The sequence below is a fragment of the Xanthomonas sacchari genome, from assembly GCF_040529065.1.
Classification (GTDB): domain Bacteria; phylum Pseudomonadota; class Gammaproteobacteria; order Xanthomonadales; family Xanthomonadaceae; genus Xanthomonas_A; species Xanthomonas_A sacchari.
Genome location: NZ_CP132343.1, coordinates 4661121 through 4715988, shown reverse-complemented (window position 1 = coordinate 4715988; position 54868 = coordinate 4661121). Strand labels below are relative to the sequence as shown.

Here is a 54868-nt window from a genome sequence, read left to right as displayed (position 1 = left end):
GACGGGTTCGCCGCGGCGCTGGCCGCCTTCGCCGCCGACGGCGGTGTCGGCGCCAACGTGACCCTGCCGCTGAAGGAAGCCGCGTTCGCGCTCAGCGTGGTGCACAGCGCACGCGCGCAGTCGGCCGGTGCGGTCAACACGCTCAGCTACCGCGATGGCCAGTGGCACGGCGACAACACCGACGGCGCCGGCCTGGTGCGCGACCTGACCGACCGCAACGGCCTGGACCTGCGCGGCCGCCGCGCGCTGCTGCTGGGCGCCGGCGGCGCCGCGCGCGGCGTGGCGCCGGCGCTGCTGGAGGCCGGCGTGCAGCAACTGGTGGTGGTCAACCGGGCGCCGGAACGCGCCGATGCGCTGGTCGATGCGCTGGGCGAGCCGGCCCGCGCGATCTCGCGCTACTGGGAAGACCTGCGCGAGCTGGGCGATTTCGAACTGATCGTCAACGCCACCACCATCGGCCGCGATCCGGCCGCCAGCTTCACGTTGCCGCTGTCGCTGATCAACAGCATGACCCTGGCGGTGGACCTGAACTACGGCGAGGTGGCGATCGCGTTCCTGGCCTGGGCGCGCGCGGCGCACTGCCGCGACACCGTGGACGGCCTGGGCATGCTGGTGGAACAGGCGGCCGAGAGCTTCGAGGCATGGCATGGCGTGCGCCCGGACACCGATCCGGTGTATGCCGCGCTGCGCGAGCGCGATGCGGTCCTGGTCAGCGCCGACTGACGCCTGCGTCTTCATCGAGAGGAACGACTGCGTGGACACTGGACTTGCGATGCAAATGTTGACGACCCTGCTGTTCCAACTGCCGGTCGTGGTGGTGTACGTGGTGGGCATGGCGCTGCTGGCCACGCGGCGCCCCGGCCGCCCACGGACGCTGGGCCTGTGCGGGTTGAGCCTCATGCTGGTGGTGATGCTGCTGGGCACGGCGCTGTCGATGTTGCCGATGTGGCTGATGTCGCGTGGCGCCAGCCTGTCCCAGTTCACCATGTGGCTGGGCGTGCTGCGCGCGGTCCTCAGCCTGATGTTGACGGTGGGCGTGCTGCTGGTGGTCCTGGCGCTGCGCTTCGCCCTGCCGCCGCGCGTGGCGGCGCCGCACTGACCGACGACACCGGATTCGAGGGAGGGCGCGATGCTGGCAACGGGGCTGCACCCGCTTCTGGACACGAGCGTGCTGACCGGCGCGCTCGGCCTGCTGGCGCGCCTGTTGCTGCCGCTGATCGCCCTGCTGCTGCTCCCGCGGCTGGCGCCGGGCCGCGCGCGCACCCTGGCCCGGCTCGGGCTGACGGTGTTGCTGATGGACGCGATCCTGCCGCGGCTGTTGAACGCGGTGCTGGGCTCGGTGGCGCTGCTGTCCCCGCAGTTCCGCGGTGTCCATCCGGACGCTTCCGCGCTGGTGCATCTGCTGGACGATGCGCTGTACGTGGCCGGCCTGGCGTTGCTGCTGCGCGCGCTGTGGCTGGCGCTGCCGCGCAAGGCCGCGCCGCCGCTGCCATAACGCGGCGCGCAGTACTGTTCGGTTCCCGCGTTTCAGTCCCTGCGACGGGACGTGAGAAAATGCCGGGATGACCGATTCCGCTTCGCCGTCGACGCCGCCCGCGTCCGGCCCGTCCCCGCGCCAGCTCACCGAACCGGTCAAGCTGGCGATCCGCGATGCCTACGCCAAGCTGCAGGCCAATACGCCGGGCTTCCGCGTGCGCCGTGCGCAGAGCCAGATGATCGGCGTGGTCTCGCGCGCGCTGGGCACCTCCGGCGGGGTGGGCGTGGCCGAGGCGCCCACCGGCGTCGGCAAGAGCCTGGGCTATCTGACCGCCGGCGTGCCGATCGCCCTGGCCAGCAAGAAGAAGCTGGTGATCAGCACCGGCACGGTGGCGTTGCAGTCGCAGCTGGTCGAGCGCGACATCCCGGCCTTCCTCAAGGCCACCGGGCTGGAGGCCACCGTGGCGCTGGCCAAGGGCCGCACCCGTTACCTGTGCACGCGCAACGTCGCCGAGCTGCATGGCGAGGCCGCGCAGGACAGCATGTTCGAGGACGAGGCGCCGCTGTACGACCGCCCGCTGAGTCCGGCCGAGGCCGAGCAGGCGCGGGCGCTGGCCAAGGCCTACGCCGACCGGACCTGGAACGGCGATCTGGATGCTGCGCCGGAGCCGGTGCCGCCGTCGCTGCGCGCGCGCATCACCACCAATGCGGCCGGCTGCGCCGGGCGGCGCTGTTCGTTCGCAGTGCAGTGTCCGGTGCTGAAGGCGCGCAGCGAGGTGCGCGACGCGCAGATCGTGGTCACCAACCATGCCCTGCTGCTGTCGGCGCTGTCGCTGGGCGACAGCGACAACGGCCAGCCGCTGATCGCGCCGCCGTCGGACATGCTGCTGGTGCTCGACGAAGGCCACCACATCGCCGGCGTGGCCATCGACCAGGGCGCGGCGAACCTGCCGCTGGACGAGATGGCGCGGCGCACCGGCCGCCTGCAGGCGCTGGTCGGCGCCGCCTACCGGCTCGCCGACAAGGACCGCATCGGCAATCAGTTGCCCAACGAGGCGGTCGAACTCGCCGCGCGGGTGGCCAAGGGCCTGAAGGCATTCCGCGCCGAGATCGAACGGGTGTGGGTGCCGGAGCCGGGCCAGGACGAACCGATGTGGCGCGCGCCCAATGGCCGCCTGCCCGAGGACTGGAAGCCGCTGATCGATGCGCAGGCGCAGGACACCGGGGCGCTGCTGAACTGGGTGCAGGCCGCGCACCAGATGGCGGCCAAGTCCAAGCAGGAGGACGCGGCCAAGGAGCGCCTGCAGCGCAACCTGGGCATGGCCCTGGAGATGGTCGAGCAGCAGTACGCGCTGTGGCTGGGCTGGCGCCGCGAGGACCAGGACGGGCAGCCGCCGATGGCGCGCTGGATCACCGCCTCGCGCGATGCCGATCTGATCTGCCATTGCTCGCCGGTGTCGGCCGCGCAGGTGCTGCGCTCGCTGCTGTGGAGCGAGGTGGACGCGGCGGTGCTGACCTCGGCCACGCTCACCGGCGGCGGCGATTTCCAGGCGCTGGCGATCGACAACGGCCTGCCCGCGCATGCGGAGATGGTGTCGCTGTCCTCGCCGTTCGACCTGCCCAACCAGGCCGAGCTGATCGTGCCGGCGTTCCCGGTGGCGCCGGACGACCGCGAGGGCCATCCACGCGAAGTGGCGCGCTACCTGGTGCGCGAACTGGACTGGGGCAAGGGCTCGATCGTGCTGTTCACCTCGCGCTGGAAGATGCTCAAGGTGGCCGACCTGCTGCCGATCGCGCAGCGCAACCGCGTGCTGGTGCAGGGCGAGGGCTCCAAGTCGCAAATGATCGGCGAGCACATGCGCCGCATCGCCGCCGGCGAAGGCTCGGTGCTGTTCGGCCTCAATTCCTTCGGCGAGGGCCTGGACCTGCCGGGCGAGGCCTGCACCACGGTGGTCATCACCCAGGTGCCGTTCGCGGTGCCGACCGATCCGCAGACCGCCACGCTCGGCGAATGGTTCGAGAGCCGCGGTCTCAACGCCTTCAACCTGATCGCGGTGCCGCACGCGCTGCGCACCCTGACCCAGTTCGCCGGCCGCCTGATCCGCACCGCCGACGACCACGGCCGCGTGATCATTCTCGATTCGCGGCTGCTGACCAAGCGCTACGGCAAGCGCATCATCGATGCGTTGCCGCCGTTCAAGCGGGTGATCGGCCAGCGGATGTGACGTCCGTTGGGCTGCCGATGTGACGCCGTGCGCCAAGCCGGCATCGCATGCGTGGGAACCCGTAAGCACGCGGACAGGCCGCGCGCACTGGTCTAGTATCGCGGGCGACAGGGGGAACATCATCATGCGAATCGCCACACGCTGGGCGTTCGGAGCGGCGTTGTGCGTGCTGACCAGCATCGCCGCGGCGGGTCCGATCGGTGCACCGACAGATGACGCTGCCGCGGCAGCGCCGGCCAATCCGGCCTATCGCACGCAACTGCTGCAGTTGATCAGCGACGACGCGCAGGCACGCGCCGATCTCAAGCGGGACTACTCGCCGCAGCGGCTGCAGCACGACACCGTCTCGCTGCGCGCGTATGCACGCGAGGTGCGCATGGCGCAGAAGCAAAGCCAGGAGCGCCTGACCGATCTGATCCGGCGCCAGGGCTTTCCCGATACGCAGGCGGTCGGCGCCGAGACGGCGCACGCAGTGTTCCTGATCGCCCAGCGCATCAACGAGCCTGGCTTTCGCGCCGACTTCCAGCGCGGCATCGATGCGGCCGTGCAGCGCGCCGCCTATAGCCAAGCCGATCAGGCACTGTTCGCCGATCGCAGCCGCGCGCTGAGCGCCAAGCGCTAGCGTCCGCCATCACGGCGATACGCGGGGTGCATCGCGCCGCGGTGCGCTTGCGGCCGCATCGCCAGGCATCGCCGCTGCTGATGGCACGCGCGCGCGTCTACATTTTGCGGTCGATCTGCAGCTGCATCGTCGTCGAGTGACGCTGCGACGACGCTGCAGCTGCAACGGATTGCGCGCTCTACCAATGGTCGCGATCACAGTGCGCGGACGCGATTGGCCGCGTCGATGGCATCGATCGCAAGGAACGAATGTTCTGCGCGCCGGACTGCCGCCATGCTGCAGCTCCCTTCACGCGAGCCGACGCCATGCGCCCTGGATCCCTGTTGTTGCTTGTCCTGTTGTCGCCTTCCCTGATCCTGTCGGCCAGTGCCGCACAGTCCACGCTCACCCGCGACAACGGTGCGCCGGTGGGCGACAACCAGAACTCGCAGACCGCCGGGCCCAACGGCCCGACGCTGCTGCAGGACGTGCAACTGATCCAGAAGCTGCAGCGTTTCGACCGCGAGCGCATTCCCGAGCGCGTGGTGCACGCGCGCGGCACCGGTGTGCATGGCGAGTTCACCGCCACCGCCGACATCTCCGAACTGAGCAAGGCCAAGGTATTCGCGCCGGGCACGACCACGCCGGTGTTCGTGCGCTTCTCCTCGGTGGTGCACGGCAACCATTCGCCGGAGACGCTGCGCGATCCGCACGGCTTCGCCACCAAGTTCTACACCAGCGAAGGCAACTGGGACCTGGTGGGCAACAACTTCCCCACCTTCTTCATCCGCGACGCGATCAAGTTCCCGGACATGGTGCATGCGTTCAAGCCGGACCCGCGCACCAACCTCGACGACGATGCGCGCCGCTTCGATTTCTTCTCGCACGTGCCCGAGGCGACCCGCACCCTGACCCTGCTGTACTCCAACGAAGGCACGCCGGCCGGCTACCGCTTCATGGACGGCAACGGCGTGCATGCCTACAAGCTGGTCAACGCGCAGGGCCAGGTGCACTACGTCAAGTTCCACTGGAAGAGCCTGCAGGGCATCAAGAACCTGGATCCGCAGCAGGTGGTGGCGGTGCAGGGCAAGGACTACAGCCACCTGACCAACGACCTGGTCGGCGCGATCAAGCGCGGCGACTATCCGAAGTGGGACCTGTACATCCAGGTGCTCGCGCCCGAGGACCTGGCCAAGTTCGACTTCGATCCGCTGGATGCCACCAAGATCTGGCCGGGCGTGCCCGAGCGCAAGATCGGGCAGATGGTGCTGAACAGGAACGTGGACAACTTCTTCCAGGAGACCGAGCAGGTGGCGATGGCGCCGGCCAACCTGGTGCCGGGCATCGAGCCGTCGGAAGACCGCCTGCTGCAGGGACGCATCTTCTCCTACGCCGACACCCAGCTGTACCGCGTCGGCACCAACGGCCTGAGCCTGCCGGTGAACCGGCCGCGCGTGGCAGTGAACAATGGCAACCAGGACGGCGCGATGAACGCCGGCAGCACCAGCAGCGGCGTGAACTACGAGCCGAGCCGGCTCAGCCCGCGTCCGCAGGATCCGAACGCGCGCTACAGCCAGTTGCCGCTGTCCGGCACCACCCAGCAGGCCAGGATCGCGCGCGAGCAGAACTTCAAGCAGGCCGGCGAGCTGTTCCGCAGCTACAGCAAGAAGGAGCAGCAGGACCTGATCCAGAGCTTCGGCGAATCGCTGGCCGGCACCGACGACGCGAGCAAGCACATCATGCTCTCGTTCCTGTACAAGGCCGACCCGGCCTACGGCAGCGGCGTGGCGCGGGTGGCCAAGGGCGACCTGGCGCGGGTCAAGCAACTGGCCGCGCAGCTGCAGGATTGATACGTCCCACGCGCGGCCCGGCGGCGGCATCGCCGCGCCGCGCACTTTCTTGCGGAGACTCCTTATGCATCGTGTTGTTCTCTTCCTTCTTGGCCTCGCGGTCAGCGCCACGGCGGTCGCTGCACCGGCCGCGCCTGCGGCGCCCGATCCGGCCGCGGTGCAGGCGCAGTTGCGCACCTATTTCTTCGATGCCGCGCGGCAGGGCCGCCAGGACATGCTGGCCGAGTTTATCCGTGCCCATTACGACCTCGATACCCGCGACGACAAGGGCTACACCGCGCTGATCCTGGCCGCCTATCACGGCCAGCAGGCGACGGTGGAACAGTTGCTGCGCGCCGGTGCCGACCCCTGCGCGCAGGACAAGCGCGGCAACACCGCGCTGATGGGCGCGATCTTCAAGGGCGAGCTGAGCATCGCCAAGCGGCTGATGCAGGCCGATTGCGCACCGGACCAGCGCAACAACGCCGGGCAGACCGCAGCGATGTACGCGGCCCTGTTCCAGCGCACCGAGGTGCTGAAGGAACTCGCCGCCAAGGGCGCCGACCTGCAGGCCAAGGATGCGCAGGGCAACGACGTGGCCAAGCTGCAGCGCGGCGAGTTCGCGACCGCACCGGCACGCTGAGCGGTCCCGGCCTGTCTCCGGGGCGGGTGTCGGGCACGGCGATCGCAGCGCGCGTGGATCGCAGGCCGCGGATCGGCGAAAATGCCCGGGTGGCCGGTTCCTCCGGCCCGCCGCGGCCCGTGCCGCTGCCGTTCCCGCTTCGGCGGGCGGTGGCGCATCAGGGCCGCGTGCTGCCCTGTCGGCGTCGTGCCGGCGCTCTGCCGCGGCTCGCCGTCGCCCATCCCGGATCTGTCTTGAACGCCACTGCCCCTGTTTCGCCCGACGACCTGCCCCTGGCCGAGCGCCTGCGCATTGCCCTAGACCTGCTCGAGGCCATCGCCGCCGACCGGCGCGTGCTCGATACCCTGCCGGAGGCCGAGCGCGTGCGCCTGCTGCAGGTGGTTGCCCAGGTCTTCAACCCCGAGCCCAAGGCGCGGCGCAAGCTGCTCAAGGAACAGGCGCGCGAGCGCCACCAGGAGAAGGTGCGCAAGGCCGAGGAACTGCTGGCGCAGACCGGCATTCGCGCGCTGCGGCGCAAGCCGGTATTCAGCACGCCCAACTATTTCCCGCCGCACACGCCCGAAGCGCTGATCCACGCGCAGGCCGCGGCGGCCGAGCCGGCGGCGCACTCGCCCGAGCTGCGCCACTGCTACGTGTGCAAGCAGAAGTACACCGAGCTGCACCACTTCTACGACCAGATGTGCCCGCCCTGCGCCGAGTTGAACTACGTCAAGCGCACCGAGACCGCGGACCTGCGCGGGCGCGTGGCGCTGCTCACCGGCGGCCGGGTCAAGATCGGCTACCAGGCCGGGCTCAAGCTGCTGCGCGCCGGCGCCGAGCTGATCGTGACCACACGCTTCCCGCGCGACTCGGCCGCGCGCTACGCGCAGGAGCCGGATTTCGCCGAGTGGGGCCATCGCCTGCAGGTGTACGGGCTGGATCTGCGCCACACGCCCAGCGTCGAGGCGTTCTGCAGCGAGCTGCTGGCGACCCGCACGCGCCTGGATTTCATCGTCAACAACGCCTGCCAGACCGTGCGCCGGCCGCCGCAGTTCTACGCGCACATGCTGGCCGGCGAAACTGCCGCGCTGCACGAGCTGCCCGAGCACGTGCGCCGGCTGGTGGGCCAGTACGAAGGCCTGCGCGGCCCCGACCTGCTGCCGGCCGGCGGCAACACGCTGCCGGCCGGAGCCGGCAATGGACGCGCCGGTGCCGACGGTCTGCTGCGCGCCGCGGAACTGTCGCAGGTGCCGCTGCTGGCCGACGACCTGCTCGCCCAGCAGCACCTGTTCCCGGAAGGACGGCTGGACCAGGACCTGCAGCAGGTGGACCTGCGCGGGCGCAACTCCTGGCGCCTGCTGCTGGACGAAGTGTCCTCGGTGGAGCTGCTGGAGACGCAACTGGTCAACGCGGTCGCGCCGTTCGTCCTCAACGCGCGGCTCAAGCCGCTGATGCTGCGCACGCCCGAGCGCGACAAGCACATCGTCAACGTGTCGGCGATGGAGGGGCAGTTCTACCGCAACTTCAAAACCACCCGGCATCCGCACACCAACATGGCCAAGGCCGCGTTGAACATGATGACCCGCACCTCGGCGGCCGATTACCAGAACGACGGCATCCACATGAACAGCGTGGACACCGGCTGGGTCACTGACGAGGATCCGGCCGAGATCGCCGCGCGCAAGGTGCAGGAAGAGCGCTTCCATCCGCCGCTGGACATCGTCGACGGCGCCGCGCGCATCGTCGATCCGATCATCCACGGCTTCAACACCGGCGAGCACGTGTGGGGCCAGTTCCTCAAGGACTACGCGCCGACGGACTGGTGAGAGGCGGCGCGGGAGCGGACTGCAGGAACGCGTCGCTTCCATGTTCCGACGATCGCCGCGGCCATGCCGGCAGCGTTGTCGTGCTTGCGGATGTCAGTCGCTGGCGACCACACGCTGCATGGTGCCGCTGTAGCCCCAGGCGAATTGTTACCACTGATCGGTCGGGGGAACGTCGAGATTGTTCACCGTGCGCTGCCAGTAGACGATCATCTCGTCATTGGAGGTCCGCGCAAGCGTGAACGACGACGACTCGACCCAGACGCCGTCCTCATCGCGTCCGGAGGTGGTGCTGTAGATGAGCGCATGCGGGCCGGAATTGCGCATGCGGAACTGCCCGGGCTTCATTTCCTGCCACGTTCCCCTGACCAGGTTGTACACGCGCACGTGCCAGCGCGAAACCACGAAGCGAAAACGCATGGGGAAGCCTGCGCTATCCACGTAATGCGGCGCGTCGAATCCGTCGAGCATGCCTTCCCACCTGCCTTGAAAGTCGAATCTGGCATCGATCGCGTGGTCCAGGACGGGACGTGGCCGATACGTGTAGAGCGGCGCGGTGATGGTGGCGCAGGAGCTCGTCAGCAGGCACAACGCAAGCGCAACGGTCCAGGGTCTACATGCTTTCATGGCACATGGCATCCGATTCGATCGGCCAGCAGCCGGTTCGACATGGTGGGTGTGTAAGAGACGCATCCGGATCGGGAAGATCGGGCGATGCGCTGGAGGTGTTGCTCGACGGCGCTCAACGGGATGGATCGGAGGCGGCGGTCGCCTCGTCTTGGTCACGTTCGCGGCCCCAGAACTCCACCATGATGGTCATCATGGTCCACACGATCAGCGTCGGCTGCACCTTGTCCGGCAGCAGTGCCTGGCCCTTGAGCATCACGTCGATCACCTTCGGCAGCGCCAGCACCATCAGCAGGGTGTAGATCGCGTACGCCACCCGGTGCCGGCTGCTGGAAATGAACAGGATCGAGGTGACCAGGCTGGCGAGCACGCCCAGGACCACACCGAACTGCCAGGCGTTGAGGCGTTCGGTGCCGGTGAGCACCAGGCCCAGGACGGCACCGAAGAACATGTTCAGGCCGTTGAGATTGGCCTGGTACTCGTCCTTGGTCATGCGGCCGAGGCCGACCTTGCCGAACACGTTCCATCCCTTGCGCATGCTTGCTCCCCTTCGCGCTGTCGCATCCTGGCGCCGCCACGCCCATCCGCTGGCCGCACGCCTCCCCGCGCCCACTGTAGCGAAGATCGCGCGCGTTCGTCGCCTGCCCGCCGCGAGCGGGGGGCGCTGGTGCGCGCGCTAGCCCAGGGTCTGCAATTCGCCGCGCGGGCCGTCTGATGTCAGGTACAGATGCCCGACGCTGATCGGCAGGCGGAAGCGGCGCGGCCCGGCGCTGCCGGGATTGAGATAGAGCACCCCGTCGCGGGTCTGCAGCGACGGCATGTGCGAGTGGCCGCTGATCACCACGTCCACACCGTCGGCGACGTGGTCCAGTGTCTTCAGGTCGTGGCGCACGTGCAGGCGCACGCCGTCGATGTCCAGGTCCAGGGTCTCGGGCAGTGCCTGCGCCCACGGCGCGGTATCGATGTTGCCGCGGATCGCGTGCAGCGGTGCCAGTGCCCGCAGCGCCTCCAGCACGTCCGCTTTGCCGATGTCGCCGGCATGCACGATGGCGGCACAGCCGCGCAGCGCCTCCAGTGCCTCGGGCCGCAGCAGGCCATGGGTGTCGGCGATCACGCCGAGATGCAGCGGTCGAACGGGACGCATCGGGGGTGCTTCCTGGGGCATGACCAGCGTGCAGCCTACCGATTCGGGAGTGGCGGTGTGGTCGACATGCGCGTGCGCGCCAGATTCGGCGGAGCTGGCCGCGCCAGGCATCGTGCGCGGATGTGCAAGTTGGATCAACGCCTGCACCGGCATCTGCGCGCATCGCCGGCGCGTCGCAGTGCATCCCGGCGTTGCAACAGCGAGTGTCCAGGAGCCGCGCCCTCGGATCGCCATGCATTAACCCGCACGTAGCGGCGCGCTGCTCCATGGCGGCATGCGCACGCGTCGTGTTGTACCGTTGCCACGCGCGCTGCCCACGCTGTCGTATCGCATCGCAAGGCGGCGCCGTTTCTTCTCCAGCAGACTTCGACCGATGACCGCTCCCGCACCAACCCCAGCCACCGCCGATGCCGCGCCGCACGGTGCCGCCGCCGTGTTCCGTGTGGTCACCGGCAACTTCCTCGAGATGTACGACTTCATGGTCTATGGCTTCTATGCCACGGCCATCGGCCATGCGTTCTTCCCGGCGAAAAGCGCGTTCGCCTCGCTGATGCTGTCGCTGGCCACGTTCGGCGCCGGTTTCCTGATGCGGCCGATCGGCGCGCTGGTGCTGGGCGGTTATATTGACCGGCACGGCCGCCGCAAGGGCCTGATCCTGACCCTGGGGCTGATGTCGGCGGGCGTGCTGCTGATCGCCTTCGTCCCCGGCTACGGCACCATCGGCGTGCTGGCGCCGGTGCTGGTGCTGCTTGGCCGCCTGCTGCAGGGCTTTTCCGCCGGCGCCGAGCTGGGCGGCGTGTCGGTGTATCTGGCCGAGATCGCCACGCCGGGCCGGCGGGGCTTCTACGTGGCCTGGCAGTCGGCCAGCCAGCAGGTGGCGGTGGTGTTCGCCGCTGCGCTCGGCGTCGCCCTGCATGCGCTGCTGTCCGACAGCGTGATGGACAGCTGGGGCTGGCGCGTGCCGTTCGCCATCGGCAGCCTGATCGTGCCGCTGATCTTCCTGATCCGCCGCTCGCTGCAGGAAACCCCGGAGTTCGCCGCGCGCCAGGCGCCGGACCTGGCCGGCATCGCCCGCTCGCTGCGCGCCAATGTCGGCTTGATCCTGGCCGGCGTGGGCATGGTGATGATGACTACCGTGTCGTTCTACCTGATCACCGCCTACATGCCGACCTACGGCCGTGCCGAGCTGCACCTGAGCGAGCTGGACAGCCTGGTGGTGACCGGCTGCATCGGCCTGTCCAACTTCGTGTGGCTGCCGGTGATGGGCGCGCTGAGCGACCGCATCGGCCGCAAGCCGCTGCTGGTGTTCGCCAGCGTGGCGATGCTGCTGACGGTGTGGCCGGCGCTGCAGTGGCTGGTCGACGCGCCCTCGTTCGGTCGGCTGCTGCTGGTCGGCGAGTGGCTGTCGCTGCTGTACGGCGCCTACAACGGCGCGATGGTGGTGGCGCTGACCGAGGTGATGCCTGCCGAGGTGCGCACCACCGGCTTCTCGCTGGCCTACAGCCTGGCCACCGCCACGATGGGCGGCTTCACCCCGGCGGTGTCCACCTGGCTGATCCACACCACGCATAGCCGCGCGGCGCCGGCGCTGTGGCTGTCGCTGGCGGCGCTGATCGGTCTGGTCTGCACCTGGCTGCTGTTCCGCCGCCAACGCGGCGCCGGCACCTTCCACGCCGCCTGAGCGCGGCACTGCGTGAGGCAGGACAGGGCGGCGGCAGTCCGCCGCGCCCTGCGCAACGCGCGCCGGTCTAACCCAGATCCAGCGCGGCGGTGAGGTCGCCCGGCACCATGCCGCTGGCGGCGTGCATCGCGCGCTCGCGCTCGACCAGGCCCGGCAACGGCTCCAGGTCGAAGCGGCGGGTGATGAAGCGCAGGATCGAGCCGGTGTCGTAGACGCTGTGGTCGACGTGGCCGCGCCTGGCGTGCGGCGACACCACCAGCGCCGGGATGCGCGAACCCGGACCCCAGCGGTCGGCCTTGGGCGGCGCCACGTGATCCCACCAGCCGCCGTTCTCGTCGAAGGTGATGAACACGACGGTCTTCTCCCACAGCGGGCTGGTGCGCAGCGCCTCCACCACCATCGCGATGTGGCGATCGCCGGCGGCCACGTCGGAATAGCCAGCGTGCATGTTGAGGTTGCCCTGCGGCTTGTAGAACGTCACCGGCGGCAGCGTGCCGGCCTGCACGTCGGCGAGGAAGCGGTTCTGCGGGGCGCTGTCGCCCAGGCCGCCGTCGCGCAGGCGCCGCGCCCGTGCCGGCGTGCCCGGAGCGAGGTTGGCGAAGTAGTTGAACGGCTGGTGGTGGATCTGGAAGTTGGGGCTGCCCGGGAACTCGCTGGTATCGCCGGTGTCGCCCTTGCCCTGCACCGCCAGCGCCCAGCCACCGGCGTACCAGGCCCAGTCCACGCCCTTGGCGTCGAGCGCATCGCCGATATGGCGGTGGGTCTGCGCCGGCAGCGTGTTGGGGCTGTTCGGGTCGGCGTAGTCCGGGCGCGCCGGATCCTGGCTGGTGCTGGGCTGGAACGGCGGGCTCAGGGTGTTGATCGCCCAGAAATCCGGGGTCAGCGCGCCGTTGCGCACGAAGCGCGGCCGGCCGTTGAGCGCGGTGCCCGGCGAATCGTCCTGCACCGCCAGACGGATCTCGTCCGGGCGGTCGCTGGCCAGCACGCTGATCTGCGTCCGCCCCGGGCTGCTGTCGGCCTTGGGGTAGTACGGCGGCTGCGCGGCGATCAGGTACTGGTGGTTGAGGAACGAGCCGCCGAACGCACCCATGAAGAAGTTGTCGCACAGCGTGTACTCGCGGGCCAGGCTCCACAGCCGTAGCGTGGCCGGCGCATCGGCGTAGTGGCCCATCACCAGGCCACCGGCGTCGCTCCATGCGGCGAAGCCGTCGTTGCGGCCGCCATTGATCTGCATCTGGTTCTCGTAGAAGCGATGCACCAGGTCGCGGGTCACGATGCCGTGCGGCAGCAACTGGCCGTCGGGCGTGCGCAGCGCGAACGGCGCGTTGGGCAGCGGCCCGATCGCGTCCTCGCCGATCTTGTAGCGGCGGTGCGCCACCACCTGTTCGTCCGGCGCCAGCCCGCCCCAGATCGGCGGCAGGATATCGAGCACGCTGCCGTCGCGGTCCACCTGCCGCGCTTGCGCCGGCGTCACCTTGGACAGCGGCTGCTGCAGCCCGGGGAACTCCGGGAACAGGTTGTTGAAGCTGCGGTTCTCGGCGTAGATCACCACCACATGCTCGATCTTCTGCCGCAGTTGCCGATCCAGTTCCGTCGCCGACAGCGCACGCGCTGGCGCGCGCTTGGCGGTTTCGGCCTGGGCCTCGGCGGGGCCGCCGAGCGCCAGGGCGCTGCCGGCCAGCGCCAGGCCGCCGAGCAGGCGTCGGCGTTGCGGGTTTTCGGGGGTGGTGTCGGTGTCGGCGGGCGGGGTGGACGCAGGATCCTGGGGCGGCTTCTTCACGGGGTCATCGGGCGAGGGAAAAGGCACCCGCCAGTGTGGGCCGCGTGAATGACAAGTCAAAGCGAGGCGGTCCCACTCCGGGGCCGACGTTCAGCGGCCGTATCGCAGGCCGCGTTTCTCGGATGACCGATGACGCTGCGGCACGCGGTGCCAGTGTGCGACCTCAGCGGCGCACCCGCGCGCGGCCGAATATCTGCTCGCACAGCACCACATAGTCGCCCGAGCCGTCGCGCGCGGCCGCGCCGCTGGCGATGGCGGTGCTCAGCGCCGGGCCCAGCCGCGCTTCGCCCAGGCGCGCGACCAGTTCTGTCAGATGCGTCTGGAACCGGTGCTGCATGTCGGCGATCTGCCGGGCATGGTGTCCGAGCCAGGCATAGCCCTTGTCGTTGTACGCGGCGGCACCGTGCAAGGTCTCGGCCAGATCGCGTTGCAGGTCCTGCGGGTCGGTGGGCATCGTCGCGTGCGGAAAACGGGGCCGATCGTCCTGGAGCTCAGGCGGCGGGCTTTCCCGCTCCATCCGCGCCTTCGGCATCGCCCAGCGCGTGTTGCACGTACAAGCGCTTGACCAGCACGTAGAGCACCACGGTGAGCGGCGCCGCCAGCACCACGCCCATCGGCCCGAACAGCACGCCGATGCCGAACAGCGAGAACAGCAGCAGCGCCGGGGGCAGATCCACCGCGCGCGCCTGGATCAGCGGCTGCAGGATGTGGCCCTCCAACTGCTGCAGCACCACGAACAGCAACAGCGCGCCCAGCGCCACCTGCGGGCTGACCGTGAAGCCCAGCAGGATCGCCGGCACCGCCGCCACGATCGGGCCGACGATGGGGATGAAGTCCAGCAGCGCGGTCAGCAGGCCGATGCCCAGTGCCACCGGCACGCCCAGCAGCCACAGGCCGATGCCGGTCAGGGTGCCGATCACCGCCATCGCCAGCAACTGACCGGTCAGCCACGCGCGCAGCGCCTGGCCGCTGGCGGTCAGCGCCTCGTCGGCGACGCCGCGGCGGTCGCGCGGCAGCAGGTGCAGCAGGCCATGCCGATACAGCCGCGGCTGCGCGGCCAGGTACAGCCCGCCGACCATCATCAGCACCGCATCGGTGACGCCGCCACCGGCCGACAGCACGATGGCGCCGGCATGCGTGGCCAGGGTCGAAGCGCCGTCGCGCAACTGGTCGGGGATGCGCTCGATCTGCGGCCCCAGCGGGCCGGACTGCAGCCAGGCATGGAACTTGTTCCAGGCCGCCGGCAGGGTGGCGCGGAAGGTGTCGATCTGCGCGGCGACCTCGGCGCCGAACAGCAGCACGATCGCCGACAGCGCCAGCACCAGCACCAGGATCACCAGCGCCAGCGCCGCCCACTCCGGCAGCGGCAACCACTTGCGCAACAGCGTGGCCAGCCCGTGCAGCAGCACGCCCACCACCACCGCGCCGAACACGATCAGCAGCAGCTCCGACAACTGCCAGGCCAGCAGCGCCAGCGCGCCCAGCGCCATGACGACCAGGACCCGCGCCGTGAACGCGCGCAGGGGCGAAGGGGAACCGGGGACGGAGGCATTCATCGGTGGCGCGGATCCCGATCAGGACAATGAGCGCGGACAGTAGTGGCAGGGCGGTGCAGGGCGGGCGAAGATCGTGCGCCGCCTGTCGGCGGTGCACAGCCCCCGGTCGGTGACTGTAGGCGACGCCGGAGCACGCCCGCAGGTGTAGCGGATCTTGCTGCGCGTTGGGCGGGCTCAAGCGGCAACGGCTGACGGCCGGCGCCGGGCGCTACTGCCCGGCGGGCGGCTGCCAGAGTTCCACCTTGTTGCCTTCCGGGTCGATGACCCAGGCGAAGGCGCCGTATTCGGATTCGTCGATGCGGTCCAGCACGTGGCAGCCTTCCTCGCGCAGCGCCGCGACCAAGGCGTGCAGATCGTGCACCCGGTAATTGATCATGAAGGGCGCCGTGCCGGGGGCGAAGTGCGGCTCCTGCGTCGCCGCGCCGATCGACCAGACAGTGGAGCCGGTCACCGGTGCGCCGCTGCCGTCGTTCCAGGCGAAGGCGGTGCCGCCCCAGGCCTGTACGTCGATGCCGAGATGCCGCTGGTACCAGGCCTGCAGCGCGGCCGGATCCTGTGCCTTGAAGAAGATGCCGCCAATCCCGGTGACGCGTTTCATGGAGCCTCCGCTGGTCCGATGGTGGGCTGGCCGGGCAGCGGCTCGTACCCGTCGCCGCGGCCGCTCAGCCAGCGCAGTCTACGCTTGCCGGCCTCGCCCAGGTACGCGGCGGCGGCCAAGAGCAGGGGATGCCGCAGGTCCGTATCGGTCATCGTCCGCGCGTGCCCATCGACTTCGATATTCAGGAAATGCGCCTGATCCGCCTCGTCGTCGTAGCTGCGCGCCAGTAGTCGATCGCGGCCGTCGCTGAAGCGGTAGAGAGTGTAGGCGTAGTAGTAGCCGTCTTCGTCGTCCGGCTCGCTGGCGTCCACGTGGTGGGTGATGTCGACGTGCATGCGTTTCATTTCGTTGGGCAGCGTCAGCGCAATCATGTACGCCGTTCCCTACCAAGAGAAATATTTCACTCGAAACAGCCGAACCGAATGACGTCAGGGCGCGAAGCCCCGAAGGATTCAATTTTGGCTATTTTGGGGCAACCTAAAGAAAAGGATCAACGTCAGTACAAAACTGATCATCAGGGAGAGTGCTGGCAATTCCGAGGTGAATCCGATCGCGAACAGCATAGGAACCAGCGCTACAAGCAATAGCTTGCTCCGGACTCTCCAGATCATGAAGACAGAGCATGCGAGAAGTGCAGCAGCTATGGGTCACATGAGAACTACAACAGGTGGTCGTCGGCCTGAAAGAAAAGAGAGAACGGCTGGCAATCCTATGTCGAGAGCAGGGTAGATCAGTAATGCGGTGAGAATCTTCTGAAGGGTTCTGTCCGTTTTTAGCGGCGCAGACGCGGCATTGGAATGCGTCAATGCAGATGTCGGCGCTGCGTAGGGATCTTCAGGATGCATAGGACTACCGTGTCAAAGGTGATTCAAGTTTCGCCGAATCACGCCGTCAGCTGGCGAGCGGCATTGCCATCTGCTTGGGCGCCTTCGAGGGAGCATCCAGCTTCGACATCCACATGCCGCATCGCTTGTCGCTGACGTCCCAGTCGTCCCCCTTCTTGGTGAGCACTACGATGCCGCCATTCCCGCACAGCATTCCACAGTGGAAGGAGTAGGCGAACGCCGCCGTCTGGTGGCTGGCATCGAAGGTCACGGCTGTCAGCGTCATCAATCCTGCGGCCATGCCTTGTTCCACTGCCTGATCCACGGGATGTCCCTGGCCTATCAGCTCCCCGGGGTCCTGCGGTGTCCAGCGCTTTGGATCGACCAGGCGCACGTATGGCAGTTCGCCGATCACCGGGCCGAGATCGGCGATGGGCGTGGTCGCACTCCATGTGGACTTACCGTCGGTACATCCCTTCAACGCCTCCAGTTGTTCGGCATTGATGGCCTCGGCCTCGTGGCTGACGTTGATGGGCGGTCCGTCCTTGCCGGCATAGACATCCAGAAACGCCCGGTACGGCGCAGCAGCTTCATTTTCTTCGGCACGGACATCGCCGGCGGCGGCTGTGACAATCATGCCCATCATGCCGATGAGCACGGCGACTCGCGTTTTCATGACCACTTTCATGTCCTGGATCCCCGTCCTGGGTGGATCATGCCAGAGCGAAACGGCATGCGATACCGCGTGGTGCGTATGGCTGGCGGCCAGCCAGTGGCTTGACTGTCATGTACAAGGGAGCAACACGTGTGGCGCCTTGCCTTCGGCCCCCAGGCGGTGAGCCTGGCGGTCAGTCCCCCTCACGCAGGCCCTTGAATGGCCTAGGTGGCGCGCTGACCGGTTTCCCGAGCGACGTTGCGTCTGAGATAGGGCGACCGACTATTGCGCGCACTCCGGGCGGTCCACTGCACCTCATCGGCGAGCGGCGCGATGAAAGCGCGCCCGCGCACGCGATGGTGAGCGGCTCCCTACTCTTCTACTACCATGGTCGACTCGTAGCAGGCGCGGCCATGTCGACAGTTGACAGGCGGTGTCGCCCCGGGCTTACACGTCGTCGGCGCCGAGATGACCCTGGTACCAGGGCTGCAGCGTAGCCGGGTGCTGTGCCTTGAAGAAGATGCCGCCAAGGTGTTTGTCAGGCCGTACGGGAGATCACGTCCACTCTCACTCCTTGCCCCAGCGCTCCTCGACATTGAAAAGCACTTCGCAATCGCAGAAGCCGCCGTACGTACCAAGCCAGGGGATGACCGGCTCCGGAGCGACATCGCGGGATGCGAGAAACTGCGTGGTCAGCCGCAAGGAGTGATCGCAGCCATCGGCGAGCGCTTCATTCAAGTAATCGAACAAGGCCCAGAGCGTTTCCTTGGGGAGGGGAAGAGTGGCTTCTTCATGCAGACGCTGCTCATGCTCTGCCGCCTTGCGGAGGGCTTTGCGACGTTGGGCTTCCGGATTCTTTGTCATGGTTGCAGTCGCTGCTGAAAAACGGAGATGTGGCATGAAAAGTCGGCATGTGCGAAGTGCACCGCGCATTGCGCAGGCGACCAGTCGCATGTCAGTCGCATCGCGATGGAGCCACGTGCCTACGCTCCGCCGCCATCCGCTTGATCGCCTCGATGCCACGACGCATCTTATCCCCCGCCGAAGTGTTTGCAGAATGGACGTGTATCCTCGGCGGGACGAAGGACCGAAGCGCGACCGCCTCCTCGATCCAGAGCACCACGTCGTAGCCTGTACCGCGCGCATCGTCACCGAGATCGTGGTCCAGGCTGAGTTCCTCTACCTCCCCGGTCTGGAGCAGCGCGATGACGTCATCCGGCCAATAAGCCCTTGTCCATCCATCGGGTGTGTCTCGCTCGTCGTCCAGAAATACACGCATGGCAAGCGGTACCTGTTTTCGGGTCGGCAGGTCTGCCCATCGACCCGTACGCGACGAACCTACTACAGTCCGAGGATCGGCGCGATCTCGCACTGTCGCAAGACGGTGACGAGGCGGCGTGCCGAATCAGCCGGCACGATGCCGGTCAGGGACATCAGCCGATTGCCAGTTGTTGCTTGCGCATTGCAGTTGGCGCGATCGGCCACGCGCGTTGATTTCCAGGCAGAACACCCAGGACAATCAGTTGCTCTGGTTCCAGGCCTTGATGGCCAGGGTGACGCGCTGGCGAGTCTCGGCATCTGCTTTGCGAACCAGATACGGCGACCGATTGCCCAATACCCCCGGCGCGGTAGACTGCACGCGCTCGGCGAGCTGCGCGATGAAATCACGCCCGAGCGCGCGGTACTGCGCAACTTCCTGGGCAGTCAGCGCCATGACCCACGCGTAACCGACGGGCCCATGGCTGCAGTTGACGTCGAGCAGCAGCGTGTCGCCGTCGCGCAGGAGGAACCAGGCATGAGGTGCGTGATCCACTACCTGCATGACATGCTCCTTCTCCGCGCGACGACAATGCCTCGCGTCCACGTTGCATGCATGACGTAACAACCCCTGTCGATTACGTCGACGGCTTGTTCTTGCTGTAGACGATCTTCCTGCTCCCCGCCGCGCAACTGCCAATGACCTTGCGGTCCGCCTTGATATCGGCGTTGTCGACGATCTCCAGCGTGTAGTCCTTGACCCCGTGGGCATCGAGTTTCGCGGTGAGCTCGGCCTTCAACTCCTCGCATGATCTGCCGGCCGCGAAAGCGGACGAGGAGGCGAAGGCGAGCAGCAGAAGCGCGATGGCCTGTTTCATGATGGCACCGATAGTCGATGAAGGAGAAAGAGGTTGCAGGAAAAACAAGTAATGTGTGGCGGCTTTGGCATGGCGGTCGACTTGGTCGCTCGCGGGAGCAGGGCCGTCGCGCCAAGTGTAGCAAGCGCAGATTGCGTCGACTGCTACCGTCATCGTATTCGGTCGGCGGCCGGTCGGGAGGAGCGGGACGCCGACGCCGCGACCCGTTTCAGCGCATTCAGGGATCGACCCACACGCCTGCGTCGTACATCAGCCGCATCGTGTAGTTGAGCTGCAGGGTCTGGTTCGGGCCGCAGGCGATCTGCGTGGTCTTGTCCGACGCTCCAGGTCCAGAGACGGAGATGGACGAGGCGGATCGGAGTGGATCGAACAGGCTGTACCGGTAGCCGCCGTTGCTGAACTCGATCGATGCGTTGCCGTTGGGGAACGTGTTGTAGGTGAAAAGCCCCGTCGGCGGCTTCTTCTGCGCGGGGTACTGCAGCACCAACTTGCCGCCCTCCGACGCCCGGTACTGCAGGTAGCCGGAGGTCCGATTGACCGCCTTCGACGAGCATAGCGAGAACACCCGCCTGCGCGTCTGGCACGTCCACAGGGTGAGCTCGTCCTTGCCGCAAAGCGGGCTGTGTTGGTACTCGTTCTCGGACTCCTGCAGTGTTGCTCGGGTGATGGATGACACCGGCTCAGACGCCGGTGCTGCGAGCGGCAGGCTCGTCAAAGTCGCTGTCACTGCAAGGCACGCCAGGGTCTTCTTCATTCGTGTGTCAATCCTGTGGGAAAGGATCCTGTCAGAGGGCTGTCGGCGCGGGTAACCGATGGCGTCGCCTTCCTGTGGCATGCGTGGAGGGCTAACGCGGCTTCTGGGACCTCACCAGTAGTGTCCGAGCGCGCTGGGCCAGCCTGTTGCGGTCTCTCAAGTAGAGTGTAGGGGCATGGGTGACTGCAACGGTGGTCGCCGCCTGCATCGCTGAGAGTTGGCCAAGTGGCTTGCCGAACTCTCGATTGGCAAAGTTGCTCAGCCCGTGATCCACGCCATTGTAAGAAAGGCTGCAGTAGATACCGTACATTTGCGACTTGTCGAAATGCATCGGCAATAGCATGCGCCAAAGCGCTTCGCGTATCTGCGATTCCCCTTGCGTCAGATCCGATGAAACGCGGGATGTCATCAGGCGGGCCGCCTGCGAAGAAGGCGAGTCCACATTCGCGTCGATCAGCCTGCGGATCGCTTCGGGAGGAGAAGCATCTTCTGGATTGGCTTGGGCGAGCAGATCGCGAATCCGAGCCAGATGTGGGCGGACGGCGAGCACATCGTAGGCGATCAATGCCAGGAGCATTGCCAAGAGAAGGAGCGCTATCCCTTTTCCAAGATAGTGGGCGATCTTGAACATGAGCACTCACCCGCCGTCGAGTGGCTTTTGGACGCGTATACCTACAATAGCTGGCGTTGCTCGGGCCTGCGCAGGAACAGCCAGCCAACGAGCAAGCCGACGCCGGCGGAAGCGAGCAATTGCACCCATTCGAGAATGACAAACAGCGTCGGTTCGCCAGTCGTGTCTGGCGGCAACAGCGCCGCGAGCAGGTCGGCAATGACGGCGTAGATGGCAAGAATGAGGCAGGCATGCGCCAGATGGTGCTGCGTCACGCGTTGCGTCATGTGTGCGAACAGCGCAGCGCATAGCAGGAACGAGAGGACGTTCCAGGCATCGATCCATCCAAGAGGGTCGAAGAACCCGCTGGCAAAGCCAGTGCCGCACTGGAAAAGAAACAGCAGCGCGGTGTAGGCAAGGATCGCTTTCCAGTTCATGGGGGCATGTGCGAGGTGTGTGGTGAAAGCGGAGGTCAGCGCCTATCCTCCGCAACGCGCTGGACAACCGACACGCCTTCCGAATCAATCGCAGTTACCTCGACCGGACTTTTGCGGCTGGGAAATGCGATGGGCAGATTGTAGGCGACTATGTAGGTGAAGTCGGCAGATAGCTCCAAGTCGGTCCGCTTGACTGCCCAGCTAAGCGGGGATGAACGCCTGAAAGGGTGGACTAATCTCGGCGTGATTCAATTTCGTGCTGGCATGAACTCAACTGGCCATCTCCCTCGCCCGTAGTCGTCCCGCGTAGGGTGCAACGATCGAGAGGACGATACAGAGGGCTAGCCATACCCAAGGAGACTCCAGCTCTTGGAGGTTGCCAATGACTTGAACGTTGTTTAGCCCATCTTTGCGATACAGAACCGGAAGCCCCTGATCTGAAGACGCCTGCTTGTACTGATCGGACTTTAGGTGCGCGTGGGAACTAAGGGTCTCACCAGACTCAAGTTTCAGAAGTACCGCATGGCCGTACTTTCGCTGATCTGAGGCCGCTCTTATTTCATCTTGCGGGCTGTCGCCTACGGGTTGGGGCAAGAGGAATAGCCTCGCGGGTGCAGACGACAGGCGGTACTGGAACCAAGGCACTACGTTGCTGACAAACACAACGAATGTCGAAGCGGCCATCAGGTACAGCACGACAACAAACAATAGACGTTGGAATCTCATGTCGAAGACTGGGTCAAGTGGGGTGTATGGTGGGATCAGTGAGGCCTGACATCGGATCAAGCCGCGCTGCGAAGCGGCGTCGGGTCGAGAACATTGTTGGCGCGCACCCACTTTCCATGCTGCGCGAAGGCTACGGCGCCAAAGGAGAACTCGATGGCCGCCCCCACAGCAACAACGAAGACCGCGGGCGCGCGACACAACGCCAAGACAATTGCGCTCGCAGCGAGCGCCAGACCCAGCACCCAGTAGAGCCTCATGCCATAGACAGATGCAAACACCAGATAGCGGCCCCCGATGACGAGCAACATGCCCAAGAAGAACCAAGCTGGCTGACGGAGGCCCAGCCCGTACGCGAGCGGCAAGCTGAAGATGAGCCAGAACGTGCTCGCTCCCGCAAGTTGACCGAGCGGATTGCCTTTACTGTGCGCGCCAGAGGCTCCAAGAAGCTTGCACAGCAGCACGCTGACCGGGTAGATCAACATGCCGCCAATAAGCAGCGCCCAGATAGCGCGCTCCGGCGAGACCAACGCCGTAAAAGCAGTGGCGACTGCCCACGCCGTCGCCGAGGCCACGATCCCAGTACTCCCGCTCAAGTAGCCGCGACGCATGTCCCACTGCGCGTCTCTGATCGTCATTTCCATCGAGCCCCTTCTCGCTGTTGTGTGTGCTAATGCCTGAGTTGCGCCGCGTTGCGAAGCGGCGTCGGCTTGAACGAATGGTTAAACGGCGCTGCCAGGCGGTGGTAAGGCATGGACCGTGCTCCCCAGCACTGCCGCCGAGCGCCGAGCATGCCATAGATCGTAGCCTTGGGGCTCACCCGAGGCGCTGGCTGCTGGATGTGACCGAAGCTCAAGGTAATGAGCGCAGCGGGGCAACGACGCCAGACGACGAAGCAGGGGGGGGCGATCCGATGACTGGAGACTTGAGGACTGCGCGCCGGAGCCAACCGTGAGGCGCCAGCGCTGTTGCCGAAGGTGGAAGCCGCGCCGCACGTACAGCACTGCCGCCTAACACCTGAGTTAAGCCGCGTCGCAAAGCGGCGCCGGCTTGAACAGCTTGTTAGGCGCCAATCCGACCACCATGCCACGTGTCCAGGAGCTCATTTGCCACCTGCGCGGGGATCGCGCCGATAGCATGAAGATGCCAGGCGAGATGGATGGCCAGCAAATGCAAGTAGCCATGCTGAACTGTGTCGAATCCTCGAGTATCGGCCGCTATATTCCAGGCAGCTAAGCCGAAGAGCACAGATTCATCGGAACTGCTATCGGGCTCAAAGGACACATTTCTCACAATCTCAAAGATTGCAGTATCTCCAGAAACGCGGCTTCTCAACACTTCTACATCTGTGAGCAAGTCCAGCAACTGCCGAACGTCACCGACAAATTGATCGACTGCAGACATCTGCTGCGGCGCCCGGCGTCTTGTCAGAGGGCAAGCCTTAGCCCGTCGCAGCGAGTGGCTCGGGAGACTTGCATCGATTGTTAGGCGTTCTTCTCCGGCGCCGAACCAGGCCCGGCATCCAAACCGGATGGGTCCGACCCAAGCAGGTCCTCAAACAGCATGGCTGCGTCATCTGGTTTGATCCCTGGATCCACCATCTTATAGAGCGTGTCGAACACGGCCTCATAGGAAGCCATACGATAGATGAGGGACAGGTCACGCCTCGATGCTCCCAAAGAAAGCAATCGTTCCAGGACAGGGCCGACGTCCCCGAATGGACCATCGGGCTGCTGCTGCGATGCATTGATTGTATTGTCGATCCAGACTTCCTGCATTGGCGAATTGATGATTTCGCTCCACAGTAAATCTAGGAATTCTTCGCGGCTTGGGTACTCTTCTGAATCATCCATGTTGTAGTTGTCTTGTATGCCTAGGAGTGAGTTTTGTATCTAACACCTGAGTTAAGCTACGCCGCGAAGTGGCGTCGGCTTGGATGAACTGTTAGGCCACGTCACCGGAGCTTGTGCAGCTGCCATGGATAGCTCCTTGTGTGCGGGGCAAAGTATGTGGTTGGCAGATTCAGGCCAATTTTTGCCAAGCCGGTGCGGAGCGAGTCCTCTGTACCCAGACCGTCAGACTGAAGGCTTGATCTTGTGAGAACGACTGATTCCATTGGCTCGTACACAAGGGAATATTCATAGTCGATGCTTCCGCCCCACATGCCACAGCTGTAATAGAGGACTGGTTGTTTCAAATGAGCTGCTAGACTTGCGATCGCCTTGCGCAACTGCAATGGCGGCATAGACTCTTCGTCCTGGTACTCAGAAAGCTGCTGCGTTACGCTTGTGTCCAACAGTACTTCAGCAATTGAATCAAATGGCAGCTCAGCCCAGTCAAGTGCCGCCACCCCGTGCCAGTCAACGCCGTGGGACGACCTGCCACATACGGGGCGTATCATTAATAGCCCGCCATCGGGGAGCGCATGAAGCTGTTCCTGCCGATACCATTCATGTCCGTCGAGTGACTGGATGTGGTACGCAAAGGGCGCCAAGTGCGATGAGGCACTGATCGCCTTCAAGGCCGCGTCGCTAGCGCGAAGGATGATTTCGTCTGCGTACCAGGTCATTGGATAAGCGGCCTAACGTTCGACATGAGCGGCGGCTTTGGGCTGGCGCAGGCAGCTCAAAGACGTTCGCTTGATGGAGGGGTTAGGCTCATGGGCGCCAGACATCTACATCCCCGGACAGCGCAAGCGACACGAGCACCAGCTGAGAGCGCCAGTCCACCAGGATGAGCTTGTACGTCTTGTTCAGTTGAGCAAATGCGTGGGTCAGTTTGAGATCCTCTCCGCCGCGCTCCACCATGGCGCCGAGCGCGACAACCTCACCTTGGCTGGCAATCCCGTAGAGAAAGACTCCCCCACCGATTGTTAGCGTGAAGCCGCCCTTGACTTGCCCAAGTGGACGCGACGCGGTGGTGAGGATAGGTGAGGGGGCGAGTTTGGCACCAACTACCCTGCCGACTTGAGCAACCGCATCATCGCCCGCTACCACCTCGGATGGCGCTAAGCGCCTCGCGTAGATTTCCGTCCACCCGTATTGAGTGCGATGGCCCAGCTCAAAGGACTTGTATTCAGCCAATCGCCGCTTGATCTCTTGAAGGCGCGCGACCGGAAAGAACTCCAACTGCCGCCATTCGTCTTCGTGAAACTGTGGCGCCCCTTCGAACGACTCTTTGGTCGGGATCACGAAGTCGATCTGATCGGCTGCGACGGTTGGCATCGAAAACCGAATCGACTTCGCGTCGATGGTTTGCACTGGATCCGCCTGCGCGGACGATGCTCTGCCGAGCGCCGCGAGCGTTGAGGTGATGATCTTCTTCATGGGTGGAGTATGGAGAGCCTAACACCTGAGTTAAGCCGCGCCAAAGGCGTCGGCTTGAATGAATTGTTAGGTGTCTGTCGAGATGTCATCCCACTCTTGATCCATATATCCAATGAGCCAGTTGAGGGCATGGTGCCTCTCCATGGTTACTCCCGGCTCTAGAGATGCTGGGGCTTGCTTGCCGTTTATCCTGGCATCAACTACCGCCCAGTGATAGCGATAGATTAGATCCGCCTCATCCAGGATCTCTTCTATGGTCCGTAGCTTGGAATCAGAAATAAACTGTGAGGAAGTGCGTTCGTGTAGGAACTTCACAGCGCGTGGGACGTCGCAGATTTCGGTGGGCTTCCCCAAGGCCTCGACGTAGCCAAGCGACCACAGCAGAGTCCATGCAGCCTCATACCGCCAAGCAAACTGGATTCGGTCATGGGTATTAGGAGATTGCTGCTGAACGAAGGCCGCCTCGTTGGGCGTTAAGTGTCCATCGAGACCATAGTCTTTGACGATCTTGTCGACAATAGGCTGCTCTAGGCCTTCACCTTTAACGGCCACGACTAGTAGGGCCATTGCTCGCCACGCAATTTCCTCTTTGGTCCTGCGTTTGACATCACGGACATCCTCAATTGCCGGAAGATGTTCAATGAATGGCACCCCTTCCGATTTGAGTCGGGCGACTGAACGTGTTCTCCGCTCGAGCGATGCCCCTGTTGCGTTGGATTCCATGACCTTGATCTTTTCCTTCCGATCTTCGATAGGGGGTGTCTCTTGCGCACAGGAAGACAGCGCGAGAAGCATCAGAACTGAGGCAAGAGAGCGAGAGTGCATGGGCGCACCTAACACCAGAATTAAGCCGGCCCGCGAAGCGGGTTCGGCTTGAATGAATTGTTATAGCCCATTCCTATACTCATACCCGTTGCTCGGGTCCTGTGCATCCGCGGATGATGCAGGACGATCCTTGTGGTGGATGCGGGAAACGCCAAGTAGAGCCAAGCCTGTCAGTGCAAGAACCAAAGATATCACGTATCCGAGCATGGACTCGTTAACTTGGCCAGGAGGAACGGTTGCGTCGGCATGTAGTGCAGCTATCAAGAATAGGATAGCGACCAACCATGAGGCTAAAGCCAGAAGCAACGTCGCGAATCTGACAATGGCTGCGGACTTGATCATCGGCTCTAACGCCCGCGATAAACCGTGCCGGAGCACGAAGTGCGGAGGGCACCTGCGAGCGAAGCTTGTAGGCGTCGGCTTGACCAAACGGTTAGGTCGTGGAACGTAGGCACGGTTTTGGGGTTTTGTTTCATGCTTCTATGTGCCTCACCGGAACACCTCTCCGGAGTGCTTCATCCTTTACGGCTTCTCCCACCACTTCATCCTCAATTACTAGCGCCATTTTTGTGAGCTCATTGAAAAGTAGGAAGCCGCTTTGGTCTTGAGCGTACTCTTCTATCACTAGGCCATGCTGGCGGCATATCAAGGCGATGCGCCGACCTGTTTGTGAGTCCGGGAAATCGACATTAAGTTTCGATGTGCCGCGCAGCGCCCGAAGAACTTCGGAGGAGGTTAGGCCTTTGTATGAGGGCACTACTTCTCTTACAGCTTTCAGTTCCGCAACAGTTGGACCTTGCTCAGAAAATATAATGCAAAGTGACATGGACTGTCGGTTGACGCGCATCAGCGTCCAACCCAGTTGTGTTCCATTCCAAAGATAGCTGTAGCGATAAACCTCTTGCATGGCCCTAACGCTGGAGTTAAGCGGCGCACGTTAGTGCGTCCGCGTTGAACGAGATGTTAGGCATGTGCCGAAAGCAGTGTGAGCTGCTGGCCCAGCCAGGACTTGAACTGTTGTTCGGTGAGTGGATCTGGCGAATGCCCACATTCGTTCCAGCGCCGGTCAACAACTTGGGACCAATCGTCCACGACTTGCGCCAGCGCTGGATGACCGCCCCAGAACCGAGCCGCGTCGCGGCACTGGTTGACGCTGCCGTTGAGCTCTTGAATGGAGCAAGTGCCGCCCAGGTAGCGCTGCCCCGCCTCCAGCATTTGCCGGAACTCGGCGATTTCGACAGACATTACGTTTATGCCTAACGCCTGAATTAAGCCGCGCCGCGAAGCGGCATCGGCTTGAATGAATTGTTAGGTGTCATGCTGGAGCACTTTACGGCTCAATGTCAACGTTTAGCTCGGCGCGCTGATTGAGCGAGTTCTCCTCCCGTTTGCCAGCGATCGGGCGAGTGGTCCCGTACTCGGTTAGAGCAATGACACAAAGCGGATCTACGCCAGCGGCTAGCAGGAACCTGTATAGGAGAAGCGCTCGACGTTGGGCGAGATAGCGGCACTCTTGCCCGGAACACTCATACTGATCCGTATGGCCCGCAATCTCGAACCTGACGTCCGGGTAGCGCTTGATTAGCTCGACAGAGCGATTCAAGTTGGCAATTTGGTCTGCCCCAGTAACAGCCTCGTCGATCGTCTCGCCCTTGATGGGATGGCCGGCCTTGAAGAAAGCACCATACAGGTCCAGTGAAGAACTGCATGCAGCGGCGGAGTATCCACCGAGCAGAACTGTCGATAGCAGGATTGAGAGGAGCTTGGACATGGCACCTAACGTTTGAGTTCAGCAGCCGCCGGACCGGTCCGATGGAACGATTGGTTGGGCGTCATGTTCTCGGCACCCATTGATCTGTATCTCGGTTCAAACCTAGACCGATCGATTCGAATTCGTCCGTGGCTTCTCCTCGCTCTGCGCCCAGCCTAACAAGAGCAGTGTTGATGGCGGATTGAGCGACTACTGGCGACCCGATTGCTTTGCCATGAGCGAAAATTGCGTGAGCTTGCATTCCCGCTCCACCAAAAATCTCTGCTTCTATGTAGGCAACTTCTCCGCCTGCACTCAAAGGCTCGCAAAGTTTCAGGAGTGACAGTGGAAGCTCTTCGTCTCCTTCATCAGTCAGTGGACAGAAGGCAATCCCATGGACATCTCGAATATTTGATGTGAGCGGAACGAGCTCGAAGCCACTTTGGAGCTGGACCCGTTCCAACTCGAACGGTAAAGAATCGGGAAGCACTCCCGATTTTGCGATCACTGCCTGCAGCGTGTAGCTCATACTTGTGATGCTCAACGCCCGCGTTAACAGGCGACTGCCAGCGAAGCTGGTAGACGTCCTGTTGAACAACCAGTTAGGCTGGGGCGTGTAGTGGAAGGCCTGGCTAGTACCACCAGGCCTGCACTAGCAGGCGACGGAACAGGAATTGAGATAGCACCGGAGGTCATTGACTGGCCTACCGAACACGGGGAACGCCAGGCGTTCTATCGCCCCAAGCTTCACCAATTGCTATCAGCCCAAGAAGCATGTGAAAGTCGTTTGCGAGTGGTAGCTGCTCTCGCACCGTGGGCATGTATTCAGCCCGACTTTCGATGATGCGAGCTGCATCCAAGATGACAGATAAAACCTGCTTGGAGACAACATGCTCCTGTTTGATGGCGCTCGATTTCTCGAACAAATAGCTCTTCAGTTGATTGAAGGCTTCTGCATCGTATGTCTCAGCCGCAATTAGGCGCTGCACCGATTTTTGATGCAGCTCTTGCAGTGTTAGGTCGAAGTCGCTGGCACTCATGGTGTTGATGATTGGATTTGAAGCGGTCAGCAATGCGCTCGATTGATGAGCCTAACTACTATTGGACCGCCCAAAAGCGGTGATGCGCCAAGTATCCACCAACGCCAGACGTCTGCAAAGCGGGAAATTCCCACCCTGCATCAATGACTTGCCTGATGGTGGCCGCGGCTCCGTGTGCCAATGCTGGCTACGTTATCCGATGTTCGAGCTGGCGTATGAGTTACACCCGTGACGATGAAGGTGTAATGGCGCATCAACCGCCGAGGTTGCTGGAGCAGGTGCGGGCCGGTTGCGACTTCGGCATGACAGCCTGCGTACCGAGCAAATGTCTGTTGGCTGGATGGGGCGCTTCATCCTGGTCAATGGTGAACGGCATTCAGCGCGGATGGGGCAGGCCGCGCACGTCCTCCGCATGTGTCCAGAAAAGCAGCATAGCCTTGGGCGTTTGTGATCCCGCGTCGGGACTGAAGTCCCTCCCACAGTGCAATGCCGGAACGCCATGGGGGCCGTGGAACTCCACGGTCCCCATGACAACGCCTCACCCGTCCAGCATCGCCTTGTTCCGCACCGCCCCCTTGTCCGCACTGGTCGCCAGCAACGCATAGGCTTTCAATGCAGTGCTCACCTTGCGCGGGCGCGGCTCAGCCGGCTTCCAGCCGCGCGCGTCCTGTTCGGCGCGGCGCGTGGCCAGTTCCGCGTCGGAGACCAGCAGGTCGATGCTGCGCTGGGGGATGTCGATGCGGATGCGGTCGCCGTCGCGGACCAGGCCGATGGCGCCGCCCGCCGCCGCTTCCGGCGAGGCGTGGCCGATCGACAGGCCGGAGGTGCCGCCGGAGAAGCGGCCGTCGGTGAGCAGGGCGCATTGCTTGCCCAGGCCCTTGGACTTCAGGTACGAGGTCGGGTACAGCATTTCCTGCATGCCGGGGCCGCCCTTGGGGCCTTCGTAGCGGATCACCACGACGTCGCCGGCTTTCACGTCGTCGGCGAGGATGCCCTTGACCGCGGCGTCCTGGCTTTCGAACACCTTGGCGTTGCCCTCGAACACGTGGATGGATTCGTCCACGCCGGCGGTCTTCACCACGCAGCCGTCCTCGGCGATGTTGCCGTACAGCACCGCCAGCCCGCCCTCCTGCGAGTAGGCGTGGGCGACGTCGCGGATGCAGCCGCTGGCGCGGTCGGCGTCCAGGCTCGGCCAGCGCGTGGCCTGGCTGAAGGCGACCTGGGTGGGAATGCCGGCCGGCCCGGCCTGGTAGAAGGTCTGCACCGCGGGGTCGTCGCTCTGGGTGATGTCCCACTGCGCGATGGCGTCGGCCAGGCTGCGGCTGTGCACCGTGGCCTGGTCGGTGTGCAGCAGGCCGCCGCGCGCCAGTTCGCCGAGGATGGCGACGATGCCGCCGGCGCGGTGCACGTCCTCGATGTGGTACTTCTGCGTGTTCGGCGCCACCTTGCACAGCTGCGGCACGCGCTTGGACAGGCGGTCGATGTCGCGCAGGGTGAACGGCACCTCGGCTTCCTGCGCGGCGGCGAGCAGGTGCAGGATGGTGTTGGTGGAGCCGCCCATCGCGATGTCCAGGGTCATCGCGTTCTCGAACGCTTCGAAGGTGGCGATGCCGCGCGGCAGCGCGCGCGGGTCTTCGGCGCCGTACCAGCGGTGGCACAGTTCCACCGCGGTGCGGCCGGCCTTGAGGAACAGTTGCTCGCGGTCGGCATGGGTGGCGACCACGGTGCCGTTGCCGGGCAGGGCCAGGCCCAGCGCTTCGGTCAGGCAGTTCATCGAGTTGGCGGTGAACATGCCCGAGCAGGAGCCGCAGGTGGGGCAGGCGCTGCGCTCGAACGCGGCGACCTTCTCGTCGGAGGCGGTGGGATCGGCGGCGATCACCATCGCGTCGATCAGGTCCAGGTTGTGGTCGGCGAGCTTGGTCTTGCCGGCTTCCATCGGCCCGCCGGAGACGAACACGGTGGGGATGTTGAGGCGCAGGGCGGCCATCAGCATGCCGGGGGTGATCTTGTCGCAGTTGGAGATGCACACCAGCGCATCGGCGCAGTGCGCGTTGACCATGTACTCCACAGAGTCGGCGATGATCTCGCGGCTGGGCAGCGAGTACAGCATGCCGTCGTGGCCCATGGCGATGCCGTCGTCCACGGCGATGGTTTCGAACTCCTTGGCCACGCCGCCGACGCGCTCGATCTCGCGCGCGACCAGTTGCCCGAGATCCTTCAGGTGCACGTGGCCGGGCACGAACTGGGTGAAGGAATTGGCGATGGCGATGATCGGCTTGTGGAAGTCGGCGTCCTGCATGCCGGTGGCGCGCCACAGGGCGCGGGCGCCGGCCATGTTGCGGCCGTGGGTGGAGGTCTTGGAGCGATAGTCGGGCATGGGAGCAGCGAACGAGCGGGCGGGGAGGCTGGCGATGGTGGCGCGATCGGATCGTTGCTGCTGCAACCGTCGTGGACGCCCACCGGTGGGCCGACCACGTTAGCACGCACGCTGGCGCCACCGCGCGCCGGCCAGGAGTGAGAAGCGGTTCGCAGACCTGCCCGAACACGCTTGGCAGACTGCGGTGGCCGGTGCGTCAGGGGGCGTAGGCCCGGCTCGCCCATCATGACCACAGGAGGTGTCCATGCTTCGGCATGTGCGTTCGTCGTCTTCCGCTGTTTCCTCCCCCACCCCGTCCCTTGTTTCCACCCCGGCCGATCCGGGCCGCCGCAGCGTGCTGCGCGCCGGTGTCGGCATCGCCGCCGGCGCCGCGCTGTGGGGCCTCGGCGGCCAGGCCCGCGCCGCGGGCACGCTGCCGTTCGCCGGCCTCAATCTGTCCGGGCTGGCGTCCAACAACTTCGTCGACAACGCCGTCATCGACCGGCACTACCGCGACATCCGCGACCAGCACATCGTCGCCGCTGGCGCCTGCCCGCTGTTCCGGCTGCCCACCACCGCCGCACGCTTCAGCACCGGCCAGGGCATGCCGCTCAACGCCACGTACTGCGACCAGGTCGAGAAAGTGCTGGACCGGCTCGCGCTGCGCGGCAAGGTGGCGATCCTGGAGCTGCACGACTACATGCGCCTGCCGATCAAGGTCGCGAGCAAGTCCGGTTACCGGCGCGATGGCTCCGGCCAGTTGATCGGGCCGGATGGCCGCGCGGTCACCGACCCCGCCGACCAAACGGTGTGGAACGGCACCTACCGCAAGGGCAATTTCCTGTACCTGGCCTACTTCGACCCGGCCGACAACCTGCTCAAGCTCTACGAGTACCGCGTGATCGGCACGCCGGGCTGCACGTTGTACAACGCCGCCGGCCTGCCCGATCTGTGGAGCCGCATCGTGCAGCGCTTCCGCTCGCATCCGGCGATCTTCGGCTGGGGCCTGATGAACGAGCCCTACGAGGGGCCGGAGTACAACGCCGACGGCAGCAAGCTGGTGATGGCCGACCACTGGCTGCGCACCGCCACCGCCACCGCGGCGCGCATCTTCGATTTCGACCGGTCGCATTACGTGTTCGTCTGCGGCAACGAATACGCCAGCGCCCGCCGGTGGAAAGAGGCGTCGAACAACCTGGACACGATCCCCGACCCGTACGACCGCATCGTCTACGAGGCGCACAACTATCTGGATAACGAGGGCCGCGGAGGCGGCGCCTGGGCCAATCCCAATGAAAACGTTGCGCCGGACACCGGCATCGAGATGGTCAAGCCGTTCATCGACTGGCTGGGACACAGAGGCAAGCGCGGCTTTCTCGGCGAGCACGGCTATCCGGCCGGCAACGCCAGCGCGGAATTGGCGACCAAGCGCATGCTCGCGCACCTGCAGGCCAACAACATCCCCAGCACGCAGTGGTGCTTCGGGCCTGGCTGGCCGGACAACGACGTGCTGGGCATGAGCCGCGACGTCGGCATGGACATCCAGGTCAAGTCCAACATCGCCGCGGTACAGCCGTATTTCGACGCGCGCCTGTCCAGCTACGTGCCGCCGCCGCCGACGAGCTGACGCGTCGCGACTGCGTCAGCAGCGACGTCCAACCGCCGGCCGCGGGTTTCCGCGGCCGGCGGAACCGGGCATCATCGTGCCTGGACTCAGGAAGACGTTGCCATGAAAAGGTCAAAGACGACCGCGTTGTTGCTGATGAGCGCGGCACCATTGCTGTTCACCGCCTGCGGGCGCGAGCCGGAAGCCAAGGCCCAGGAAGGTCTCTACACCTCGGTGGATGCCTGCGTGGCGCAGACCCACGACATCGCCACCTGCCGCGAGGCCTTCGCGCAGGCGCAGAAGCAGGCGGCGGAACAGGGGCCCAAGTACGCCAGCCGCGAGCAATGCGCGCAGGACTATGCGCAAGATCGCTGCGTGGAGCAGCGCGACAGCCACGGCCATTCCTTCATCGGGCCGATGATGACCGGCTTCTTCCTGTCGCAGATGCTCAACAACAACCGCGCCGCCGGGTTCAATGCGGCTCCCGCCTACCAGGACCGGCAGAACCAGTGGCAGCGGCCGGCCTCCTATTCCGGCGGCGCCGGCGGTGCCGGTGCGGCTGCCAGCGGCACGATGCTGCGCGGCAACCAGACCATGACCCATATCGGCGCCACGCCGAACCGGGCGGTCACCGTCAGCCGCGGCGGTTTCGGCGAATCCGCCGGTGGGCGCGGCTTCGGCAGCTGAGTCCGGCTTTTTCCCTCATCGCACGAGACCCCGCATGAAACGCATCGCGATCGTCGAGCGCGGCGACTGGCGCGCCCAGGCCGCGGAGTACGGTTTCCGCTTCCACACCATCGACGGCCAGCGCTACTGGGACGAGCGTGCCTACTACGCGTTCAGCCTGCGCCAGATCGAGCGCGATTTGGAGGATCCCAGCGCCGAACTGCACGCGATGGCGATGGGCCTGCTCGATGAGATCGTCGCCAGCGAGGCGCTGATGCAGCGGCTGGCGATCCCGCCGGCGTTCCGCGACTGGATCGCCGACAGCTGGCGGCGCCGCGAGCCGCATCTGTACGGACGCCTGGACCTGGCCTACGACGGCCGCGGCCCGGCCAAGCTGTACGAACTGAACTACGACACGCCGACCTCGCTGTTCGAGTCGGCGTTCTTCCAGTGGCAGTGGCTGGAGGACCAGCGCGCGCAGGGCCGATTGCCGGACGACGCCGACCAGTTCAACTCCATCCACGAAGCCTTGCTGGAGCGCTTCGCCGCGCTCGCCGGCGGATTGCCGCCGCCGCTGTACTTCGCCGCTGTGCGCGATTCGGAGGAGGACCAGGGCACGATCGCCTACCTGCGCGACTGCGCAATGCAGGCCGGCGTCGGCGGCGAGCTGATCGCCATCGAGGACATCGGCCTGTCCAGCGACGGCCGCTATACCGACCTGGACGACACGGTGATCGGCGCGCTGTTCAAGCTGTATCCGCTGGAGGACATGTTCGCCGAGCGCTTCGGCCAGGCCCTGCCGGGCTCGGGCCTGCGCCTGCTGGAGCCGCCGTGGAAGGCGCTGCTCAGCAACAAGGGCATCCTGCCGCTGCTGTGGGAGCGCCATCGCGGCCACCCGAACCTGCTGCCGGCTGCGTTCGACGACGGCAGCGCATTGCCGCCGGGTTGGGTGCGCAAGCCGCTGCATTCGCGCGAGGGCGCCAACATCGTGCTGCACCTGGACGATGGCCGGGTGCTGGAGAGCGACGGCCCCTATGCCGGACCCTACATCCGCCAGCAAGCGCATCCGCTGCCGGCGTTCGAGGGCCGCTACCCGATGGTCGGCAGCTGGATCGTCGGCGACCGCGCCTGCGGCATCGGCATCCGCGAGGACGATGGCCCGATCACCCGCGACAGCGCGCGGTTCCTGCCGCACGCCATCGTCGAGGACGCGCGGCCGGGCGTGCTGTATGCGTGAGTCTGTGTCGCGCGCCGACGCGACGTCGCCTGATGCGCCGCGTCGGCATCGCAACGACGGAACGCCCTTGGCCGCCTATGCGGACCAGGTGGCTGTGCGCTGCCATCGCTGCGGTGCGCCGGGCTGGGTACTGGCGCAGTGGGAGCCCTATCGCTGGCAGGCACGCTTCCGTTGCGGGCAGTGCGCCGCGGGGCTGGATAGCGACGCCGACGACTGGGTGGGCGCGGTGCAACTGGAAGGCCATCGCGCCTGCGGCCATTGCGGACACAAATGGGTGCGGGTCCGTGCGACGTCGACCGGCGCAACCCCGGCGCCCGCGACCTTGTCCGGGCGTTGCGCGCAGTGTGGGAAAAGCAGCGCAGTGGCCGTCACCGCGTATCGCATGCGCGACGGCTCGCCCCACGATCCGCATTTCGGCATGCCGCTGGCGCTGGTCGCGCCGACCCGCGCCGGCGTGCTTTGGGCCTACAACCCGCGCCATCTGCAGGAGTTGCAGGACTACGTGGCGGCGACGCTGCGCGAACGCCGTGGCCTGTTCGGACGCTCGATGGTGGCGCGGTTGCCGGCGTGGATGAAGCTGGCACGGCATCGGCCGCTGATGCTGCGGACCTTGCAGCGTCTGCAGCAGGCCAGTGCGCAGTTGCCGCCGGTGCCTGCCGCGACGTGAGCGGTCGTGAAGTGCGAGGTGTTGCAGCCGCCATTTGAGCGCAGGGCGTGGATGCAATCGATCCTGCGCAATGGCCGCGCTTTACGGAAACGACGGCGCGGTGTTGGTTGGAGCGTTGGACTGCCGGAGGTGATGCGATGGGCACCAGAACGCGGAGGCGGGGGGCGCGCTCGGAATGCCTGGTGTGTGCCTCGGCGTCAGTGCTGTGTCCGTCGCGCACTCACCATGACCAGTAAGACGAAGGACGCCGTGCTTCTGCAAATCGCCGACGTGGTCGCTCCGCTGCCGACACCGCGATCGGCGCGCTGTTCAAGCTGTATCCGCTGGAGGAGCCTTGACGCCTGAGCTAAGCCGCGCCGTAAAGCGACTTCGGCTTGAATGCATCGCTAGGCTTCAGCACGCAAGCGTTGAAATTGCGTTGAGCTTCCATTTGTAGATCACCCAGAGAAGCGCCAAGGAAAATGCACATAGAGCGCTAATGGCCTTGCTCAAGCCCGAATCCTCGCGCATTCCGATCAGGAGCTCAGTAACGCAGCCAGTCCCCAAGGTGACGGAGACCGGAAGAATCCACATAAAAATTGCCTGCCTCTCGATGGAAGAGCAGTTGGGTACCTGGCCAACGTTCAGCGCAAAGAAGATCCCAGCGACGGCGACCGCCGTGACAGCGAGTTCTATTAGAACAATGGGTAGGGATTTGTCGCTCATCACCTGAGGCCCTACTAACTCTTGGACCGCGTGAGCGGTGTTGCGCCCAGTATCGACCAAGGCTGGAGATCTGAGAAGAAGGAACTCCTACTCCGCAACCAATGACTTGCCGGATGGCACCGCGGAGCTCTGGCCTTGATGCTGGTTGCGTTATCCGACGATTGAGCAGGCGCATGAGTGAAACCTGGGACGATGCAGGCCTCACTGCTTACCTGGCCACCGTGCTGTTGGATCAGATCCGTGGCCGGCTGCGGCTTCGCCATTACAGCCTGCGCACCGAGCAGGCGTCTGTGCGCCGGAGATGGCGCTCATTCCCGCCAACCGTAAGCGGCATCCCGTGCAAAGGGGATCGGCAGCGACGCCACGGGCCGCAGCGTCGCGCTACAGCAAGCCGTCGCGCTTCACCGCCAGGTAGCGCTCGATCAGGGCGGCGGGCAGTTCCTCGCCGGTGACGTCGAGCACCATCACCCCGTGGCTGCGCAGCGCCTCGTGCGCGGCGCTGCGTTGCTGCAGGTAGCGCGCCACCGCGCCGGCCTGCACCGCCTGCGGCAGGTCGTGGACCTCCTCGCTCAGCGCCTGGTCCAGTTCGCGCTCGCGCAGGCTGGCCACGCATACCAGGTGGCGGCGCTGCAGCAGGCGCACCGCGGCCAGCAGGTCTTCGATGTCCTCGTCGCGCACGTTGCTGACCAGCATCACCAGCGCGCGGCGGCGCTGGCGCAGCGACAGTTCGGTGGCCGCGGCCAGGTAGTCGGTGGCCACCGGCTGCGGCTGCAGGTCGTAGCTGGCGCGCAGCAGCACGTCGACCGTGGCCATGCCGCGCTGCGGCGCCACCCAGCGCGCGTCGCCGCCGCTGGCCATCATGCCCACCGCATCGCCCTGGCGCAGCGCCAGGTACGACACCACCAGCGCCGCGTTGAGCACATGGTCGAAGTGCGACAGACCGGATTCGCTGGCCAGCATGCGCCGCCCGGTGTCGATCAGCATCAGCAACTGCTGGTTCTTCTCGTCCTGGTACTCGCGCGAGATCAGCTTGCGCGCGCGCGAGGTGGCCTTCCAGTCGATCTGGCGCAGGCTGTCGCCGACCCGGTACTCGCGCATCTGGTGGAAGTCGGTGCCTTCGCCGCGGCGCCGCTTCAGGTGCGCGCCGACCAGGCGCGAGGCCTGTTCGGCGCTGAACAGGGCGAAGCGGGTCAGCGGCGCGAAGTTCGGGTACACGCGCACCGTCTGCGCCGGCCCGGCCAGGCGTTGCTGCCGCCACAGGCGCCAGGGCGCATGCAGGCGCAGGTGGGTGCCGTCGAAGACGAAGCGACCGCGCGCGGTCGGGCGCAGTTGGTAGCGCACCTGGGTCTGATGCGCGGCGGGCAGGGTCATGCGTTGCGGCAGGCTTTGCAGTTCCCAGCCGCTGGGCACCAGGTCGAACAGGTCCACGCGCTGGCGCTGCGCGCTGTCCAGGTGCAGCACCACCTCGCGCTGCACGCCTAGCGGCAGCGCTTCGGGCAGCTCGCGGCGCACCTGCGGCGTCGGCCGCCGCCACAGCCGCCAAGCATCCAGCGCGGCGGCCAGCGCGATGCCCGCCGCGACCGCCTGCCAGCTCCACAGCGGCAGCCAGCCCAGTGCCACGGCCAGGCCGCACAGCGCCCACAGCGCGAGCAAGGCCAGCAGGAGCGGGGCGGGTCTCATCGCTTGGGGGCCGGGAGTGGGGAATGGGGAATGGGGAATGGGAAAAGCGGCAGGGCTGCAGCGCGACGGGTCGCTGCGTTCGTCAGCTCACTGCAATCGGGAATTGCGGGCAACGCCGGGAACCCCGGCTTTTCCCATTCCCCATTCCCCATTCCCGACTCCCGGCTCATTTCCTTGGCGCCTCCACCTTGGCCAGCAGCGCGCTGAGGGCGTCGTCGGCGCTCTGGCCTTCGATCTGCAGTTCCGGGGCCAGGGCGATGCGGTGGCGTAGGGCCGGCTTGGCCACGTCGCGGATGTCGTCGGGGATGACGAAGTCGCGGCCGGACAGCACCGCCTGCGCGCGGGCCGCGCGGACCAGGGCGATGCTGCCGCGCGGGCCGGCGCCGAGCGCAATGCCCGGCCAGCGGCGAGTGGCGGCGACGATGCGCACGGCGTAGTCGATCACCTGCGGGTCGACGGCGATGGCGGCAGTGCCGGCCTGCATCGCCACCACGTCCTCGGCGCCGAGCACGCGCGGCACCTGCGACAGGTCGAAGTCGCCGGCGCTGCGGCCGCTGGTGACCGCGGCGACCATGCGCGCCTCGTCCTCCAGTTGCGGGTAGTCGATCAGGATCTTCAGCAGGAAGCGGTCCAGCTGCGCTTCCGGCAACGGATAGGTGCCTTCCTGCTCCACCGGGTTCTGCGTGGCCAGGGCCAGGAACGGCGGCGCCAGCGGGAAGGCCGTGCCTTCGATGGTGACCTGGCCTTCCTGCATCACTTCCAGCAGCGCCGACTGGGTCTTGGCCGGGGCGCGGTTGATCTCGTCGGCCAGCAGCAGGTGGGTGAACACCGGGCCGCGGCGGATCTTGAAGCTCTCGGTCTTGGGGTCGTATACGGCATGGCCGCTGACGTCGCTGGGCATCAGGTCCGGGGTGAACTGCACGCGTGCGTAGTTCAGTTCCAGCGCCTGCGCCAGCGCGCGCACCAGCAGGGTCTTGCCGAGGCCGGGCACGCCCTCGATCAGCACGTGGCCGCCGGCCAGCAGCGCGATCAGGATCTGCTCCAGCACCTCCGGCTGGCCGATGAAGGCATGGCCGACCGCGGCGCGGATCGCCTCGGCGCGTTCGATCAGGGCAGGGCCGGCGAGCGGCGCGACGGCGTCGGAGGGGGCGGTGGTCATAACTGGTTTCTCATCTGGACGAGGAGGCGGATGCGCTCGCGCAAGGCGGCGGGTTGATTGGGCGGCGGCGGCTGCAGCGCCTGTTCGACCTGCGCCACCGGCAGTTGCAGGCGCTCGGCGATGGCGGCGGCCTGGGCCGGGCCCTCCAGGGCGGCGGCGAGCGGTGCGCGCCGGCGCAGCCGCGCCAGGAACGCCTCGCGCACCGCCGCGTGCAGCAGGTCGGCGCGGCCGAAGCGCAGCAGGTGTTCGCCGCTGGCACGCACGTGCTCCAGCAGCGAGCGGCGATCCTCGGCCGGCGCTGCGCGCAGCGGCCCGAAGCGCTGCATGCGCGACCACAGCCAGGCCAGCAGGATCAGCAGCGCCGGCAACCAGGCCGGCCAGCCGCGGGTGAACAGGGTGCGCCACAGCGACGGCAGTTCGGCCGAATAGATCAGGTGGATGGTGCCCTGGCCGTAGTTCGGCCCCAGCACCTGCCGCGCCAGCAGGCGGTTGCCGGCCTCGCGCAACCCGCCGCTGCGCAGCATCGGGTCGTTCTCCATCGGCGAACCCTCGAACATCCTGCCGAGCCGGTTGTCCTGGTTCTCGAGGAAATCCAGTTCCGACAACACGTCCACGCTGCCGTCGCCGTAGGGCACGCGCGCAAACACGAAGTCGTCGTCCTCGCCGCTCCACCAGTTGTCGGGTGTGTCCGGATCGATGTGGAAGCGGCGACCGTCGCAGAAGAATTTTTGCGGCGCCGCGCCGGGCACCGCCATCATCAGGCAGTTGTCCGGGCTGCTTGCCTCGACGGTGATGTCCAGTGCTTCCAGGATCGGCACGTCGCCGCGCTTGACCTCGACGGTGGGCGTGCGCAGCACCAGATGCCCGCCATGCTCCACCCAGTCCAGCAACGCGTCGCCATCGGCCTTGCCGAGCATGCGCGGGTCGCCGTACAACACCACGCTGTCGTGCGGGCGCAGGCGCATCGCCGCCAGGTCCAGGCGTTGCCGCGACTCGGCGCGCACGCCGTCGGCGCGCAGGGTTTGGCGCAGTGCGTACAGCGGGTTGTAGGCGGCCTCGCCGCGCGGCGGCAGCACGATCTCTCGCTCGGCGCGTTCGTAGCGGCCGAAGAACCAGGCCGCGCCGACGCTGACCAACAGCAGGCCGACCAGGAAGATCAGCGCATTGCGCGTGCCGCTGTTCATGCCTGCCACCGGAACTGGCGCTGCAGCTCGTCGACCAGCGTGTCGAAGGCGTCATCCGCCGGCAGCCGGCCGGCATAGGCGGCGTGCTGCCACACCCGCACCATGCGCGCGAACAAGCCGCGGTCGGCGGCGTCGGGCAGGCGTTGCGCGGCGCGCAGGCACTGCGCCTCGGTGGCGCTGGGCGGCAGCACCAGGTCGGCGCGTTCGCACAGCGTCGCCACGCTGGCCCGGTACAGCAGCGCCAGCGCATCGCGATGGCGACCCTCGCGCCAGGCGCGTCGTGCCACCGTCGCCACGTCGTCGGGCAGCGGTTGCGGTGCCAGCACCGGCACATGCTCCGGCGCCGTGGGCGGCGTCGCGCGGCGGCGCCCGGTGCCGCGCATCCACGGCAGCCAGTGCCTGGCGGTGAGCAGCAGCACCAGCAGCAGGATCCCCGCCAGCAGCCACATGCCCCAGCGGCCGACGAAGGCGATGGCCTGGGCCGCGGCCTCGATCCATTTGCCGAATGGGGTGAGGTCTTGCTGCTTGTCGTCCGGCTTGGGCGGTTCGTCGGGATTGCGCTTCTTCCAGTAGCCGATGGTGCGCTTGGCGGTCAGCAGCGGGTCGGCGTAGGCACGGTCGGCGGCGCGGGCGAAGCGCGCATCGGCGGCGGGCTCGGTGTCGAACACTTCGTCCAGCGGGACCGGATGCGCGGCGTTGTGGTGGTGGGTGTCGGCGGCGGGCGCGGCCGCGGCCTTGTCGTCGGTCTCGGCGTTTGCGTCGGCGTCGGCGTCGGCGTCGGTATCGGTTTCGCCATCGCCATCGCGCGTGCCCTCGGCGGGCGCATCCTGCGCCGCCGCGGTCTGCGTTGCCGCGTCGTCGGCCACCGGTTGCGCACGCAGCGCCGCGGTCGGCGCGGCGAGCAGGGCCACGCACAGCAGCGCCAGCGGCGCGGCGCCGCGCAGGCGCGCGGCCATCCGGCGCAGCGCCATCTCCACGTCCCAGGCTTCCAGCTGGGTACGCCGGTTGAGGTACAGGCCGAAGCCGGCGCCGACGAAGAACGGTTCGATCAGGGTCATCGCCAGCCAGCCGATGACGTTGAAGCCGATGTCCGCCCATGCCGGCGTCTGGTCGCCGATCAGCGCCCAGGCCGCGCGCGCGGTCTCCGGCAGCAGGTCGATGGGCACGAACATGAAGATCGTGGCGATGCAGGCCACGCACAGCATCGCCTCGAAATGCCAGCACACGCTGGCCAGCAGCAGTGCGTGGCCGTAGATGGCCCCGCCCAGGGTGCGGCGGCGCTCGCGCTGCTGGTCGGCGCTGGCGCCTTCCAGCAACTCCAGCGGCATGAACACGCTGCGTGCCGGGCTCAGCCGGCGCCAGGTCAGGTAGCCGAGCAGCGTGCGCCAGCCCCAGGCGCCCTGCGCGCGCACGGTGTCGCGCACGCGCGGTACGTCGCCGAACACCGCGCGCGAGATCACGAACAGCGGGATCCGGTCCAGCACCGGCTTCAGCCACCACAGCAACAGCGACGCCAGCCACAGCCGGTCGATCGCCCAGGCGCCGAGGTTGAGCACGACGCACAGCGGCAGGGTGACCAGCACCCATGGCTTCCAGATCGCCCCGGCGTGGCGCCGGACCAGCGCAGTGCCCAGTTCCATCGCTTCCCAGGCCGAGCGTGCGCGCAGCACCACGTCCAGGCGCTCAATCCGCATCGATGGCCTCCACCCGGCCGCGACCGCCGCGCCACAGCCACGTCAGCACCAGCGTCCACAGCAGCGCCGACACGCTGTACTTGATCCACGCCGGCACGGTCGCGATGGACGACCAGAACGCCTCGATGAAGGCGGCGACCAGCAGCATCGCGGCCACGCCCAGGCACAGCCGTGCGCCGATCTTGCCGCCTTCGACCAGCGCATCGATGCGTCGCCGCCGTCCCGGCGCCAGCACCTTCAGGCCCAGTTGCAGGCCGGCGCCGCCGGCGATCACGATCGCGGTCAGTTCGAACGGCGCATGCCCGGCGACGAAGCGCCAGAAGGTGACGCCATAGCCGATCTGATGCAGGTGCCCGGCCACCGCGCCGATGGTGATGCCGTTGAACAGCAGCACCAGCACCGTGCCCAGTCCCGCCAGCAGGCCGCTGGCGAAGGTGCGCAGGCCGATGCTGATGTTGTTCATGATGTAGTGGCCGAACATCTGCCAATCGGTGCCGCTGTCGCGGCCGAGCTTCTGCGCGCTGGCGGCCGGGTCGTACATGCGCTCGATCTGGCTGACCTGCATCGGATCCATCAGCCCGTGGATCAGTTCCGGACGGAACTGCAGCAGCACGAAGATGGTCACCAGCGGCACCACGAACAGCGCGGTGGCCGCGGCCATGTAGCCGGCCTGGCTGCGCACCACCTGCGGGAATTCGGCGAACAGGAATTCCGCCGCGCGTCGCCAGCGCGGACGCGGCGCCCGGTACAGGACGGTGTGGCCCTGTTGCATCAGGTGCTGCAGGCGCGCGGTGACCTGCGGGCTGTAGCCGCGCTTGCACGCCAGCGCCTGCTGCTGGCACAGGCGCCGGTAGCGCGCCGGCACGTCCTCGTCGGCCAGCGGCGGCGGCGGCTGCGGATGCGGCGGCGCGACCGCGGCGGTGGCATCGCTGGGCGTGTCGGTGGCGGTCGGCGCCGGCTTGCGCGCGCTGCCGCTGCGCTGCAGCCAGGCCTCGAACGCCTGCCACTCGTGCTGATGGCGGAGGACGAACTGTTCCTGTTTCATCGGCGGCCCAGCAACCAGTTGGCCATCGCGTACAGGCGCAGCACTCCGGCCTGGCCCGGCGTGTCGGTCAGCGGCTGCGCCAGCGCGGCCAGTTCCAGCTGCCGCTCCGGGGTGAGCCGCGGCGCGCGCTCGGCGAAGGCGATCAGCGCCGCCTGTTCGGCCGGCAGCAGCGGCCGCGGCGGTGCGAGGGCGCTGGCGATCGGCGGCAACGCCTCGTCCTCGCGCGGCGGTTGGTGCACCACCAGCGTGCCGGCGACCAAGTCGCCCAGGCGCCGCGAATGGGCATCGAACAGGCAGGCCAGCAGGCCGACGGCGTAGCCGAACGGCAGCATGTCCACGGTGCGCAGCAGGTTGCGGGTGATCGCGGCCATCCACCCCACCGGCGCGCCGTTGCGCGCCACCACGCGCAGGCCCAGCGCCTGCTTGCCCAGGGTCTGGCCGCGCCAGCCCTCCAACACGATCGGGTAGGCCCAGAACACCAGGAACATCGCCACCAGGTACAGGCCCTGGCCGAGGCCGCCGAGCAGGCCGAGGAACATGCCCATGGCGGCGAGCAGGGCGAAGCGCAGCGCCAGGTCGATCAGCCAGGCCAGTGCGCGCGGCACCGCGCCGGCGGCCGGCAGATGCAGCGGCACGCCTTCGGGGGTGACGACTTCGCGATAGGTATCGAGCATGCCCCTTACCGCCGCCGCATGGTGCGGCGGACACTGACGCCTGCGATGTGGGGAGGCCGTCCTTCCGTTCGGCCGGCTGCCTGTGGCGGCATGCTGCTCTCGACTGCGTCCTGCTCCGACACGGAACTTTAGCCGGGGTGGCGTGAATTGCCCAGCGTGACGGCGGTGCCGGTCAGCGCACCGTGCCGCCGTCGCGCTGGCGTCCGCCGAACAGCTTGCGCACGCCGGCGACCAGGCCCATCAGGCCGACCAGTACCAGCTTCCAGGCCTTGGCCAGCAGCAGGCCGAGCTTGGCGAACAGGCCGGCCTTGGCCGCCAGGCCGCCGCCGATCAGGGTGGCCAGGCCGTAGCTGGCGATCTTGTCGGTGGACGGGTTGTGGTCGGCATAGCGGGCGCCGCTGTCGAACTCGGCCATCGGCAGCAACTGCTGCATGCCCGCGCGCACCTGCGCCAGTTCGCCCATGCCCGAGACCGCATTGAGGCTGAGGTAGCCGTGCCGGCCGAGCACGCGGATGTCGTAGTTGAGGGTGTGCTCGCGCTCGCCCGCGAATGCCAGCTCGCGCGCCCAGTACAGCTTCTTGCTGCCGGTGTCGTAACGCGGCGGCACCGCCCAGCCGACCAGGTCGACCTGCTCGTAGCCGGCCTTCTTGCGCTGCGCGTTCTCCTCGCGGGTGGCCTCCTGCATGTCCTTGAGCATGGCCTGGTAGTCGATCTTGCTGGCGTCCTCGTCGGACACGTAGCCGTCGTCGGAATAGGTGACCACCACCGCCCAACTGCCCTTCTCGTCGAGCGCCGGCCGGCGCGGCACGATCAGGCCCAGCACGTCGTCGTCGGGCGGGTTGCCCCAGTAACTCTCCAGCACCCGCCGCGCATCGGTCTTGTCCAGGTAGCGGAATTCCGGGCCGAGGTCGAAATGCACCTTGGCCTGCGGGACCTCGATGTGGCCGTCGCGGAAATGCAGCGTGCCGACGAACTGCTCGGCGGTCATGTCCGGGCCGCTGTCCTGGGCCAGCGCCGGGACGGCGCTGAAGCACAGCGCACAGCAAAAAGCGGCCAGCAGGCCGCGCAGCGAGATCTTGAGCATCTGCGATTCCATTCGTTCGGTGGCGTCCCCACGCCAGAGACGCATAGTGTCGCGCAGGCGCGGGAAGCGCGCCAGTCGCGAGCGCGCTTTTTTACCGCTCCACGGCGTCGCGCGGCGAGGCGTCGGCAGCGCTCAGGCGGGCTAGGCCGGTGTCGGTCCGAGGCCGGCGTCGAAGGCGGCCAGCAAGTGCGCGCCGTGCGGCCAGGCGCCCAGGCCGCTGGCTGCGTTGATATGTCCCAGGCGATCGAGTTCGACCAGTCCGCTGCCCCAGGCGGCCGCGCAGCGACGGCTGTAGGACGGCGCTGCGTAGGGATCGTCGCTGCTGGCCACGATCAGGCTGGGGAACGGCAGCGGCGTCGCCGGCGCCGGAGCGAAGCTGGCCGCCTGCGCATGCGGGAACGCGGCACTGTCCGGATCGGGCACGGCGACCAGGAAGGCGCCGCGCGGCAGGCGTTCGGCACGCGCGGCCCAATGCGCGACCAGCAGGCAACCCAGGCTGTGCGCGACCAGCAGCGGCGGCGTGGCGCAGTGCTGCACGCAATGGTCGAGCGCGCGCAGCCAGTCGTGCAGTTGCGGATGCGCGAACGACGCCGGTTGCAGCCGGCGCATGCGCGGGTCGTGCCGCTGCCAGAGGGTTTGCCAGTGCTCCGGTCCCGAGTCGCCGATGCCCGGCACGATCACCACGTCCTGCATGCGCTACGCTCCGTCGGAAGAAAGCGTGAGTGTCGCGCTGCCTGCCTGGCATCGCCATGGCGATGCATCGGCGCAAGCGACGGTTTTCCGATGAATCCACGGTGGATGGCGAAGGGGGCGAGGCGAGTGGCGGCGAAGACCTGGCGGGGCGATGCCCTGGACTACGCGATCCTGGAGGCGCTTCAGTGCGACGGCCGCATCGCCCTGGCGGCCCTGGGGCGGCGCATCGGCCTGTCGCAGCCGGCGATGTCCGAGCGCGTGCGCCGGCTCGAGGAGCAGGGCGTGATCACCGGCTATACCGCCCGGGTCGATCCGCGCGCGCTGGGCCTGGCGACCTCGGCCATCGTCCGCCTGCGCACCACGCATGCGCAGATCGGCGCGTGCCTGGCGCTGTTCGCGCAGATGCCGCAGGTGCTGGACGTGCATCGGGTCACCGGCGAGGACTGCTTCGTGCTGCGCGTGCTGGTGCCCGCGCCGGCGCAGCTGGAGCCGGTCATCGATGCCCTGGCGCGTTTCGGCGCGGTGACCACCAGCGTGGTGTTGCGCAGCGAGACGCCGCGCCCGATCGGCCGTGCCCTACTCGCCTTGGCGGCCGAGTAGTGGTGCGGGCTACTGCGGCGCTGCCGCGGCCGCGTCCAGGTAGCGACCCTTCAGCCGCACATAGTGCTGCGCCGAGTAGTGCAGGCTCTCGATCTCCTTGTCGCTGAGCATGCGCGCCTTTCGCGCCGGATTGCCCAGCCACAGCTCGCCTTCGCCGACGGTCTTGCCAGGGCCGACCACCGCGCCTGCGCCGACGAAGCCGTACTTCTTCACCGTGGCGCCGTCGAGGATGCACGCGCCCATACCGATCAGGCACAGGTCCTCGATGGTGCAGGCATGGATGATGGTGCCGTGGCCGACGGTCACGTCCGCACCGATCAGGGTCGGGTAGCCGGCCGCGTTGTAGGGGCTGTGGTGGCTGACGTGGATGATGGTGCCGTCCTGGATGTTGCTGCGCGCGCCGATGCGCACGTAATTGACGTCGCCGCGGATCACCGTGCCCGGCCACACCGACACGTCGTCCTCCAGCACCACGTCGCCGATGAGGGTGCAGGCGGGGTCCACATAGACGCGCGCGCCCAACTGCGGGGTCTTGTCGAGGTAGGGGCGGATCGGGGACACGGCGCTCTCCGGCGGTGGGCGGCCGGCGGCCACGCGGGCGCCGATGATAACGCGGTCGCTCGGGCCGGCCGCCGCGGGCGCGTCCCCCGACGCGTGTCGCACGCAAGGACTAAGCTACGCCGGGCGTCGTGCGACGCCGTTGCGGAGCAATCGCCATGGTGGACCGCCCGACCGTCGCTGCCTACGACGCCGAAGCCGCGCGCTATGCGCAGGACTGGCACGACCAGGCCGCGCCCGAGGACATGTACGCACTGCTCCGGCGGCATTTCGCGCCGGGGCCGACCGCCGACGTCGGCTGCGGCGCGGGGCGCGATACGGCCTGGCTCGCAGCGCGCGGTTTCGAGGTGTGCGGCTACGATGCGAGCGCCGGGCTGCTCAAGGAGGCGCGGCGGCGCTACCGCGGCCTGCGGTTCGAACTGGCCGCGTTGCCGGCACTGGCCGGCGTCCCGTCCGGCGCGTTTCGCAACGTGCTGTGCGAAACGGTGGTGATGCATCTCGACCAGGCGGACGCGGCCGCCGCCGCCGAGCGGCTGGCCGAGCTGCTGATGCCGGAGGGCACCTTGTACCTGAGCTGGCGGGTGGCCGGAAACGACGCGCCGCGCGATGCGCATGGCCGCCTGTATACCGTGCTGGATGCGACGCGGATGCGTGCGGCGCTGGGTGCCGGCATGCAGCTGATCGACGACCAGGAGGTCGTCAGCGCCTCCTCCGGCAAGCGCGTGCATCGGCTGATCGCGCGCAAGGCCGCCGCCGCCGCATAGCGCCATGCACCTAGCCTTGCGGCGCGGTCGGCGACTCCGGTTGTGCGATAAACGCACCGCGAATCGATATTCGCACTTGAATGGTGCAGTGCGATAAAACTAGCGTTGCCGCTGTCCCGGCGCCTGGCAGCGCGCGACGCGTGCGCCGCTGGCGGCCGCGGCGCCGCCCGCCGCCGGTGCGGTCCCGATTCTGTTGGAGATGGTGCATGTCCTGTGCGTTTTCCCGCGGCCTGGCCCTGTTGGCGGCGGCCCTGCTTCCCGGTGCCGTGCGCGCCTACCAGGCCGAGCCGGCGCCGCCGGAGCGCAGCGTGCTCACCGTGGACCGCTACGCCGACGACGATGCCCCGGGATCGCTGCGCTGGGCGATCACCACCGCCAACCAGGCGCCCGGCCGTTACCGCATCGAGATCGCCGCAGTAGGCGCGCCGCCGTACGTGATCCGCCCGCGCGCGCCGTTGCCGGCACTGCAGGGGCCGCTGCAGGTGGTGGGCCTGGCGCGGGCGCACGACGGCCAGTACATCGCCATCGACGGCGCCGGTTACATCCGCGGCAAGGGCACCGCGGCCTGCCCGGGCGCGGAGAAGGGCCAGTTCGGCACCAACGTGCGCAGCACCACGCTGCCGGGCCTGCTGCTGCGCGACACCCGGGGCGTGGAACTGAGCGGCCTGGAGATCCGCAACTTCTGCATCGGCGTGCTGCTCAACCGCGCCAGCGACAATGTGCTGCGCGACAACCGCATCGTCGCCAACCACGGCGGCGCCGGGGTGATGCTGACCGGCGACGACGGCAACGGCCAGTCCACCGCCACCACCACGGTGCGCAACCGCATCGAGCGCAATACCTTCCTCGACAACGGCGACGGCCTGGAGCTGACCCGCGGCGCGGCCTGGAACCTGGTGGCCGACAACGTGTTCCGCTCCACCGACGCCAATCCCGAGCCATCGCAGGGCATCGAGATCCTGTGGGGCAACGACAACACCGTGCTGCGCAACCGCTTCGAGCGCTACTCCGACGGGTTGCAGATCAACTGGGGCAACCGCAACACCATCGCCGACAACGACTTCGCCGGCAATTCGATCGGGGTCAGCGTCACCGGCCGCGACAACCTGATCGAGGGCAACCGCCTGACCGGCAACGGTATCGGCATCGCGGTGCGCCCGCAGCCGCGCAGCGAAGCCAACCGGTTCAGCGCCAACCTGCTGTCCGGCAACGGCCTGAAGATCGAGCGCTGTTTCGCCGGCGGCGCCTGCGTGCCCGGCCAGCCGCGCGGCGCCATCGTGTTCGGCGTGCCGGGCCTGGAGCACGCGCCCTTCGTCGGTTCGCGCGGCATCGGCGTCGATCCGGACCCGCGCAAGCGCGCGACGATCTGCGGCGCCACGGCGGCGGACGGTTGCCAGCCTGCGCCGAACTTCGGCCAGGCCGCCCCGCAGTTGCGCACGATCGAACGCGGCGCCGGCGTGCCGCAGGTGCAGGGCAGCTTCGTCGGCCGCCCCGGCCATCTGTACACGGTGGAGCTGTTCGGCAATCGCCACCGCGGCGACGACGAAGCCGAACGCTATCTCGGCCGCGTCGAGGCGGCGGTGGATGCGCAGGGACAGGGCCGCTTTGCGCTGCCGCTGGACGGCGACAGCGCAGGATTGGCCACGCTCACCGCCACCGTCACCAGCGACGATGGCGCGACCTCGCCGCTGAGCGCACCGCTGGCGGTGACGCCGTGAGCCGCGCCGTCTCCGCCGGCGCGCGTGCGCCGCGCCGCCTGCCGTCGTTCCCGGCCTGGTCGTTGTTGGCCGTGGCCATCGCCTTCGTCCCGGCCGTTGCCGCTGCGCAGGACGCCACCGACCTGGCGCACAGCACCTTCAGCGGCGACTGGGGTGGTGTGCGCAGCGACTGGCTGCGGCGCGGCGTCAACGTGCGCGGCGACTACGTCGGCGAAGCCATGGGCCTGGTCGACGGCGGCCGCGGCGAGCGCGGCGCGCGCTATGCGCAGCAGGTGCGGCTGGGCGTGGACCTGGACTTGGCGAAACTGGCCGGTTGGGACGGCGGCACGCTGCACGTGACCGTCAACGACCGCCGCGGCCGCAGCACCTCGGCCGATCTGCTCGGCAACCGCTTCCCGATCCAGGAAGCCTACGGCGGCCAGTTCACCCGGCTGACCGAACTGAGCTACGACCGCCGCTTCAACGACGGTCGCAGCTACATCAAGGCCGGCTTCTACGCGATGGGCAACCAGTTCGGCGCGCACACGCTGCTGACCAACTTCGTCAACGCCGCGTTCTGCGCGCATCCGCTGGCGATGTCCGGCAACAGCGGCTGGTACAACTATCCGAACGCGCGCTGGGGCGCGGAAGTGGCGCAGCAACTGACGCCGGCGGCGAACCTGCGGGTCGGCTGGTTCCAGGTCAACCCCAGTACCAACAACAACGTGCACACCGCGTTCGACCTGGCCGCGCGCGGCACCACCGGCTCGCTGTTCCCCGTCGAACTCACCTGGACGCCGGGTGCCGGCGGCAACTACCCGGGCACCTACAAGTTCGGCGGCTATTACGACTCCTCGCGCGTGCCGCGCAAGGGCCTGGACCCGCGCGCCACCACCGGCCGCGACGGCGCCTACCTGCTGGTGGAACAGAAGCTGTATTCGCCCGGCGGCGAGCGTGGCCGCGGCCTCACCGGCTTCGCCCAGTACATGGTGTCCGACCATGCCACCGCGCAGATCACCCGTTGGTACGCCGTGGGCGGTGTGTACCAGGGCATCGGCCGGCGCAGCCAGGACCGCATCGCGCTGGGCTACGTCGGCGCCGACATCAACCACCGCCTGCTCGATGCGCGGAGGGCGGCGCTGCTCGATGCCGGTGTGCCGCCGGAGGCGCCGGTGTTCGCGCTCGATACCGCCGAGGAACTCTACGAACTGTCCTACAGCGCGCAGCTGACGCCATGGCTGATGCTGCGGCCGGACGTGCAGTACATCGTCAACCCCGGCACCTTCGCCTATGCGCGTACCGAAAACGCGCTGGCGGTGGGGCTGCAGGTCAAGCTCACCTTCTGAGCGCGCGCTGCGCGCCTCCTGCCCAGGCCGATCCCGATGCCCTTGTTCCCACGACGACTGACCTTCCTGTGCTGCGCCGGCCTGCTGCTGGCATCGCCGCTGCAGGCCGCACCCGCGGCACCCGCGGCAGCGGCGCCCGCCGCGCCGTCCGCGACCGCGCCGCTGCCGCCGCCGCGCGTGCTGCAGATCCGCGGACTCGACATCGGCGCCGGCCTGCCCAAGATCATCGTGCCGATCACCGCGCACGACGCCGGGGAGGCGCAGGCGCAGGCGCAGCGCATCGCCGCCTCGCCCGATGCGGACCTGGCCGAGTGGCGCATCGACCTGATGGACGGCGCCACCGACGCCGCCGCGCTGGCCGCCCTGGGTCCGCGTCTGGCGCAGGCGCTGCACGGCAAGCCGCTGCTGCTGACCTTCCGCACCAAGGCCGAGGGCGGTGCGGTGGCGATCGACGATGCCGCCTACGGCGCGCTGTACGCGCGCCTGCTGGAGGCGCGCTTCGCCGACCTGCTCGACGTGGAGATGTTCCGCGACCCGGCGGTGCTGCGGCAGGTGGTCGAGCGCGCACACCGGCAGGGCGTGTACGTGGTGATGTCCAGCCACGACTTCCACGCCACCCCGCCGGTGGCGGAGATCGTGGCGCGGCTGCAGCGGCAGCAGGCGCTAGGCGCCGACGTGCTGAAGATCGCGGTGATGCCGCGCGATCCCGGCGACGTGCTGCACCTGCTCGACGCCACCTGGCAACTGCGCCAGCGCAGCGGGCAGCCGCTGCTGACCATGGCGATGGGGCCGCTGGGCGCGGTGTCGCGGCTGTCCGGCGGCACCTTCGGGCAGAGCCTGACCTTCGGCATGCTCGGCAGCGCCTCGGCGCCGGGGCAGATCGACGCGGCGCGCCTGCGCCAGGCGCTCGACGCCCTGCACGCGGCCGCGCCCGCCAAGTGACGCCGCATCGCCGCGGTTCTCGTTCGCCGTTCCAGCAGGAGTGACCCCATGAGCCATGCCGCCGCCCCGCCCACCGCGCTCGTCCTGGACCGCATGAGCGGTTTCCAGTGGACGGCCATCGCGGTCTGCGTGCTGTTGAACATGCTGGACGGCTTCGACGTGATGGTGATGGCCTTCATCGCCCCGCACGTGTCGGAGGCCTGGCATCTGTCCGGCAAGCTGCTGGGCATCGCGCTCAGCGCCGGCCTGGTAGGCATGGCGCTGGGCTCGCTGCTGCTGGCGCCGCTGGCCGACCGTTGGGGCCGGCGCAGCATGATCCTGTGCTGCCTGGCGATCCTGACCGTCGGCATGGCCGCCTCGGCGCTGGCGCAGGACATCTGGCAACTGGCCGCGCTGCGCGTGTTCACCGGCATCGGCATCGGCGGCATGCTCGCCGGCGTTGGCGTGATCACCGCCGAATACGCCAGTCCGAAGTGGCGCAGCACCGCCGTGGCGCTGCAGGCCACCGGCTATCCCATCGGCGCCACGCTGGGCGGGTTGATCGCCGCGATGCTGCTGGAACGCTGGGGCTGGCATGCGGCCTTCCTGTTCGGCGCACTCGCCTCGCTGCTGTGCATCCCGGTGGTGCTGGCGCTGCTGCCCGAATCGCTGGATTTCCTGCTCAGCCGGCGCCCGCCGGATGCGCTGGCGCGGCTCAACGCGTTGCTGACGCGCATGCGCGCACCGACCCTGGATGCCCTGCCGCCGCGCCCGCCGGCGCAGGAGCAGGCCGGCTACGCGGCGCTGTTCACCCCGCGCCTGCGCCGCAACAGCGTGCTGATCGCGTTGGGCTTCTTCATGCACATGTTCGCCTTCTATTTCGTGCTGAGCTGGACGCCGAAACTGCTGGTGCAAGCCGGGCTGTCGGCCGAGCAGGGCGTCACCGGCGGGGTGCTGTTGAACCTGGGCGGCATCGTCGGCGGCGCCTTGTTCGGCGGTCTGGCCGCACGTTTTCTGCTGCCACGGCTGACCGCAGCCAGCTTCCTGATCGCCGCACTGGGAATGGCGGCGTTCGCCACGCTCGGCACGCAGCTTCAGCTGGCCTTCCCCGTGGCCTTCGTGATCGGCGCGGCGCTGTTCGGCTCGATGGCCGGCCTGTATGCGGTGGCGCCGATCGTGTTCGCGCCCACCGTGCGCACCACCGGCCTGGGCTGGGCGATCGGCATCGGCCGCGTCGGCGCGATCCTCTCGCCGATGACCGTCGGCGTGCTGGTCGATGCCGGCTGGCAGCCGGCCAACCTGTACTACGTGCTGGCGTTGCCGTTGCTGGTGGCCATTGCCGCGGTGCTGACGATGCGGCTGCAGCCGGCGCGTTGAGGGCAGGGCGGCGCGGGCGCGGGTCTGTCTAGGCTTCGAGGACAACGCGCTTTGCGGCGCGGCCTGTTCTGCGTCACCCGATCGGCGCCGTGCCCGGCGCCGTACCCCCCCATGTGTCGGCCAACCTGCGGCGTCTCGGTCGAGGCGCTGTGAGGTCTCACGAACGCGGGTCCATCCATTGCCACCGCACGCAGGTGGCAATGGCGTGCCGTTTTCCTACTTGGCGTTCGGCAAGGCGTAGGCGATCACGTAGTCGCCGCGGTCCGGCGACTGCCGCGCGCCGCCGGCGGTGATCACGATGTACTGCTTGCCGGTCTTGGTCGACACGTAGGTCATCGGCCCGCCCTGGCTGCCCACCGGCAGCCGCGCCTTCCACAGTTCCTTGCCGGTGTCGCTGTCGAACGCGCGCAGGTAGTAGTCCTGGGTGCCGGCGATGAACACCAGGCCGCTCTGCGTGGCCAGGGTGCCGCCCAGGGTCGGCATGCCGACCGGAATCGGCAGGTGCATCTTGAAGCCGAGCGGGCCGGTGTCCTGCACGGTGCCCACCGGCACCTGCCAGGCGATGCGGCGGGTCTTCAGGTCGATCGCGCTGAGCGTGCCGAACGGCGGCGCCTGGCAGGGGATGCCCAGCGCCGACAGGAAGCGGTTCTTGTTGACCGCGTACGGCGTGCCCTTCAACGGCACCGCGCCCATGCCGGTGTTGACCGCCTCGCCGCCGCTGGAGGCGGCGGCCTTCTCGGCCTTCTGCGGAATCATCTGCACCCACAGGCCCAGGCGCATGTCGTTGGCGAACACCACGTCGTGCACCGGGTCGACCGACAGCCCGCCCCAGTTCATGCCGCCCAGCGAGCCGGGGAAGCTCAGCGACACATCGGTGCCGGGCGCGGTGTACAGGCCCTCGTAGCGCATCTTCTTGAAGGCGATGCGGCACAGCATCTGGTCCAGCAGGGTGGCGCCCCACATGTCCGCTTCGCTCAGGTGCTTGGTGCCAATCTGCGGCATGCCCACCGACAGCGGTTGGGTCAGCGCATACGGTTCGTGGGGGATGTCGGCGGCCTTCACCGGCACCTCGCGGACCTCGGTCAGCGGCGTGCCGGTGGCGCGGTCGAGCACGTACAGCTGGCCGGCCTTGGTGCCGATGATCAGCGCCGGCACCTTGCGGCCGTCGGCCATCGGGAAGTCGATCAGGCTCGGCTGCATCGGCAGGTCGAAGTCCCACAGATCGTTGTGCACGGTCTGGTAGACCCACTTGACCTGGCCGGTGCTCGCATCCAGCGCGGTGATCGAGGCGCCGAAGCGGTGGTCCAGCGCGCTGCGCTCGGCACCGTACAGGTCGGTGGACGGGCTGCCCATCGGCAGGAACACCGTGTTGGACGCGGCGTCGTAGGACATCGGCGCCCACACGTTCGGCGTGCTGCGCACGTAGGTCTTGCCCGCGGCCGGCGGCTGTGTGTCCTGCGGGTTGCCCGGATCGAAGGCCCAGCGCTGCGCGCCGGTGATCACGTCGAAGCCGCGGATCACGCCGCCGGGCATGTCGGCCTGCACGTTGTCGGCGACGCGGCCGCCCACCACCACCGTGGTCCCGGCCACGGTCGGCGCCGAGGTCAGCTGGTAGAACGGATCGGGTGCGGCGCCGAGGCCGGCCTTCAGGTCGATCTGGCCGTTCTGGCCGAAGCCGCTGCAGAACGCGCCGGTATCCGCGTCCAGCGCGATCAGCCGCGCGTCGATGGTGTTGGTCAGCACGCGGCGCCGGCAGTTGGCGCCGGCCGGCAGCACCGCCGCCGCCACCGGCGAGGCGTTGGCGGCGCTGGGCTGGGCCAGCGCCGCGTCGGCATCGAAGTAGGCCAGGCCGCGGCAGCGCTGCCAGACCGAGGACTGCGCGTTGATCTCGCGCTTCCACAGTTGCCGGCCGCTGCTGGCGTCCAGCGCGATGACGTTGTTGTGCGGCGTGCACACATACAGCGTCTCGCCGATCTGCAGCGGGGTGGTCTGGTCCTCGGCGCCGTTGCCGTCGCTGACGGCGACATCGCCGGTGCGGTAGGTCCAGGCCACCTGCAACTGGTCGACGTTGCCGCGGCCGATCTGGTCCAGCGCGGCGAAACGGCTGCCGCCGG

59 protein-coding genes and 2 pseudogenes (2 of these 61 only partly in view) are annotated in these 54868 nt (G+C 67.2%); 21 read left to right on the top strand and 40 right to left on the bottom strand.

The genetic code is table 11. The annotated features are described in order from the left end of the window. The 8 genes from aroE to RAB71_RS20005 all read left to right on the top strand — a co-directional run. On the top strand, positions 1–723 hold the 3' portion of the coding sequence (gene aroE, locus RAB71_RS20040) for a shikimate dehydrogenase (protein WP_010340310.1). The gene continues 126 nt to the left of window position 1, outside the view; 723 of the gene's 849 nt are visible here — the last part of the coding sequence; the start codon falls outside the window, past its left edge; the stop codon is at positions 721–723. A 49-nt stretch (positions 724–772) separates the two neighbouring features. Next, positions 773–1099, top strand: coding sequence for a hypothetical protein (locus RAB71_RS20035; RefSeq protein WP_010340311.1), 327 nt, complete (start codon positions 773–775; stop codon positions 1097–1099). Between the two features lie 30 nt (positions 1100–1129). Beyond that, a complete protein-coding gene (locus RAB71_RS20030; protein WP_010340312.1) occupies positions 1130–1495 on the top strand; it encodes a hypothetical protein in 366 nt (121 codons plus the stop codon). 67 nt (positions 1496–1562) lie between these two features. Then, entirely contained in the window at positions 1563–3701 is a 2139-nt protein-coding gene (gene dinG, locus RAB71_RS20025) for an ATP-dependent DNA helicase DinG (RefSeq protein ID WP_010340313.1), read from the top strand. A 124-nt stretch (positions 3702–3825) separates the two neighbouring features. Next, positions 3826–4323 carry a hypothetical protein gene (locus RAB71_RS20020; protein WP_234006623.1) on the top strand — a complete coding sequence of 166 codons (498 nt, stop codon included), beginning with the start codon at positions 3826–3828 and terminating at the stop codon, positions 4321–4323. A gap of 305 nt (positions 4324–4628) precedes the next feature. Next, positions 4629–6152 (top strand): catalase KatB, encoded by a 1524-nt coding sequence (gene katB, locus RAB71_RS20015; RefSeq protein WP_010340315.1) that lies wholly within the window; start codon positions 4629–4631, stop codon positions 6150–6152. Between the two features lie 64 nt (positions 6153–6216). Continuing rightward, a complete protein-coding gene (locus tag RAB71_RS20010) occupies positions 6217–6774 on the top strand; it encodes an ankyrin repeat domain-containing protein (protein WP_010340316.1) in 558 nt (185 codons plus the stop codon). A gap of 233 nt (positions 6775–7007) precedes the next feature. After that, positions 7008–8579, top strand: a complete 1572-nt coding sequence (locus RAB71_RS20005) for an SDR family NAD(P)-dependent oxidoreductase (protein WP_010340317.1) — start codon at positions 7008–7010, stop codon at positions 8577–8579. 147 nt (positions 8580–8726) lie between these two features. On the opposite strand, the gene RAB71_RS20000 is transcribed toward RAB71_RS20005, so the two are convergent. The 3 genes from RAB71_RS20000 to RAB71_RS19990 all read right to left on the bottom strand — a co-directional run bounded on the left by RAB71_RS20000 (position 8727) and on the right by RAB71_RS19990 (position 10347). After that, complete coding sequence (locus RAB71_RS20000; RefSeq protein ID WP_236614864.1) at positions 8727–9047, bottom strand: hypothetical protein; 321 nt, start codon at positions 9045–9047, stop codon at positions 8727–8729. A 271-nt stretch (positions 9048–9318) separates the two neighbouring features. Next, complete coding sequence (locus RAB71_RS19995) at positions 9319–9741, bottom strand: hypothetical protein (protein ID WP_010340319.1); 423 nt, start codon at positions 9739–9741, stop codon at positions 9319–9321. Between the two features lie 138 nt (positions 9742–9879). Beyond that, the gene (locus RAB71_RS19990; RefSeq protein ID WP_029561721.1) at positions 9880–10347 is read right to left on the bottom strand and encodes a metallophosphoesterase family protein; all 468 of its coding nucleotides are present in this window, start codon (positions 10345–10347) and stop codon (positions 9880–9882) included. A 373-nt stretch (positions 10348–10720) separates the two neighbouring features. Here RAB71_RS19990 and RAB71_RS19985 point away from each other — a divergent pair, with 373 nt between their 5' ends. Beyond that, positions 10721–12028, top strand: coding sequence for an MFS transporter (locus RAB71_RS19985; protein WP_010340321.1), 1308 nt, complete (start codon positions 10721–10723; stop codon positions 12026–12028). A gap of 67 nt (positions 12029–12095) precedes the next feature. On the opposite strand, the gene acpA is transcribed toward RAB71_RS19985, so the two are convergent. From acpA to RAB71_RS19860, 25 genes are all read right to left on the bottom strand, one after another. Next, positions 12096–13808, bottom strand: a complete 1713-nt coding sequence (gene acpA / locus RAB71_RS19980; protein WP_010340322.1) for an acid phosphatase — start codon at positions 13806–13808, stop codon at positions 12096–12098. A 163-nt stretch (positions 13809–13971) separates the two neighbouring features. Next, on the bottom strand, positions 13972–14262 hold the full coding sequence (locus RAB71_RS19975; RefSeq protein WP_010340323.1) for a hypothetical protein: 291 nt from the start codon (positions 14260–14262) through the stop codon (positions 13972–13974). Positions 14263–14299: 37 nt separating this feature from the next. Next, positions 14300–15298, bottom strand: a complete 999-nt coding sequence (locus tag RAB71_RS19970) for an AI-2E family transporter (RefSeq protein WP_010340324.1) — start codon at positions 15296–15298, stop codon at positions 14300–14302. A 274-nt stretch (positions 15299–15572) separates the two neighbouring features. Continuing rightward, positions 15573–15962 (bottom strand): VOC family protein, encoded by a 390-nt coding sequence (locus RAB71_RS19965; protein ID WP_010340325.1) that lies wholly within the window; start codon positions 15960–15962, stop codon positions 15573–15575. Next, entirely contained in the window at positions 15959–16297 is a 339-nt protein-coding gene (locus RAB71_RS19960) for a hypothetical protein (protein ID WP_029561723.1), read from the bottom strand. Before RAB71_RS19960 ends, RAB71_RS19965 begins: the two co-directional genes overlap by 4 nt. A 556-nt stretch (positions 16298–16853) precedes the next feature. Beyond that, positions 16854–17474, bottom strand: coding sequence for a hypothetical protein (locus RAB71_RS19955; protein ID WP_029561724.1), 621 nt, complete (start codon positions 17472–17474; stop codon positions 16854–16856). Between the two features lie 534 nt (positions 17475–18008). After that, positions 18009–18305: a DUF2695 domain-containing protein gene (locus RAB71_RS19950; RefSeq protein ID WP_029561725.1), complete on the bottom strand. Its 297-nt coding sequence runs from the start codon at positions 18303–18305 to the stop codon at positions 18009–18011. A 91-nt stretch (positions 18306–18396) separates the two neighbouring features. Beyond that, on the bottom strand, positions 18397–18720 hold the full coding sequence (locus tag RAB71_RS19945) for a cyclic-phosphate processing receiver domain-containing protein (protein ID WP_010340329.1): 324 nt from the start codon (positions 18718–18720) through the stop codon (positions 18397–18399). A gap of 62 nt (positions 18721–18782) precedes the next feature. After that, positions 18783–18926: a hypothetical protein gene (locus tag RAB71_RS19940; protein ID WP_156148531.1), complete on the bottom strand. Its 144-nt coding sequence runs from the start codon at positions 18924–18926 to the stop codon at positions 18783–18785. 34 nt (positions 18927–18960) lie between these two features. After that, positions 18961–19263, bottom strand: a complete 303-nt coding sequence (locus RAB71_RS19935) for a hypothetical protein (RefSeq protein WP_010340330.1) — start codon at positions 19261–19263, stop codon at positions 18961–18963. A 73-nt stretch (positions 19264–19336) separates the two neighbouring features. Further along, positions 19337–19576, bottom strand: coding sequence for a DUF1161 domain-containing protein (locus RAB71_RS19930; RefSeq protein ID WP_010340331.1), 240 nt, complete (start codon positions 19574–19576; stop codon positions 19337–19339). A 217-nt stretch (positions 19577–19793) separates the two neighbouring features. Then, on the bottom strand, positions 19794–20330 hold the full coding sequence (locus RAB71_RS19925; RefSeq protein WP_234006619.1) for a hypothetical protein: 537 nt from the start codon (positions 20328–20330) through the stop codon (positions 19794–19796). 91 nt (positions 20331–20421) lie between these two features. After that, on the bottom strand, positions 20422–20961 hold the full coding sequence (locus tag RAB71_RS19920) for a transglycosylase domain-containing protein (RefSeq protein WP_010340333.1): 540 nt from the start codon (positions 20959–20961) through the stop codon (positions 20422–20424). A 41-nt stretch (positions 20962–21002) separates the two neighbouring features. Beyond that, entirely contained in the window at positions 21003–21377 is a 375-nt protein-coding gene (locus tag RAB71_RS19915) for a hypothetical protein (RefSeq protein WP_010340334.1), read from the bottom strand. A gap of 782 nt (positions 21378–22159) precedes the next feature. Then, a complete protein-coding gene (locus RAB71_RS19910) occupies positions 22160–22744 on the bottom strand; it encodes a hypothetical protein (protein WP_010340335.1) in 585 nt (194 codons plus the stop codon). A gap of 418 nt (positions 22745–23162) precedes the next feature. After that, the gene (locus tag RAB71_RS19905) at positions 23163–23504 is read right to left on the bottom strand and encodes a hypothetical protein (protein WP_138985697.1); all 342 of its coding nucleotides are present in this window, start codon (positions 23502–23504) and stop codon (positions 23163–23165) included. 80 nt (positions 23505–23584) lie between these two features. After that, positions 23585–23953: a hypothetical protein gene (locus tag RAB71_RS19900; RefSeq protein ID WP_138985698.1), complete on the bottom strand. Its 369-nt coding sequence runs from the start codon at positions 23951–23953 to the stop codon at positions 23585–23587. 101 nt (positions 23954–24054) lie between these two features. Beyond that, entirely contained in the window at positions 24055–24669 is a 615-nt protein-coding gene (locus tag RAB71_RS19895) for a hypothetical protein (RefSeq protein WP_138985699.1), read from the bottom strand. A gap of 88 nt (positions 24670–24757) precedes the next feature. Further along, positions 24758–25426 carry a hypothetical protein gene (locus RAB71_RS19890; protein ID WP_010340337.1) on the bottom strand — a complete coding sequence of 223 codons (669 nt, stop codon included), beginning with the start codon at positions 25424–25426 and terminating at the stop codon, positions 24758–24760. A gap of 66 nt (positions 25427–25492) precedes the next feature. Continuing rightward, complete coding sequence (locus RAB71_RS19885) at positions 25493–26251, bottom strand: DUF4272 domain-containing protein (protein WP_040900533.1); 759 nt, start codon at positions 26249–26251, stop codon at positions 25493–25495. A 472-nt stretch (positions 26252–26723) separates the two neighbouring features. Then, entirely contained in the window at positions 26724–27158 is a 435-nt protein-coding gene (locus RAB71_RS19880) for a hypothetical protein (RefSeq protein WP_138985700.1), read from the bottom strand. A 56-nt stretch (positions 27159–27214) separates the two neighbouring features. Further along, entirely contained in the window at positions 27215–27496 is a 282-nt protein-coding gene (locus RAB71_RS19875) for a hypothetical protein (protein ID WP_010340339.1), read from the bottom strand. A gap of 85 nt (positions 27497–27581) precedes the next feature. Further along, entirely contained in the window at positions 27582–28022 is a 441-nt protein-coding gene (locus RAB71_RS19870) for an OmpA family protein (protein ID WP_010340340.1), read from the bottom strand. Between the two features lie 61 nt (positions 28023–28083). Continuing rightward, on the bottom strand, positions 28084–28530 hold the full coding sequence (locus tag RAB71_RS19865) for a hypothetical protein (protein WP_138985701.1): 447 nt from the start codon (positions 28528–28530) through the stop codon (positions 28084–28086). A gap of 175 nt (positions 28531–28705) precedes the next feature. Then, the gene (locus tag RAB71_RS19860; protein ID WP_138985702.1) at positions 28706–29041 is read right to left on the bottom strand and encodes a hypothetical protein; all 336 of its coding nucleotides are present in this window, start codon (positions 29039–29041) and stop codon (positions 28706–28708) included. Between the two features lie 215 nt (positions 29042–29256). Here RAB71_RS19860 and RAB71_RS19855 point away from each other — a divergent pair. Continuing rightward, positions 29257–29438, top strand: a pseudogene (locus RAB71_RS19855) (recombinase XerD); the annotation flags it as partial. Positions 29439–29579: 141 nt separating this feature from the next. On the opposite strand, the gene ilvD reads toward RAB71_RS19855, so the two are convergent. Continuing rightward, the gene (gene ilvD, locus RAB71_RS19850) at positions 29580–31418 is read right to left on the bottom strand and encodes a dihydroxy-acid dehydratase (protein WP_010340341.1); all 1839 of its coding nucleotides are present in this window, start codon (positions 31416–31418) and stop codon (positions 29580–29582) included. Between the two features lie 244 nt (positions 31419–31662). On the opposite strand from ilvD, the gene RAB71_RS19845 reads away from it, so the two are divergent. The 4 genes from RAB71_RS19845 (at position 31663) to RAB71_RS19830 (ending at position 35573) form a co-directional block, all read left to right on the top strand. After that, positions 31663–33024, top strand: coding sequence for a cellulase family glycosylhydrolase (locus RAB71_RS19845; RefSeq protein ID WP_040900535.1), 1362 nt, complete (start codon positions 31663–31665; stop codon positions 33022–33024). Positions 33025–33126: 102 nt separating this feature from the next. After that, complete coding sequence (locus RAB71_RS19840) at positions 33127–33690, top strand: DUF1190 domain-containing protein (RefSeq protein ID WP_029561730.1); 564 nt, start codon at positions 33127–33129, stop codon at positions 33688–33690. 34 nt (positions 33691–33724) lie between these two features. Further along, the gene (locus tag RAB71_RS19835) at positions 33725–34906 is read left to right on the top strand and encodes a glutathionylspermidine synthase family protein (protein ID WP_010340344.1); all 1182 of its coding nucleotides are present in this window, start codon (positions 33725–33727) and stop codon (positions 34904–34906) included. 67 nt (positions 34907–34973) lie between these two features. Further along, on the top strand, positions 34974–35573 hold the full coding sequence (locus RAB71_RS19830) for a hypothetical protein (RefSeq protein WP_010340345.1): 600 nt from the start codon (positions 34974–34976) through the stop codon (positions 35571–35573). A 393-nt stretch (positions 35574–35966) separates the two neighbouring features. Here RAB71_RS19830 and RAB71_RS19825 read toward each other — a convergent pair whose 3' ends face one another. Continuing rightward, complete coding sequence (locus RAB71_RS19825; RefSeq protein ID WP_010340346.1) at positions 35967–36278, bottom strand: hypothetical protein; 312 nt, start codon at positions 36276–36278, stop codon at positions 35967–35969. A gap of 173 nt (positions 36279–36451) precedes the next feature. On the opposite strand from RAB71_RS19825, the pseudogene RAB71_RS19820 reads away from it, so the two are divergent. Next, a pseudogene (locus RAB71_RS19820) lies at positions 36452–36633 on the top strand (recombinase XerD); the annotation flags it as partial. Between the two features lie 26 nt (positions 36634–36659). On the opposite strand, the gene RAB71_RS19815 reads toward RAB71_RS19820, so the two are convergent. The 8 genes from RAB71_RS19815 to RAB71_RS19780 all read right to left on the bottom strand — a co-directional run bounded on the left by RAB71_RS19815 (position 36660) and on the right by RAB71_RS19780 (position 45491). Further along, positions 36660–37958: a DUF58 domain-containing protein gene (locus RAB71_RS19815; RefSeq protein WP_029561732.1), complete on the bottom strand. Its 1299-nt coding sequence runs from the start codon at positions 37956–37958 to the stop codon at positions 36660–36662. 166 nt (positions 37959–38124) lie between these two features. Further along, on the bottom strand, positions 38125–39117 hold the full coding sequence (locus tag RAB71_RS19810) for a MoxR family ATPase (RefSeq protein WP_010340348.1): 993 nt from the start codon (positions 39115–39117) through the stop codon (positions 38125–38127). Next, a complete protein-coding gene (locus RAB71_RS19805) occupies positions 39114–40301 on the bottom strand; it encodes a DUF4350 domain-containing protein (RefSeq protein ID WP_010340349.1) in 1188 nt (395 codons plus the stop codon). Before RAB71_RS19805 ends, RAB71_RS19810 begins: the two co-directional genes overlap by 4 nt. Continuing rightward, a complete protein-coding gene (locus RAB71_RS19800; protein ID WP_010340350.1) occupies positions 40298–41995 on the bottom strand; it encodes a DUF4129 domain-containing protein in 1698 nt (565 codons plus the stop codon). Before RAB71_RS19800 ends, RAB71_RS19805 begins: the two co-directional genes overlap by 4 nt. Continuing rightward, the gene (locus RAB71_RS19795; RefSeq protein ID WP_010340351.1) at positions 41985–43040 is read right to left on the bottom strand and encodes a stage II sporulation protein M; all 1056 of its coding nucleotides are present in this window, start codon (positions 43038–43040) and stop codon (positions 41985–41987) included. Before RAB71_RS19795 ends, RAB71_RS19800 begins: the two co-directional genes overlap by 11 nt. After that, positions 43037–43714, bottom strand: coding sequence for an RDD family protein (locus tag RAB71_RS19790; RefSeq protein ID WP_010340352.1), 678 nt, complete (start codon positions 43712–43714; stop codon positions 43037–43039). Before RAB71_RS19790 ends, RAB71_RS19795 begins: the two co-directional genes overlap by 4 nt. Before the next feature lie 172 nt (positions 43715–43886). Further along, positions 43887–44810, bottom strand: a complete 924-nt coding sequence (locus RAB71_RS19785; protein WP_010340353.1) for a DUF2167 domain-containing protein — start codon at positions 44808–44810, stop codon at positions 43887–43889. A 129-nt stretch (positions 44811–44939) separates the two neighbouring features. Then, a complete protein-coding gene (locus tag RAB71_RS19780; RefSeq protein WP_010340354.1) occupies positions 44940–45491 on the bottom strand; it encodes an alpha/beta hydrolase in 552 nt (183 codons plus the stop codon). Positions 45492–45596: 105 nt separating this feature from the next. On the opposite strand from RAB71_RS19780, the gene RAB71_RS19775 reads away from it, so the two are divergent. Continuing rightward, the gene (locus RAB71_RS19775) at positions 45597–46091 is read left to right on the top strand and encodes an Lrp/AsnC family transcriptional regulator (protein WP_029561733.1); all 495 of its coding nucleotides are present in this window, start codon (positions 45597–45599) and stop codon (positions 46089–46091) included. A 9-nt stretch (positions 46092–46100) separates the two neighbouring features. Here RAB71_RS19775 and RAB71_RS19770 read toward each other — a convergent pair whose 3' ends face one another. Next, on the bottom strand, positions 46101–46652 hold the full coding sequence (locus RAB71_RS19770; RefSeq protein WP_010340356.1) for a gamma carbonic anhydrase family protein: 552 nt from the start codon (positions 46650–46652) through the stop codon (positions 46101–46103). A gap of 155 nt (positions 46653–46807) precedes the next feature. Between RAB71_RS19770 and RAB71_RS19765 the strand changes: the two genes are divergently transcribed. From RAB71_RS19765 to RAB71_RS19745, 5 genes are all read left to right on the top strand, one after another. Continuing rightward, positions 46808–47413: a methyltransferase domain-containing protein gene (locus RAB71_RS19765; RefSeq protein ID WP_010340357.1), complete on the top strand. Its 606-nt coding sequence runs from the start codon at positions 46808–46810 to the stop codon at positions 47411–47413. A 206-nt stretch (positions 47414–47619) separates the two neighbouring features. After that, a complete protein-coding gene (locus tag RAB71_RS19760) occupies positions 47620–49131 on the top strand; it encodes a nitrous oxide reductase family maturation protein NosD (RefSeq protein ID WP_010340358.1) in 1512 nt (503 codons plus the stop codon). Beyond that, positions 49128–50456 carry a carbohydrate porin gene (locus RAB71_RS19755; protein WP_010340359.1) on the top strand — a complete coding sequence of 443 codons (1329 nt, stop codon included), beginning with the start codon at positions 49128–49130 and terminating at the stop codon, positions 50454–50456. The genes RAB71_RS19760 and RAB71_RS19755 overlap by 4 nt, the downstream gene beginning before the upstream one ends. A 36-nt stretch (positions 50457–50492) precedes the next feature. Next, positions 50493–51398: a type I 3-dehydroquinate dehydratase gene (gene aroD / locus RAB71_RS19750; RefSeq protein WP_104609535.1), complete on the top strand. Its 906-nt coding sequence runs from the start codon at positions 50493–50495 to the stop codon at positions 51396–51398. Between the two features lie 48 nt (positions 51399–51446). Then, on the top strand, positions 51447–52754 hold the full coding sequence (locus RAB71_RS19745; RefSeq protein ID WP_010341886.1) for an MFS transporter: 1308 nt from the start codon (positions 51447–51449) through the stop codon (positions 52752–52754). Positions 52755–52970: 216 nt separating this feature from the next. On the opposite strand, the gene RAB71_RS19740 is transcribed toward RAB71_RS19745, so the two are convergent. Next, positions 52971–54868, bottom strand: the 3' portion of a protein-coding gene (locus RAB71_RS19740) for a glucose/quinate/shikimate family membrane-bound PQQ-dependent dehydrogenase (protein ID WP_041500701.1). 532 nt of this gene lie beyond the right edge of the window; only the last 1898 of its 2430 coding nucleotides appear in the window; the start codon falls outside the window, past its right edge; its stop codon occupies positions 52971–52973.

Bases quoted from the DNA above. Each gene is read 5' to 3' on its own strand.
- RAB71_RS19815 (WP_029561732.1), bottom strand. From the start codon at position 37,958: ATGAGACCCGCCCCGCTCCTGCTGGCCTTGCTCGCGCTGTGGGCGCTG.
- RAB71_RS20000 (WP_236614864.1), bottom strand. From the start codon at position 9,047: ATGCTCGACGGATTCGACGCGCCGCATTACGTGGATAGCGCAGGCTTC.
- RAB71_RS19785 (WP_010340353.1), bottom strand. From the start codon at position 44,810: ATGGAATCGCAGATGCTCAAGATCTCGCTGCGCGGCCTGCTGGCCGCT.
- RAB71_RS20035 (WP_010340311.1), top strand. From the start codon at position 773: ATGCAAATGTTGACGACCCTGCTGTTCCAACTGCCGGTCGTGGTGGTG.
- RAB71_RS20020 (WP_234006623.1), top strand. From the start codon at position 3,826: ATGCGAATCGCCACACGCTGGGCGTTCGGAGCGGCGTTGTGCGTGCTG.
- RAB71_RS19745 (WP_010341886.1), top strand. From the start codon at position 51,447: ATGAGCCATGCCGCCGCCCCGCCCACCGCGCTCGTCCTGGACCGCATG.
- RAB71_RS19985 (WP_010340321.1), top strand. From the start codon at position 10,721: ATGACCGCTCCCGCACCAACCCCAGCCACCGCCGATGCCGCGCCGCAC.
- RAB71_RS19780 (WP_010340354.1), bottom strand. From the start codon at position 45,491: ATGCAGGACGTGGTGATCGTGCCGGGCATCGGCGACTCGGGACCGGAG.
- RAB71_RS19910 (WP_010340335.1), bottom strand. From the start codon at position 22,744: ATGGAAATGACGATCAGAGACGCGCAGTGGGACATGCGTCGCGGCTAC.
- RAB71_RS19760 (WP_010340358.1), top strand. From the start codon at position 47,620: ATGTCCTGTGCGTTTTCCCGCGGCCTGGCCCTGTTGGCGGCGGCCCTG.
- RAB71_RS19835 (WP_010340344.1), top strand. From the start codon at position 33,725: ATGAAACGCATCGCGATCGTCGAGCGCGGCGACTGGCGCGCCCAGGCC.
- RAB71_RS19775 (WP_029561733.1), top strand. From the start codon at position 45,597: ATGGCGAAGGGGGCGAGGCGAGTGGCGGCGAAGACCTGGCGGGGCGAT.
- RAB71_RS19810 (WP_010340348.1), bottom strand. From the start codon at position 39,117: ATGACCACCGCCCCCTCCGACGCCGTCGCGCCGCTCGCCGGCCCTGCC.
- RAB71_RS19805 (WP_010340349.1), bottom strand. From the start codon at position 40,301: ATGAACAGCGGCACGCGCAATGCGCTGATCTTCCTGGTCGGCCTGCTG.
- RAB71_RS19795 (WP_010340351.1), bottom strand. From the start codon at position 43,040: ATGAAACAGGAACAGTTCGTCCTCCGCCATCAGCACGAGTGGCAGGCG.
- RAB71_RS19865 (WP_138985701.1), bottom strand. From the start codon at position 28,530: ATGAGCTACACGCTGCAGGCAGTGATCGCAAAATCGGGAGTGCTTCCC.
- RAB71_RS19870 (WP_010340340.1), bottom strand. From the start codon at position 28,022: ATGTCCAAGCTCCTCTCAATCCTGCTATCGACAGTTCTGCTCGGTGGA.
- RAB71_RS19790 (WP_010340352.1), bottom strand. From the start codon at position 43,714: ATGCTCGATACCTATCGCGAAGTCGTCACCCCCGAAGGCGTGCCGCTG.
- RAB71_RS19860 (WP_138985702.1), bottom strand. From the start codon at position 29,041: ATGAGTGCCAGCGACTTCGACCTAACACTGCAAGAGCTGCATCAAAAA.
- dinG (WP_010340313.1), top strand. From the start codon at position 1,563: ATGACCGATTCCGCTTCGCCGTCGACGCCGCCCGCGTCCGGCCCGTCC.
- RAB71_RS19925 (WP_234006619.1), bottom strand. From the start codon at position 20,330: ATGAAGAAGACCCTGGCGTGCCTTGCAGTGACAGCGACTTTGACGAGC.
- RAB71_RS19975 (WP_010340323.1), bottom strand. From the start codon at position 14,262: ATGCCCACCGACCCGCAGGACCTGCAACGCGATCTGGCCGAGACCTTG.
- RAB71_RS19895 (WP_138985699.1), bottom strand. From the start codon at position 24,669: ATGACCTGGTACGCAGACGAAATCATCCTTCGCGCTAGCGACGCGGCC.
- RAB71_RS19920 (WP_010340333.1), bottom strand. From the start codon at position 20,961: ATGTTCAAGATCGCCCACTATCTTGGAAAAGGGATAGCGCTCCTTCTC.
- RAB71_RS19825 (WP_010340346.1), bottom strand. From the start codon at position 36,278: ATGAGCGACAAATCCCTACCCATTGTTCTAATAGAACTCGCTGTCACG.
- RAB71_RS19900 (WP_138985698.1), bottom strand. From the start codon at position 23,953: ATGGATGATTCAGAAGAGTACCCAAGCCGCGAAGAATTCCTAGATTTA.
- RAB71_RS19990 (WP_029561721.1), bottom strand. From the start codon at position 10,347: ATGCGTCCCGTTCGACCGCTGCATCTCGGCGTGATCGCCGACACCCAT.
- ilvD (WP_010340341.1), bottom strand. From the start codon at position 31,418: ATGCCCGACTATCGCTCCAAGACCTCCACCCACGGCCGCAACATGGCC.
- aroD (WP_104609535.1), top strand. From the start codon at position 50,493: ATGCCCTTGTTCCCACGACGACTGACCTTCCTGTGCTGCGCCGGCCTG.
- RAB71_RS19905 (WP_138985697.1), bottom strand. From the start codon at position 23,504: ATGTCTGCAGTCGATCAATTTGTCGGTGACGTTCGGCAGTTGCTGGAC.
- RAB71_RS19960 (WP_029561723.1), bottom strand. From the start codon at position 16,297: ATGCACGTCGACATCACCCACCACGTGGACGCCAGCGAGCCGGACGAC.
- RAB71_RS19950 (WP_029561725.1), bottom strand. From the start codon at position 18,305: ATGACAAAGAATCCGGAAGCCCAACGTCGCAAAGCCCTCCGCAAGGCG.
- RAB71_RS19915 (WP_010340334.1), bottom strand. From the start codon at position 21,377: ATGAACTGGAAAGCGATCCTTGCCTACACCGCGCTGCTGTTTCTTTTC.
- RAB71_RS19765 (WP_010340357.1), top strand. From the start codon at position 46,808: ATGGTGGACCGCCCGACCGTCGCTGCCTACGACGCCGAAGCCGCGCGC.
- RAB71_RS19885 (WP_040900533.1), bottom strand. From the start codon at position 26,251: ATGCACTCTCGCTCTCTTGCCTCAGTTCTGATGCTTCTCGCGCTGTCT.
- katB (WP_010340315.1), top strand. From the start codon at position 4,629: ATGCGCCCTGGATCCCTGTTGTTGCTTGTCCTGTTGTCGCCTTCCCTG.
- RAB71_RS19880 (WP_138985700.1), bottom strand. From the start codon at position 27,158: ATGCAAGAGGTTTATCGCTACAGCTATCTTTGGAATGGAACACAACTG.
- RAB71_RS20030 (WP_010340312.1), top strand. From the start codon at position 1,130: ATGCTGGCAACGGGGCTGCACCCGCTTCTGGACACGAGCGTGCTGACC.
- RAB71_RS19800 (WP_010340350.1), bottom strand. From the start codon at position 41,995: ATGCGGATTGAGCGCCTGGACGTGGTGCTGCGCGCACGCTCGGCCTGG.
- RAB71_RS20010 (WP_010340316.1), top strand. From the start codon at position 6,217: ATGCATCGTGTTGTTCTCTTCCTTCTTGGCCTCGCGGTCAGCGCCACG.
- RAB71_RS19930 (WP_010340331.1), bottom strand. From the start codon at position 19,576: ATGAAACAGGCCATCGCGCTTCTGCTGCTCGCCTTCGCCTCCTCGTCC.
- RAB71_RS19845 (WP_040900535.1), top strand. From the start codon at position 31,663: ATGCTTCGGCATGTGCGTTCGTCGTCTTCCGCTGTTTCCTCCCCCACC.
- RAB71_RS19890 (WP_010340337.1), bottom strand. From the start codon at position 25,426: ATGAAGAAGATCATCACCTCAACGCTCGCGGCGCTCGGCAGAGCATCG.
- RAB71_RS19935 (WP_010340330.1), bottom strand. From the start codon at position 19,263: ATGCAGGTAGTGGATCACGCACCTCATGCCTGGTTCCTCCTGCGCGAC.
- RAB71_RS19840 (WP_029561730.1), top strand. From the start codon at position 33,127: ATGAAAAGGTCAAAGACGACCGCGTTGTTGCTGATGAGCGCGGCACCA.
- RAB71_RS19945 (WP_010340329.1), bottom strand. From the start codon at position 18,720: ATGCGTGTATTTCTGGACGACGAGCGAGACACACCCGATGGATGGACA.
- RAB71_RS19965 (WP_010340325.1), bottom strand. From the start codon at position 15,962: ATGAAACGCGTCACCGGGATTGGCGGCATCTTCTTCAAGGCACAGGAT.
- RAB71_RS19995 (WP_010340319.1), bottom strand. From the start codon at position 9,741: ATGCGCAAGGGATGGAACGTGTTCGGCAAGGTCGGCCTCGGCCGCATG.
- RAB71_RS19875 (WP_010340339.1), bottom strand. From the start codon at position 27,496: ATGTCTGTCGAAATCGCCGAGTTCCGGCAAATGCTGGAGGCGGGGCAG.
- RAB71_RS19955 (WP_029561724.1), bottom strand. From the start codon at position 17,474: ATGAAAGTGGTCATGAAAACGCGAGTCGCCGTGCTCATCGGCATGATG.
- RAB71_RS19970 (WP_010340324.1), bottom strand. From the start codon at position 15,298: ATGGCGCTGGGCGCGCTGGCGCTGCTGGCCTGGCAGTTGTCGGAGCTG.